Source organism: Streptomyces sp. NPDC057271 (genome assembly GCF_042668715.1).
Taxonomy (GTDB): Bacteria; Actinomycetota; Actinomycetes; order Streptomycetales; family Streptomycetaceae; genus Streptomyces.
Window position 1 is genome coordinate 112142 of the sequence record NZ_JBHUYJ010000002.1, and the last position, 54636, is coordinate 166777.

55 protein-coding genes, 1 other RNA gene and 1 pseudogene (2 of these 57 only partly in view) are annotated in these 54636 nt (G+C 72.2%); 29 read left to right on the forward strand and 28 right to left on the reverse strand.

The features are described from left to right. Window positions 1-1371: the 3' portion of an RNB domain-containing ribonuclease gene (locus ACFUJR_RS01385; protein WP_383170053.1), read on the forward strand. It extends 72 nt beyond the left edge of the window; only the last 1371 of its 1443 coding nucleotides appear in the window; the start codon falls outside the window, past its left edge; its stop codon occupies window positions 1369-1371. Between the two features lie 241 nt (window positions 1372-1612). Here the strand turns inward: ACFUJR_RS01385 and ACFUJR_RS01390 are convergent, their stop codons facing one another. Then, a complete protein-coding gene (locus ACFUJR_RS01390) occupies window positions 1613-2380 on the reverse strand; it encodes a MerR family transcriptional regulator (protein WP_383170051.1) in 768 nt (255 codons plus the stop codon). 77 nt (window positions 2381-2457) lie between these two features. Between ACFUJR_RS01390 and rnpB the strand changes: the two genes are divergently transcribed. Beyond that, window positions 2458-2858, forward strand: an RNA gene (gene rnpB / locus ACFUJR_RS01395) — RNase P RNA component class A. Between the two features lie 115 nt (window positions 2859-2973). Here rnpB and ACFUJR_RS01400 read toward each other — a convergent pair. Further along, window positions 2974-3288: a MazG-like family protein gene (locus ACFUJR_RS01400; protein WP_383170050.1), complete on the reverse strand. Its 315-nt coding sequence runs from the start codon at window positions 3286-3288 to the stop codon at window positions 2974-2976. Window positions 3289-3332: 44 nt separating this feature from the next. Between ACFUJR_RS01400 and ACFUJR_RS01405 the strand changes: the two genes are divergently transcribed. Both ACFUJR_RS01405 and ACFUJR_RS01410 read left to right on the forward strand, forming a co-directional pair. Next, on the forward strand, window positions 3333-4340 hold the full coding sequence (locus ACFUJR_RS01405) for a hypothetical protein (protein WP_383170048.1): 1008 nt from the start codon (window positions 3333-3335) through the stop codon (window positions 4338-4340). A gap of 63 nt (window positions 4341-4403) precedes the next feature. Then, complete coding sequence (locus ACFUJR_RS01410; protein ID WP_383170046.1) at window positions 4404-4727, forward strand: nuclear transport factor 2 family protein; 324 nt, start codon at window positions 4404-4406, stop codon at window positions 4725-4727. A 97-nt stretch (window positions 4728-4824) separates the two neighbouring features. On the opposite strand, the gene ACFUJR_RS01415 is transcribed toward ACFUJR_RS01410, so the two are convergent. After that, a complete protein-coding gene (locus ACFUJR_RS01415) occupies window positions 4825-5580 on the reverse strand; it encodes an SDR family oxidoreductase (protein WP_383170044.1) in 756 nt (251 codons plus the stop codon). A gap of 114 nt (window positions 5581-5694) precedes the next feature. Here ACFUJR_RS01415 and ACFUJR_RS01420 point away from each other — a divergent pair, with 114 nt between their 5' ends. Further along, window positions 5695-6135, forward strand: a complete 441-nt coding sequence (locus tag ACFUJR_RS01420; protein ID WP_383170075.1) for a hypothetical protein — start codon at window positions 5695-5697, stop codon at window positions 6133-6135. Here ACFUJR_RS01420 and ACFUJR_RS01425 read toward each other — a convergent pair. After that, on the reverse strand, window positions 6122-7123 hold the full coding sequence (locus tag ACFUJR_RS01425) for a Gfo/Idh/MocA family protein (RefSeq protein WP_383170042.1): 1002 nt from the start codon (window positions 7121-7123) through the stop codon (window positions 6122-6124). The two genes, ACFUJR_RS01420 and ACFUJR_RS01425, sit on opposite strands and share 14 nt — an antisense overlap. Window positions 7124-7200: 77 nt before the next feature. On the opposite strand from ACFUJR_RS01425, the gene ACFUJR_RS01430 reads away from it, so the two are divergent. Both ACFUJR_RS01430 and ACFUJR_RS01435 read left to right on the forward strand, forming a co-directional pair. Further along, complete coding sequence (locus ACFUJR_RS01430; RefSeq protein ID WP_383170040.1) at window positions 7201-8475, forward strand: Bcr/CflA family multidrug efflux MFS transporter; 1275 nt, start codon at window positions 7201-7203, stop codon at window positions 8473-8475. Between the two features lie 9 nt (window positions 8476-8484). Then, a complete protein-coding gene (locus tag ACFUJR_RS01435) occupies window positions 8485-9477 on the forward strand; it encodes a small ribosomal subunit Rsm22 family protein (protein WP_383170038.1) in 993 nt (330 codons plus the stop codon). Between the two features lie 27 nt (window positions 9478-9504). On the opposite strand, the gene ddaH is transcribed toward ACFUJR_RS01435, so the two are convergent. Further along, window positions 9505-10338, reverse strand: a complete 834-nt coding sequence (gene ddaH, locus ACFUJR_RS01440; protein WP_383170036.1) for a dimethylargininase — start codon at window positions 10336-10338, stop codon at window positions 9505-9507. Window positions 10339-10501: 163 nt separating this feature from the next. Here ddaH and ACFUJR_RS01445 point away from each other — a divergent pair, with 163 nt between their 5' ends. After that, on the forward strand, window positions 10502-11155 hold the full coding sequence (locus ACFUJR_RS01445; RefSeq protein WP_383170035.1) for a TetR/AcrR family transcriptional regulator: 654 nt from the start codon (window positions 10502-10504) through the stop codon (window positions 11153-11155). A gap of 100 nt (window positions 11156-11255) precedes the next feature. Continuing rightward, the gene (locus ACFUJR_RS01450; RefSeq protein WP_383170033.1) at window positions 11256-12026 is read left to right on the forward strand and encodes a bifunctional DNA primase/polymerase; all 771 of its coding nucleotides are present in this window, start codon (window positions 11256-11258) and stop codon (window positions 12024-12026) included. 73 nt (window positions 12027-12099) lie between these two features. Here the strand turns inward: ACFUJR_RS01450 and ACFUJR_RS01455 are convergent, their stop codons facing one another. After that, window positions 12100-13125, reverse strand: coding sequence for a hypothetical protein (locus ACFUJR_RS01455; RefSeq protein ID WP_383170031.1), 1026 nt, complete (start codon window positions 13123-13125; stop codon window positions 12100-12102). Window positions 13126-13165: 40 nt separating this feature from the next. Beyond that, window positions 13166-13300: pseudogene (locus ACFUJR_RS01460) on the reverse strand (iron transporter); the annotation flags it as partial. On the opposite strand from ACFUJR_RS01460, the gene ACFUJR_RS01465 reads away from it, so the two are divergent. Both ACFUJR_RS01465 and ACFUJR_RS01470 read left to right on the forward strand, forming a co-directional pair. Then, window positions 13266-13484: a hypothetical protein gene (locus tag ACFUJR_RS01465; protein ID WP_383170073.1), complete on the forward strand. Its 219-nt coding sequence runs from the start codon at window positions 13266-13268 to the stop codon at window positions 13482-13484. The pseudogene ACFUJR_RS01460 and the gene ACFUJR_RS01465 overlap by 35 nt on opposite strands. Further along, window positions 13462-14142, forward strand: coding sequence for a PhzF family phenazine biosynthesis protein (locus ACFUJR_RS01470; protein ID WP_383170029.1), 681 nt, complete (start codon window positions 13462-13464; stop codon window positions 14140-14142). Before ACFUJR_RS01465 ends, ACFUJR_RS01470 begins: the two co-directional genes overlap by 23 nt. Window positions 14143-14246: 104 nt before the next feature. On the opposite strand, the gene ACFUJR_RS01475 is transcribed toward ACFUJR_RS01470, so the two are convergent. Together ACFUJR_RS01475 and map are read right to left on the reverse strand one after the other, a co-directional pair. Continuing rightward, window positions 14247-14897 (reverse strand): heme oxygenase (biliverdin-producing), encoded by a 651-nt coding sequence (locus tag ACFUJR_RS01475; protein WP_383170027.1) that lies wholly within the window; start codon window positions 14895-14897, stop codon window positions 14247-14249. A 113-nt stretch (window positions 14898-15010) separates the two neighbouring features. Further along, on the reverse strand, window positions 15011-15868 hold the full coding sequence (gene map, locus ACFUJR_RS01480) for a type I methionyl aminopeptidase (RefSeq protein ID WP_383170025.1): 858 nt from the start codon (window positions 15866-15868) through the stop codon (window positions 15011-15013). A gap of 58 nt (window positions 15869-15926) precedes the next feature. Between map and ACFUJR_RS01485 the strand changes: the two genes are divergently transcribed. Continuing rightward, entirely contained in the window at window positions 15927-16157 is a 231-nt protein-coding gene (locus ACFUJR_RS01485) for a hypothetical protein (protein ID WP_383170023.1), read from the forward strand. A 60-nt stretch (window positions 16158-16217) separates the two neighbouring features. Here ACFUJR_RS01485 and ACFUJR_RS01490 read toward each other — a convergent pair whose 3' ends face one another. Both ACFUJR_RS01490 and ACFUJR_RS01495 read right to left on the reverse strand, forming a co-directional pair. Further along, window positions 16218-17558, reverse strand: coding sequence for an MFS transporter (locus ACFUJR_RS01490; RefSeq protein WP_383170021.1), 1341 nt, complete (start codon window positions 17556-17558; stop codon window positions 16218-16220). 104 nt (window positions 17559-17662) lie between these two features. After that, window positions 17663-18265, reverse strand: coding sequence for a hypothetical protein (locus ACFUJR_RS01495; RefSeq protein WP_383170020.1), 603 nt, complete (start codon window positions 18263-18265; stop codon window positions 17663-17665). Between the two features lie 120 nt (window positions 18266-18385). On the opposite strand from ACFUJR_RS01495, the gene npdG reads away from it, so the two are divergent. Further along, complete coding sequence (gene npdG / locus ACFUJR_RS01500) at window positions 18386-19084, forward strand: NADPH-dependent F420 reductase (protein WP_383170019.1); 699 nt, start codon at window positions 18386-18388, stop codon at window positions 19082-19084. Window positions 19085-19108: 24 nt separating this feature from the next. After that, window positions 19109-19351: a hypothetical protein gene (locus tag ACFUJR_RS01505; protein WP_383170017.1), complete on the forward strand. Its 243-nt coding sequence runs from the start codon at window positions 19109-19111 to the stop codon at window positions 19349-19351. 22 nt (window positions 19352-19373) lie between these two features. On the opposite strand, the gene ACFUJR_RS01510 is transcribed toward ACFUJR_RS01505, so the two are convergent. Continuing rightward, window positions 19374-22097 (reverse strand): patatin-like protein, encoded by a 2724-nt coding sequence (locus ACFUJR_RS01510; RefSeq protein ID WP_383170016.1) that lies wholly within the window; start codon window positions 22095-22097, stop codon window positions 19374-19376. A 94-nt stretch (window positions 22098-22191) separates the two neighbouring features. Next, entirely contained in the window at window positions 22192-22986 is a 795-nt protein-coding gene (locus ACFUJR_RS01515) for a site-2 protease family protein (protein ID WP_383170014.1), read from the reverse strand. 99 nt (window positions 22987-23085) lie between these two features. Between ACFUJR_RS01515 and ACFUJR_RS01520 the strand changes: the two genes are divergently transcribed. Further along, the gene (locus ACFUJR_RS01520) at window positions 23086-26856 is read left to right on the forward strand and encodes a BTAD domain-containing putative transcriptional regulator (protein WP_383170012.1); all 3771 of its coding nucleotides are present in this window, start codon (window positions 23086-23088) and stop codon (window positions 26854-26856) included. A 2-nt stretch (window positions 26857-26858) separates the two neighbouring features. Here ACFUJR_RS01520 and ACFUJR_RS01525 read toward each other — a convergent pair whose 3' ends face one another. The 3 genes from ACFUJR_RS01525 to panB all read right to left on the reverse strand — a co-directional run bounded on the left by ACFUJR_RS01525 (window position 26859) and on the right by panB (window position 29853). Further along, window positions 26859-27722 (reverse strand): ABC transporter permease, encoded by an 864-nt coding sequence (locus ACFUJR_RS01525; RefSeq protein WP_383170010.1) that lies wholly within the window; start codon window positions 27720-27722, stop codon window positions 26859-26861. Continuing rightward, complete coding sequence (locus tag ACFUJR_RS01530) at window positions 27719-28711, reverse strand: ATP-binding cassette domain-containing protein (protein ID WP_383170008.1); 993 nt, start codon at window positions 28709-28711, stop codon at window positions 27719-27721. The genes ACFUJR_RS01525 and ACFUJR_RS01530 overlap by 4 nt, the downstream gene beginning before the upstream one ends. Window positions 28712-28989: 278 nt before the next feature. Next, a complete protein-coding gene (gene panB, locus ACFUJR_RS01535) occupies window positions 28990-29853 on the reverse strand; it encodes a 3-methyl-2-oxobutanoate hydroxymethyltransferase (protein WP_383171942.1) in 864 nt (287 codons plus the stop codon). Window positions 29854-30163: 310 nt separating this feature from the next. Here panB and ACFUJR_RS01540 point away from each other — a divergent pair, with 310 nt between their 5' ends. Together ACFUJR_RS01540 and ACFUJR_RS01545 are read left to right on the forward strand one after the other, a co-directional pair. Then, window positions 30164-31186, forward strand: a complete 1023-nt coding sequence (locus ACFUJR_RS01540) for an endonuclease/exonuclease/phosphatase family protein (RefSeq protein WP_383171940.1) — start codon at window positions 30164-30166, stop codon at window positions 31184-31186. 193 nt (window positions 31187-31379) lie between these two features. Continuing rightward, entirely contained in the window at window positions 31380-32615 is a 1236-nt protein-coding gene (locus tag ACFUJR_RS01545) for an MFS transporter (RefSeq protein WP_383171938.1), read from the forward strand. Here the strand turns inward: ACFUJR_RS01545 and ACFUJR_RS01550 are convergent. After that, a complete protein-coding gene (locus ACFUJR_RS01550) occupies window positions 32581-34341 on the reverse strand; it encodes an NAD+ synthase (protein WP_383171936.1) in 1761 nt (586 codons plus the stop codon). The two genes, ACFUJR_RS01545 and ACFUJR_RS01550, sit on opposite strands and share 35 nt — an antisense overlap. Before the next feature lie 158 nt (window positions 34342-34499). Then, entirely contained in the window at window positions 34500-35354 is an 855-nt protein-coding gene (locus tag ACFUJR_RS01555; protein WP_383171934.1) for a DUF4190 domain-containing protein, read from the reverse strand. 206 nt (window positions 35355-35560) lie between these two features. Between ACFUJR_RS01555 and ACFUJR_RS01560 the strand changes: the two genes are divergently transcribed. Then, window positions 35561-36259, forward strand: a complete 699-nt coding sequence (locus tag ACFUJR_RS01560; protein ID WP_383171932.1) for a DUF998 domain-containing protein — start codon at window positions 35561-35563, stop codon at window positions 36257-36259. Next, window positions 36256-37089 carry an alpha/beta fold hydrolase gene (locus ACFUJR_RS01565; protein WP_383171930.1) on the forward strand — a complete coding sequence of 278 codons (834 nt, stop codon included), beginning with the start codon at window positions 36256-36258 and terminating at the stop codon, window positions 37087-37089. Before ACFUJR_RS01560 ends, ACFUJR_RS01565 begins: the two co-directional genes overlap by 4 nt. Here ACFUJR_RS01565 and ACFUJR_RS01570 read toward each other — a convergent pair. From ACFUJR_RS01570 to ACFUJR_RS01585, 4 genes are all read right to left on the reverse strand, one after another. After that, the gene (locus ACFUJR_RS01570; protein WP_383171928.1) at window positions 37074-37493 is read right to left on the reverse strand and encodes a CBS domain-containing protein; all 420 of its coding nucleotides are present in this window, start codon (window positions 37491-37493) and stop codon (window positions 37074-37076) included. The two genes, ACFUJR_RS01565 and ACFUJR_RS01570, sit on opposite strands and share 16 nt — an antisense overlap. A 127-nt stretch (window positions 37494-37620) precedes the next feature. Further along, window positions 37621-38256, reverse strand: coding sequence for a DUF305 domain-containing protein (locus ACFUJR_RS01575; protein ID WP_383171945.1), 636 nt, complete (start codon window positions 38254-38256; stop codon window positions 37621-37623). Window positions 38257-38258: 2 nt separating this feature from the next. Further along, window positions 38259-38912: a DUF3105 domain-containing protein gene (locus tag ACFUJR_RS01580; RefSeq protein ID WP_383171926.1), complete on the reverse strand. Its 654-nt coding sequence runs from the start codon at window positions 38910-38912 to the stop codon at window positions 38259-38261. Between the two features lie 81 nt (window positions 38913-38993). Next, window positions 38994-39374, reverse strand: coding sequence for a hypothetical protein (locus ACFUJR_RS01585; protein WP_383171924.1), 381 nt, complete (start codon window positions 39372-39374; stop codon window positions 38994-38996). A gap of 236 nt (window positions 39375-39610) precedes the next feature. Between ACFUJR_RS01585 and ACFUJR_RS01590 the strand changes: the two genes are divergently transcribed. The 9 genes from ACFUJR_RS01590 (at window position 39611) to ACFUJR_RS01630 (ending at window position 45506) form a co-directional block, all read left to right on the forward strand. After that, window positions 39611-40972 (forward strand): glutamine synthetase family protein, encoded by a 1362-nt coding sequence (locus ACFUJR_RS01590; RefSeq protein WP_158986756.1) that lies wholly within the window; start codon window positions 39611-39613, stop codon window positions 40970-40972. A gap of 1081 nt (window positions 40973-42053) precedes the next feature. Continuing rightward, window positions 42054-42485, forward strand: coding sequence for an Asp23/Gls24 family envelope stress response protein (locus tag ACFUJR_RS01595; RefSeq protein ID WP_383171922.1), 432 nt, complete (start codon window positions 42054-42056; stop codon window positions 42483-42485). A 36-nt stretch (window positions 42486-42521) separates the two neighbouring features. Next, window positions 42522-42749 (forward strand): hypothetical protein, encoded by a 228-nt coding sequence (locus tag ACFUJR_RS01600; protein WP_383171920.1) that lies wholly within the window; start codon window positions 42522-42524, stop codon window positions 42747-42749. Then, complete coding sequence (locus ACFUJR_RS01605) at window positions 42746-43189, forward strand: Asp23/Gls24 family envelope stress response protein (protein WP_383450179.1); 444 nt, start codon at window positions 42746-42748, stop codon at window positions 43187-43189. The genes ACFUJR_RS01600 and ACFUJR_RS01605 overlap by 4 nt, the downstream gene beginning before the upstream one ends. Then, window positions 43186-43869 carry a DUF6286 domain-containing protein gene (locus tag ACFUJR_RS01610; protein WP_383171918.1) on the forward strand — a complete coding sequence of 228 codons (684 nt, stop codon included), beginning with the start codon at window positions 43186-43188 and terminating at the stop codon, window positions 43867-43869. Before ACFUJR_RS01605 ends, ACFUJR_RS01610 begins: the two co-directional genes overlap by 4 nt. An 11-nt stretch (window positions 43870-43880) precedes the next feature. After that, window positions 43881-44477 carry an alkaline shock response membrane anchor protein AmaP gene (gene amaP, locus ACFUJR_RS01615; RefSeq protein ID WP_383171916.1) on the forward strand — a complete coding sequence of 199 codons (597 nt, stop codon included), beginning with the start codon at window positions 43881-43883 and terminating at the stop codon, window positions 44475-44477. Window positions 44478-44569: 92 nt separating this feature from the next. Beyond that, entirely contained in the window at window positions 44570-44947 is a 378-nt protein-coding gene (locus ACFUJR_RS01620) for a low affinity iron permease family protein (protein WP_383171914.1), read from the forward strand. Window positions 44948-45097: 150 nt separating this feature from the next. Continuing rightward, entirely contained in the window at window positions 45098-45253 is a 156-nt protein-coding gene (locus ACFUJR_RS01625) for a DUF6131 family protein (RefSeq protein ID WP_383171912.1), read from the forward strand. A gap of 76 nt (window positions 45254-45329) precedes the next feature. Further along, window positions 45330-45506 carry a hypothetical protein gene (locus ACFUJR_RS01630; protein ID WP_383171910.1) on the forward strand — a complete coding sequence of 59 codons (177 nt, stop codon included), beginning with the start codon at window positions 45330-45332 and terminating at the stop codon, window positions 45504-45506. A gap of 91 nt (window positions 45507-45597) precedes the next feature. On the opposite strand, the gene ACFUJR_RS01635 is transcribed toward ACFUJR_RS01630, so the two are convergent. The 3 genes from ACFUJR_RS01635 to ACFUJR_RS01645 form a co-directional block, all read right to left on the reverse strand. Further along, window positions 45598-46032 carry a VOC family protein gene (locus tag ACFUJR_RS01635; protein ID WP_383171908.1) on the reverse strand — a complete coding sequence of 145 codons (435 nt, stop codon included), beginning with the start codon at window positions 46030-46032 and terminating at the stop codon, window positions 45598-45600. A 9-nt stretch (window positions 46033-46041) separates the two neighbouring features. Next, a complete protein-coding gene (locus tag ACFUJR_RS01640) occupies window positions 46042-46236 on the reverse strand; it encodes a hypothetical protein (protein WP_383171906.1) in 195 nt (64 codons plus the stop codon). A gap of 102 nt (window positions 46237-46338) precedes the next feature. Next, entirely contained in the window at window positions 46339-48450 is a 2112-nt protein-coding gene (locus ACFUJR_RS01645) for a PIG-L family deacetylase (RefSeq protein WP_383171905.1), read from the reverse strand. 270 nt (window positions 48451-48720) lie between these two features. On the opposite strand from ACFUJR_RS01645, the gene ACFUJR_RS01650 reads away from it, so the two are divergent. Further along, window positions 48721-51708: a bifunctional [glutamine synthetase] adenylyltransferase/[glutamine synthetase]-adenylyl-L-tyrosine phosphorylase gene (locus tag ACFUJR_RS01650; RefSeq protein WP_383171903.1), complete on the forward strand. Its 2988-nt coding sequence runs from the start codon at window positions 48721-48723 to the stop codon at window positions 51706-51708. 294 nt (window positions 51709-52002) lie between these two features. Here the strand turns inward: ACFUJR_RS01650 and ACFUJR_RS01655 are convergent, their stop codons facing one another. The 3 genes from ACFUJR_RS01655 to ACFUJR_RS01665 form a co-directional block, all read right to left on the reverse strand. Beyond that, window positions 52003-52932: a phosphatase PAP2 family protein gene (locus tag ACFUJR_RS01655; RefSeq protein WP_383171901.1), complete on the reverse strand. Its 930-nt coding sequence runs from the start codon at window positions 52930-52932 to the stop codon at window positions 52003-52005. 104 nt (window positions 52933-53036) lie between these two features. Beyond that, complete coding sequence (locus tag ACFUJR_RS01660) at window positions 53037-54065, reverse strand: LacI family DNA-binding transcriptional regulator (protein WP_383171899.1); 1029 nt, start codon at window positions 54063-54065, stop codon at window positions 53037-53039. A 25-nt stretch (window positions 54066-54090) separates the two neighbouring features. Then, window positions 54091-54636: the end of a glycoside hydrolase family 13 protein gene (locus ACFUJR_RS01665; protein ID WP_383171897.1), read on the reverse strand. 1149 nt of this gene lie beyond the right edge of the window; the window shows 546 of its 1695 coding nt (coding positions 1150-1695); its start codon lies off the right edge, out of view; the stop codon is at window positions 54091-54093.

A 54636-nucleotide genomic window follows, 5' to 3' on the forward strand; every position in this document is an offset into this window, starting at 1 on the left:
ACCGAGCTGGCGATCCCCGACGCGTTCCCGCCGGACGCCCTCGCCGAGGCAGAGGCGGTGGCCAAGGCGCCCCGCCTCCCCGGTCACGACGCCACCGACATCCCGTTCTTCACGATCGACCCGCCGACCTCCACCGACCTCGACCAGGCCATGCACCTGGCCCGCCGCGCCGACGGCGGCTACCGCGTGCACTACGCGATCGCCGACGTGGCCGCCTTCGTCGCACCCGGTTCCGCGCTCGACGCCGAGGCCCACCGCCGGGTCCTCACCCTGTACTTCCCCGACGGCAAGGCTCCCCTCCACCCCGCCGTCCTCTCCGAGGACGCGGCGAGCCTGCTGCCCGGCCGTCCGCGCCCCGCACTGCTGTGGCGGATCGACCTCGACGCCGAGGGCCGCCGGGTGGCAACCGACGTGCGCCGCGCCCTCGTCCGCAGCCGCGCCAAACTCGACTACGCCGGCGTGCAGGCTCAGATCGACGCGGGCACGGCCGAGGAACCGCTCGCCCTGCTCAAGGTCGTCGGCTCTCTCCGCGAGGCCCTCGAAGCGGAACGCGGCGGGATCTCCCTCAACGTGCCCGAGCAGGAGATCGTCGAGCAGGACCACACGTACGCACTGACCTACCGTGCCCCGCTGCCCGCCGACGGCTGGAACGCCCAGATCTCCCTCCTGACCGGAATGGCCGCCGCCGACCTGATGACCGCCGCCGGCACCGGCATCCTGCGGACGCTCCCCACCGCGCCCGTCGGCGAGGTCGCCCGGCTGCGCCGCTCCGCGCACGCCCTCGGCGTCGACTGGCCGCACCACGTCTCGTACGCGGACGTCGTCCGTCACACCGACCCCGCCAACCCCCGCCACGCCGCCTTCCTGCAGGAGTGCACGACCCTGCTCCGCGGCGCGGGCTACAGCGTCTTCACCGACGGCGGCATCCCGACGCCCGCCGTCCACGCCGCCGTGGCCGACGAGTACACCCACTGCACCGCGCCGCTGCGCCGACTGGTCGACCGGTACGCGGGCGAGCTGTGCCTCGCGGCCGTGGCGGGCGAGGAGCCGCCGGAGTGGGTACGGGCCGCGCTCCCCTCCCTCCCCGGCGAGATGGCGACCGGCTCGCGGCGCGCCAACACCATCGAGCGCGAGTCCGTCGACATCGTCGAGGCGGCGCTGCTCGCCGGGCGGATCGGAGAGATCTTCGACGCGTACGTGATCGATGTGAAGGAGCGCGAACCGGCCGTCGGGACCGTCCACCTCGACGACCCGGCGATCGTCGCCCGGATCGAGGGCGGTACCGGTCGGCTGCCGCTCGGGGAGTGGCTGCGGGTCCGGCTCACACAGGCGGACCCGCTGTCGGCGAAGGCCCGGTTCGCCCCGGCGTGAACGACTGCGCGGTGGTGACGGGGGCACTCGGGACAGCCCCCTGCCGCGCCGGCCCGTGCCGGGTCCGCCGGGACCGCCGGGGTCAGGGCCCGGTAGAAGGCCCGGGGGTCGTCCGCGCGGCAGCGCACGATCCGCACGGCGCGGGGCCCCGGGATACCGGGGCAAGTCGACCGGCTCGGTCAGCTCGACGGTGACGGACGTCCGCGAGGCGACGGCGAGGTTCAGCTTCCCTTCGGTCCGGTCACGGGGCCCGCTCCGCGACCAGGCGGAGGGCGTGGAGGACGGCGGCGGACTGGGCGGGGGAGAAGTCACCGAAGAAGGCCTCGGCGAACTGCCCCGGCGGTACACCGCCCTGCTCGCCGAGCTGCGCCGCCACGGAGTCCGGCAGGAGGCCGGCGAGGGCCTGTCCCGTCTCGGCCACGCGCGGGTCGTCCCGGTCGGCGTCCGCGAGGGCGTCGAGGCGGGCGTACACGTCGTGGGCGCGGGCGACGGCCTCCGGGTCCGTGGTCATGGCGCGCATCGTGGCGAGGAGCCGCGTCCGCTCCTCGTCCGGCGCGACGGTGTCGAGGAGCGAGAGGATCTCGCGGTCCATGACGGCCATGGGGGACTCCGGGACCTCCCCCAGACCCGCGAACAGCTCGCCCAGCTCGGGCGAGACGGGGCCCTCGGCGGTCAGCCGTCCGGCCCGCGCCTCTCCGAGCAGCTCGGCGAGCCGCCTGCGCCGCTTCCGGATCACGGCCTCCTGCCGGGCGAGGTCGGTGTCCAGCTCGGCGAGCACCTCCACCAGCTCCCGCCCCTCGTCGTCGGCGAGTACGTCCCGCACCTCGTCGAGCCCGAGGCCGAGCTCGGTCAGCCGCCGGATCCGGGCGAGCAGGACGGCGTCCCGGATGCCGTACTCGCGGTAGCCGTTGGCCAGCCGTACGGGCTCGGGCAGCAGCCCGAGATGGTGGTAGTGCCGCACCGCCCGCGGGGTGACCCCGACGAGCGCGGCGATCTCGCCGGTTCGCATGGGGTCAGTAGAAACCCTGACGCTGCGACAAGGTCAAGCGGGCGCCGGGCGGCGGGTAGCATGGTCGGCACGGCAGACGAGCCGGGCGGGCGGCCGCGTGGGGATCCTCGGATCCTCCCGAGGAACGTCCGGGCTCCACAGGGCAGGGTGGTGGCTAACGGCCACCCGGGGTGACCCGCGGGACAGTGCCACAGAAAACAGACCGCCGGGGACCTCGGTCCTCGGTAAGGGTGAAACGGTGGTGTAAGAGACCACCAGCGCCTGAGGTGACTCAGGCGGCTAGGTAAACCCCACCCGGAGCAAGGTCAAGAGGGGTCGTCCTCGGACGACTCTGCGCGAACGATCGAGGGCTGCCCGCCCGAGTTCGCGGGTAGACCGCACGAGGCCGGCGGCAACGCCGGCCCTAGATGGATGGCCGTCACCCCGACGACCGCGAGGTCCCGGGGTACAGAACCCGGCGTACAGCCCAGCTCGTCTGCCCCTACCCCCTGATCGGGGGTTCCCCGGGGCGGGAGCGCCGACCGGTGGCACGACCGGGACGCGGGGACGAACGGACCTCGCCCGCGGCCGGGCCCCGCGCGCGAGCCGCGCCGTCACTCCGTCAGAGACCGCTCCGCCACCCGCCGCAGGTGGCCGGCGAAGACCTCGGCGGCGTCGGGGGTCAGCGTCCGCAGTGCCACCATCGCCGTGATGATCACGTCGCACAGCTCGGACTCGACGTCCTGCCAGGTGTGCGAGGCCCCCTTGCGCGGGTTCTGTCCCGTGGCGCCGATGACGGCCTCCGCCACCTCACCGACCTCCTCCGAGAGCTTCAGGACACGCAGCAGGACGTCCTGCTCCGGCGGGAGGGTGTGGTGCGCGGAGATCCAGGAGGCGAGGCGGTCGACGGTGTTCCACGGGTCGGTCATGGAGAGGAAGACTGCCAGTTCAACACGGTCGGTAGGGTACGCGCGTGATTTTCGGACGTAAGCGGCTCCAGGCCGCCATGGGCGAGTTCGAGACCGCCCTGCGGGCGCGGGACGGCGCTGCGGCCGAGCGGGGCTTCGAGGGGCTGCACCGGGCTTTCGGGCGTGCCCGGGACGAGGAGTTGCGGGAGGCCGGGCCCCGGCTCGCGGCGTTCCTGGCCGAGGTGCCGCCGGGCCCGCGGGCCGTGGTCGCGGTCATGGTCGGCTCGTGCGTGGAGCGGGGTGCCGACGCGGTCGTCTGCGCGCCCGCCGTCTTCGCGGCCGCACGTGACGCGTTCGAGGCCGCCGAGGTGTTCTGTGAGCGGTGGGCGGCCACCGGTGGTGACCTGCCGGGCCACGAGGGCGACCTCACGGAGGCCGACGTCGAGCGGGTCGGCTACGACGCCGTCGTCGGCTGGGAGTCGCTGCCGAAGTGGGAGATGGCCTGCGTCGCGATGCTCAACGCGAAAGCCGTACGGAGTGAGGCCGCCGGCAGGCAGGAACTGCGGGCCGCCGTGGAGCGCGTGCAGGACGCGTCGAACGAACCGTTCAAGTGCCTCGCCTACGCCCTCGTCGTGCTGGACGACGAGCCGCTCGTCGTGCTCGACCGGAAGACCGGTGCCGGTTTCGCCGTACGTGTCTCAGGGATCGGCGACAACTTCCAGCTGCACACCCTTCTCGCCGACGCCCTGATCGGCGGCGGACACCTGTCCGGCACGGCGCCCTCCCCGCAGGCCGTCGCCGTGTGCCGCGATCAGCCCGGGACGACCTCGACCACCGGCTCCTTCGATCTCGTCGGCGCGGACGGCGCATGGATCTGGAACGAGGGCAACCCCTCGGAGATCCCCCTCGTCGACGGCGTACGGATTGTGGTCCTCGACCCGCCGCCGTACGAGCGGAGCCGGCCTGCCGGACGGTTCTTCCCCGGTATGACCGGCGAGCTCGTGCCGGAAGGCGTCCTGTCCGAGGCCGAGGCCGCGGGGCTGCTCGTCCAGGTGGCGGAGTCCGTGCGCTGAGGCGCGGCACATGTGCGGCCCGGGTCCGTGGGGATCGGGGTGGGGCGGTGTACGGGTAGGGCCATGACGATTCCCGTGGACAGACTCACCGATCCCGCCGTGCGCACCTTCGTCGCGGCCCTCAACGCCAACGACCGCGACGCGTTCTTCGCGGTCCTCACCCCCGGCGCCACCATGTCCGACGACGGCTCCGACCGGAACGTCGACGAGTGGACCGACAAGGAGATCTTCTCCTCGCGCGGCCATATGGAGATCGAGTCCGAGAAGGACGGCGGCCACGCCCTCGTCGCCCGCTACCGCAACGACACCTGGGGCGAGATGCGGACCGCCTGGCGGTTCCACGTGCAGGACGGGAAGGTCACCCGCTTCGAGACGGGCCAGGCCTAGCTGTACTGCCCCGGGAGGGGGCCTGCCACGGGCCTCTCGGCACCTGCTCCCGAGAGGCCTTTCCGGGGCCCTCCGGCCAGAGCCCTTCCGGGACCCCCTAGCCCCGGCCGATGTACGGCATCGCCGTCGCCATCACCGTCGCGAACTGCACGTTCGCCTCCAGCGGCAGAGCTGCCATGTGCACCACCGTCGCCGCCACGTCCGCCGCGTCCATCACCGGCTCCGCCGCCAGCTCCCCGTTCGCCTGCAGGATCCCCGACTGCATCCGTGCCGTCATCTCCGTCGCCGCGTTCCCGATGTCGATCTGACCGCACGCGATCCGGTACGGGCGCCCGTCCAGCGACAGCGACTTCGTCAGGCCCGTCATCGCGTGCTTGGTCGCCGTGTACGCGATCGAGTGCGGGCGCGGCACATGCGCCGAGATCGAGCCGTTGTTGATGATCCGGCCGCCCCGAGGGGACTGCTCCTTCATCACCCGGAACGCCGCCTGGGCGCACAGGAACGAGCCGGTCAGGTTCACGTCCACGACCGAGCGCCAGGTCTCGTGGGCCAGGTCCTCGACCGGGGTCCCGCCGCCGGCGAACGTCCCCGCGTTGTTGAAGAGCAGGTCGACCCGGCCGAACCCGTCCCGGACCGCCTCGAAGAGGGACGCCACCTGATCCGGTGAGGTCACGTCCGTCGGGACGCACAGCGTGTCGGCCGACGGGACGGACGCCGCCGTCTCCTCCAGGGGCTCGCGCCGGCGGCCCGCCAGCGCCACCGACCAGCCCGCCTCGGCCAGGGCCACGGCCACACTCCGGCCGATGCCCGATCCCGCTCCCGTCACCACTGCGATGCGCGACTCAGTGCTCATGGGCGCGCAGCGTACGTGAGATCGGTGCACAGGGAACTCATCTGTCCGGCACGCGGATGTTCTGTCCCCGACAACCCGGGGGCGTCCCGCGCCACTCCGTCAGGGGAGGCACATATGGCGTACGCGCAGGCCCACACCGACGAACTCCACGCGTCCGCCCGGCACTTCGGCCGCCACCGTCTCCTCACCACCGCCGCGCCCGCCGCCGGGCCCGCCTTCGCCGTCCAGCCGCCGGTGCCGCCGGGCCCGCCTTCGCCGTCCAGCCGTCGGCCGTTCAGCCGTCCCAGCCGTCGGCCGTCCCAGCCGTCCAGCCCCCGGCCCCCGGCCCCGGGCACGGTGAGTGCCACCGAGCCGCCCCCGCCGCGTCACCGAGGACCCGTTCGCCCCGGGGGTGGCATCCGGCGACCCCCACCCCGGCTCCCTCCTCCTCCGGACCCGGCTCGCGCCCGCGCCGACTTCCGTACGGTCTCGGCCGTGACGGCCCCCGGCGCCCCGGTCGGCACGGCCGGGTCCTTCGTCACCGAGGCGGGCGACCCCGGGCTCACACCGGCGTGAGCGAGAGCTCCCCGGGATAGCGGACGCCGATGCGGTCCCGTACCGCGTCGAGCGTCCGCATCACGGCGAGGGAACCGTCCAGCGGTACGAGCGGGGACTCCGTCAGGCCCGCCCGCAGACAACGCGCGACCTCGGCCGCCTCCGGCAGCAGCGACTGCCGGTCGCCGTCGAGAACGAACTCCTCCGGCTCCCGGCCGTGGCGCCGCAGGGTGAAGCGGTCGGGGAAGAAGAAGCCGGCCGGGACGTCGATCCGGCCGGCCGATCCCGTCACCGACGCGACCATCGGGGTGTCCGCCACGAGCGAGCAGGACAGCAGGGCCGATGCTCCCGAGGACCAGCCGAGAAGCATCCCCGTGTTCAGGTCCACGCCCTCGGGCGAGAGCAGTGCGTGGGCCTGGACCGAGTCGGGCTCACCGAGCAGCAGCTGGGCGAAGGAGACCGGATAGACCCCGAGGTCCAGGAGCGCGCCGCCGCCGAGGGCGGGGTCGCGCAGCCGGTGGTCGGCGGCGAACGGGCCCGCGAGCCCGAAGTCCGCCTGCACCGTCCTGACCTCGCCGACCGCGCCCTCCGCGACCAGCTCCCGGATGCGGCGGATCAGCGGATTGCAGTACATCCACATGGCCTCCATCAGGAAGAGACCCCGGTCCCTGGCGAGGGCGACCAACTCCTCCGCCTCGCGCGCGTTCAGGGTGAGAGCCTTCTCGCAGAGGACCGGCTTTCCGGCCTCCAGGGCGAGCCCGGCGGCCTCCCGGTGCGCGTGGTGCGGGGTCGCCACGTAGACCACGTCCACGTCCGGATCGGCGACGAGCGCGGCCCACCCGCCGTACGCCCTCGGTATCCCGAACCGGTCGGCGAAGGCCCGCGCCGACGCCTTCGTACGGGAGGCGACGGCCACCACCTCGTTGTCGTCCGCCGCGAGCAGATCCCCGGCGAACTTCGCCGCGATCCCGCCCGTCGCCAGCACGCCCCACCGCACGGTCTTCCCCATGCCCCACCCCACGAACGTCTCGGCCCGCTCCGACGAGCTGAGAGCATAGGGAAAGTTTCAACGAAATGGAGCAGTCGATGCCGGAGAGCGGCCAGCCCACGAAGCGGGGATCCCAGGCGCACATACCCGCCGGTACCGCCGCCCCCGCGCGGCGTGCGAGCCTGCTCGTCACGCTCGTCCTCGGCGGCCTGACCGCGCTTCCGCCGCTGTCCATGGACATGTACCTGCCGGCGCTGCCGGAGGTCACCGAGATGCTGCGCTCGCCCGCCGCGACCGTCCAGCTGACCCTGACCGCCTGCCTCGCCGGCATGGCGCTCGGTCAGCTCGTCGTCGGCCCGATGAGCGACCGGTGGGGCCGCCGCAGACCGCTGCTCGTCGGCATGCTCGTGTACGTCGCGGCCACCGCGGTCTGCGCCTTCGCCCCCACCGTCGAACTGCTCGTCGGCTTCCGGCTGCTCCAGGGCCTGGCGGGCGCGGCGGGCATCGTGATCGCCCGGGCCGTCGTCCGCGACCTGTACGACGGCGTGGCGATGGCCCGGTTCTTCTCCACCCTGATGCTGATCTCCGGCGTCGCCCCGATCATCGCCCCGCTCATCGGAGGCCAGATCCTGCGGATCACCGACTGGCGGGGCGTCTTCCACGTCCTCGCCTTCATCGGTGTGCTCCTGACCCTGGTGGTCTGGAAGTGGCTGGAGGAGACGCTGCCGCCCGAGCGGCGCCACGAGGGCGGTGTCGGGGAGGCGCTGCGCACCATGCGCGGTCTGCTCGCCGACCGGGTCTTCACCGGCTACATGCTGGCCGGCGGGCTCGCCTTCGCCGCGCTCTTCGCGTACATCTCGGCCTCCCCGTTCGTCGTGCAGGAGATCTACGGCGCCTCGCCGCAGACTTTCAGCCTGCTCTTCGGTCTCAACTCCGTCGGTCTCGTCGCCGTCGGGCAGATCAACGGAAAGCTCCTCGTCGGCCGGGTCAGCCTCGACAAGGCGCTGGGCTGGGGGCTCTGCGTGATCCTGCTCGCCTCGGTGGCGCTGCTGGTCATGACGAGCGGGGTCTTCGGAAAGCCGGGGCTCGCGCCCGTGGCCGCCGGGCTGTTCGTCCTGATGTCGGCGATGGGTCTGGCGATGCCCAACACCAACGCGCAGGCGCTGATGCGTACCCCGCACGCGGCGGGCTCCGCCTCCGCGCTGCTCGGCTCCTCCTCGTTCCTCATCGGGGCGGTCGCCTCGCCGCTCGTCGGCATCGCGGGCGAGGCCACGGCCGTGCCCATGGCGGTGGTGCAGCTCGTGTGCGCGGCCGGAGCGCTCGTCTGCTTCCTGGCTATGTGCCGGCCGTGGCGGCCTCGGGAGGCCGCCTAAAATGTGGAGGTGAACGCCTCCCCCTCCCTTGCCTCCGGCGACGAGCTGCGCGCCGCGCTCGCCGGACTTCTCCACGGGCTGCCGCCGCGTCAGGCGGCGCAGGCCGTCGACCGGCTGATCGCCAACTACCGGGGGACCACCCCGACCGACGCACCCGTGCTGCGGGACCGCTCCGACGTCGCCGCGTACGCCGCCTACCGGATGCCGGCGACGTTCGAGGCGGTACGGGGGGCGCTCGGCGCCCTGCGGGACGCGGCCCCCAGCTGGGAGCCGGCCACGCACACCGACATCGGCGGCGGCACCGGGGCGGCGAGCTGGGCGGTCGCGGAGGCCTGGGACGGGGCCGCGCGCACGACCGTGCTCGACTGGGCCGAGCCCGCGCTCGCCCTCGGCGAGGAGCTGGCGGACGGGGTCTTCGACGCGGAGTGGCGGCGGGCCCGGATCAGCGGGGAGCTGCGCCTCGACGCCACGGACCTGGTGACCGTCAGCTACGTCCTGAAGGAGCTGACCGAGGCCGACCGCCGTGCGATCGTGACCGAGGCGGCGCGGGCGGCGCAGGCGGTCGTGATCGTCGAGCCGGGCACCCCCGACGGCTACGAGCGGATCATCGCGGCGCGCTCCCTCCTCGTGGAGGCGGGCTTCACCGTGGCCGCGCCGTGCCCGCACAGCGGGACGTGCCCGATCGAGCCGGGCAGGGACTGGTGCCACTTCGCCGCCCGGGTGAGCAGGTCGTCGCTGCACCGGAAGGTCAAGGGCGGTTCCCTGCCGTACGAGGACGAGAAGTTCGCTTACGTGGCGGCGACCCGGTTCCCCGTCGTACCGGCGGCCTCCCGAGTCACCCGCAAGCCCCAGATCCGCAAGGGCCAGGTCCTGCTGGATCTCTGTGGCCCCGAGGAGACCGGACTGGCGCGCGAAACGGTCACCAAGCGGCACGGGGCCCTCTACAAGGCGGCGCGGGACGCGGAGTGGGGCGACCCCTGGCCCCCGGAGCCCACGGAGTAGGACCGGGGGCAGGGGCCGCCCCCGGGCTCACCCCTGGGCGGGACGCAGCTCCTGGGTGCAGCACTTCACGCTGCCGCCGCCCTTGAGCAGCTCCGACAGGTCCATGCCGAGGGGCTCGAAGCCCCGGTCACGGAGGGGTTCGAAGAGCCCTACCGCCGCCTGCGGCAGCAGCACGTGGTGACCGTCGCTCACCGCGTTCAGGCCGAGCGTCGCCGCGTCCCCCTCCGTCGCGAGCAGGGCGTCGGGGTAGAGCCTGGCCAGCACCTGCCGGCTGCCGGGGGAGAAGGCGCCGGGGTAGTACATGATCTCGTCGCGCGCCGGGTCCAGGACGCAGAGCGCCGTGTCCAGGTGGTAGTACCGGGGGTCCACCAGCTCCAGACCGATCACCGGACGCCCGAAGAACTCCTGCGCCTCCAGGTGCGAGAGCGGCGTGGAGCGGAAGCCCCGGCCGGCCAGGATCCAGGACGAGGTCACGGCGAAGTCGCCCTCGGCCTCGTTCACGTGCTCCGGCACGCGGACCTCCGCGTAACCGTTTCCGCGGAACCAGTCCAGATGTGCCTTCTCCTCCTCCGTACGCTCCGGATGGGCGAACTTCGCGCCGAGCACACGGCCGTCCACCACGGTCGCGCCGTTCGCGGTGAAGACCATGTCGGGCAGGCCCGGGACCGGGTCAAGGAGTTCCACGGTGTGGCCGAGCGCGCGGTACCTGGCCGTCAGGTCCTCCCACTGGGCGAGGGCGAGCGGCAGGTCGACCGGCTTGGTGGGGTCCATCCAGGGGTTGATGGAGTACGTCACCTCGAAGTGCGTGGGTGGGCACATCAGATAACGGCGGGGCGAGGCCTCGCGCGGGGTCTGGCGCAAAGAGAGCTCCTCACGAACGGAAGAACAGTCGTCGGACGGAGCCCATGGTCCGCCCTCGGACGACTCCGCGCAGTGGACCGTTCGGGTGGTTCACCGAACGTTCGGTCCGGGTACCCGAAGGGCAGGCGAGACGCGCCGTCTCGCCCGCTGTTAGATTGGTGCCATGCCCGACACGCAGAGCCCCGCAGCCAAGAGCCCCGACGCCACCCGTCGCAGCGAGCGCTCCCGCCGCGCGATCTACGAGGCCGCCCTCGCCCTCGTCTCCGAGACCGGCTACGCCAGGACGACCGTCGAGGGCATCGCCGCCCGCGCCGGGGTCGGCAAGCAGACCATCTACCGCTGGTGGCCCTCCAAGGCCGCCGTCCTCCTCGAAGCGTTCCTCGACCTCGCCGCACAGGCCAACGAGGCGGCTCGGCGGGACGACGCCCGCGGCGGGGACGGGGACAGTGAGATCCCCGACACCGGGGACCTCGCCGCCGACCTCAAGTACGTGCTCCGCGCCACGGTCGACGAACTGAACAACCCCACCTACGACGCACCCTCCCGCGCCCTGGCCGCCGAGGGCGTCGTCAACCCCGAACTCGGCGCCCAGTTCGTCGAGAAACTCCTGGAACCCCAGCTCCAGTACTACGTACGCCGCATCGAGGCCGCCCAGGCCGCCGGCGACATCGCCCCCGACGTCGACCCGCGCATCGCCCTCGAACTCCTCGTCGGCCCCCTGAACCACCGCTGGCTGCACCGCACCCTGCCCCTGACCCACGCCTACGCCGACACCCTCGTCGACTACGCGCTGCGCGGGCTCGCGCCCAGGGCGTAACCCCGTTACGTACCCCGGTTGGGGACTCCGGTCACCTGGAGCACCGGAAGATGCGACGATGGGCAGAGCCGAACGGGCGAGGACAGGTGTGAGGGGATAGATGGGCGACGGTATCGGCCGCTACCGCGGCACGGAGAGCAGGCTCCCGCAGTGGCTGCGCAGGCGGCCCAAACGCACCGCGGCCGAGGACGAGAACCGCCGCGAGAACCTGCTCCTGGCCACCGCCGCCGCCGGACTGCCCCTCGCCCCCGCCGCGTACCCCGTCGGCTACCGCTGTTCCTGTGAGCGCATGGGCTGTCCCACACCCGCCCGGCACCCCGTCTCCTTCGCCTGGCAGACCCAGTCCACGACCGACCGCGCCCAGATCGAGCGCTGGGCCCGGAACGAGCCCGAGGCGAACTTCGTCACGGCCACCGGCATGGTCCACGACGTCCTCGACGTCCCCCTGGAGGCCGGCCGGGCGGCCCTGGAACGGCTCCTCGACCAGGGTGTGGAGGTCGGACCGGTCGCCGAGTCCGCCGAGAGCGCGGGCGACGGCGGGCGGATGCTCTTCTTCACCGCCACCCGTGGCACCCCCGAGGACGAGGACGAGTGGTGGCCCTGCGAGCTGGACTGCCATCCGGAGACCATGGACGAGCACCCGGGGCTGCGCTGGCACTGCCGCGGCAGCTACGTGCTCGTACCGCCCGCCCGGCTGATCGGTGACGAGGAGGAGCGGCCCGCGGTCAGCTGGGTCCGCGGCCCCGAGCACCCGCTGCCCGACCCGCTGAACCTCCTGGAGACGCTCACCGACGCCTGTGCCCGGCACGCGGCCGAGCAGGGGGACCAGCACACCGGACACGAGGTGGCCTGGCCGCTCGGCCGCCGCTGAACCGGAGCGGCTGAGAACCGTACGAGCCCTGCCCGTCCTTAGCGCGCCACGAGCCGTTCGCGCGCTTGGCGCGCTACGAGCCCTTCGCGCCCGTGACGCCCTGGAGCCGGCCGGTGACCGTGACGCCGTCCGCGTCCGTGCCCGCCGGCTTCACCAGTACCGTCTGGCTCGACACCCACTCCTTGGTGACGGTGTTCTTGACCTCGCCCGTCATCAGCGCCTTCACATCGGGACCGACCTTCGGCCGGTAGCCCTTGGCCGCCGTCTGCTGCTCGAAGTACCGCGTCGTGAAGAAGACCAGAGCCCCGCCGTCCTCGGTCGCGAGGGCCAGCGGCGCGAAGTCCCCGGCGTCCATGACCTGGTCGACGTACTGCGTCGCGAGTCCCGCCCGCTTCGCGCCCTTCTCCCGCTCCTCACGCCAGCGCGTGGTGTGCGGACCGGCGGCGAACTGGCCCCGCTCCCCGCCGCCGAGGAACGAGACGTAACTCCGTCCCAGGTCCTCGGGCGCGACGGCGAGACCCGTGGAGTCCGCGGGGACCGGGACCGCGAAGCCGCCCTCGGTCTTGAACGCGGGGATCTCGTCCGGGGTCAGGATCGCCAGGTAGGCGACCTCCCACAGCTGGTCGGCGCCGTTGCGCACGAAGACCAGGAGCCAGCGGTTGTCGCCCCGGCCGTTGTCGTCGTCCCGGTTGGAGTCGGTGTCCGCGACGAACCAGCGCGGCCAGCCCGCCTTCTTGGGGAGGACGTACGTCGCGTCCGTCAGCTCCAGGGGCTGATGCTGCGGGTTGCCCTCGGGCGCCGTGATCGAACGGGACTTCAGACCGGCCTGGTTGATGGCCCCCAGCGCCCCGGTGACCCGGTCCGCGTCGAGCTTCGGGTCGTGCGCCTTGTCGGCTTCGTTGTAGGCGTCGGTGAAGTCCTTGAGGGCCTGCTCGGCCTCGGCCTTCGTCGCCGCCGGGATCAGCTCCCGCTCGCCGTGCACCGTCACGCAGCCGCTCGCCGTCAGCGCCAGCACGGTCACCGCCGTCGTCGCCACGAACACCCGGGAGGGTCCTCCCGGTTCAGCGAGTGCCTTCGACGGTCCCCTCAGCCTTCTCATCGGTCGCCTTCTGCTCCTTCACCGGCACGGACGGACCCGACCCTACCGGGGCCGGCGACAGTGCGAGCGTCGGGACCGGATAGAGCGCCCACACCGTGACCTGAAGAACCGTCGGGTTCGGCTGGAAGCCGAAGACGCCCTTGAGGAGCGTCCCGTACCGGCCCCACCAGTCGTCCCGCGTCTTCCGGGGCCCGGACCCCGAGCGGCAGCGCGCCGTCTTCCTGCGCGGCCTCGCCGAGCACACCGCGCCGATCCCGTACGGCCGGGCCCGCACGCGGACCTGGCCGATTCCCGGTGGACCGGCGGAACGAGACGCGTGGATGCTTGAATTCCGCCATGAACACGACCGCGACGACTAGCGCCACCGACCTCGACGTCCTGCGCGTCTTCTGCGCCGGCGACGGCCGGTACGGCAACGCCCTGGGTGTCGTACGGGACGGGCGCACGCATCCCGACGAGGCGTCCCGGCAGGCGCTCGCCAAGGAACTCGGGTTCAGCGAGACCGTTTTCGTGGACGATCCCGAGCGGGGCGTCGTCGACATCTACACGCCCGGTGTACGGCTGCCGTTCGCCGGTCACCCGCTGGTCGGGACCGCCTGGCTGCTCGACCTGGAGGTCGTGTGCCCGCCCGTCGGCGAGGTGTGGGTGCGCGGGGACGGGGAGTTCACCTGGATCGAGGCGCGGGCCGAGTGGGCCCCGCCGCGGTCCCTGCGCCGGTACGGCTCCGCCGCCGAGGTGGACGCGCTCGAGGTGCCCGCGCCGGGGACCTGGATCTACGCCTGGGCCTGGGAGGACGAGGCCGCCGGGCGGGTCAGGGCGCGCGGCTTCCCGGGGCGCGGGGACGGTGTCGACGAGGACGAGGCGACGGGCGCGGCGGCCCTGCTGCTCACGGCCGAGCTGGGCCGCGCCCTGAACATCACGCAGGGCCGGGGGTCGCAGATCCTCACGGCCCCCGGCCCCGACGGAGTGATCGAACTGGGTGGGCGGGTCCGCCTCGAACGGACCCTCACCCTCTGAGACTCAGGCGCTCACGCGCTGACTCGCCCGCGTCGACTCGCCCGTGCTGACTCGCACGCGTCGAACTCGCCCGCGCTGACTCGCCCGCGCCGGTCCCTACGCGCTCACGCGCTGAGCGGGAACTCGCCGCCCAGCTCCCGGAAGACCGCGCCGTTGAAGTCGAACGCGCGCTTGCACTCGTCGATGATCCGCTGCTTCTCCAGGTCGTCGGCGTTCACCCCGTCGAGCAGTTCCCGGTACCCGCGCTTGAAGGCCGCCGGGTTCCCGATCTCCTCGAACACGTAGAAGCGGACGCCGTCGCCCTTGCGCGCGAAACCCCACGTCCGCTCCGCCTTGTCGCGGATGATCTGGCCACCGGAGAGATCCCCGAGGTAGCGCGTGTAGTGGTGCGCCACATAGCCGGCGGGCCACTCCCGCGCGCACTCCGCCACCCGCGCCGCGTACGCGGCCGTGGCGGGCAGCGGGGAGAGCCCCTCGCGCCAGCCCGGGCCCCGCAGATGGGCGAGGTCCTGCTCCAGGGCGGCCGTGCGGAAGAGCTCCGGCTGTATGAACGGCCCGGCGACCGGGTCGTCCTTCAGCGCCTCGGCACCCTCCTCCAGCGCGCGGTACACGAACCACAGCTGCTCCGTGTACCGCGTGTAGGCGTCCACCGCGAGGCGACCGCCGAGGAGGTCGCTCATGAAGGTCGACGTCTCGGCCTCGGTGTGCTGCTCGTGCGAGGCCGTGCGGATGAGCGTCGAGAAGGGCGTGTCCAAGGCGTGCCTCCGGGCCGATGGGGACGGGAACCTGCTGCGATACTGCTTCTTAGGCTTACCTAAGTCAACTGGTTCCCGACGTCCTGTCGGTAAATGCTTACCCGGAGGACGGCTCAGGGCAACGTAAGGATCTCGGCCCCGCTGTCCGTCACGACGAGCGTGTGCTCGAACTGCGCCGTCCGCTTCCGGTCCTTGGTCACGACCGTCCAGCCGTCGTCCCACATGTCGTACTCGTGCGTGCCCAGCGTCAGCATCGGCTCGATGGTGAACGTCATGCCGGGCTGGATGACCGTCGTGGCGTGCGGGGAGTCGTAGTGCGGGATGATCAGTCCGGAATGGAAGGACGAGTTGATGCCGTGCCCGGTGAAGTCGCGCACCACGCCGTAGCCGAACCGCTTGGCGTACGACTCGATGACCCGGCCGATGATGTTGATCTGCCGGCCCGGCTTGACCGCCTTGATGGCCCGGTTCAGGGACTCGCGGGTGCGCTCGACGAGCAGCCGGGACTCGTCGTCCACGTCCCCGCACAGATAGGTGGCGTTGTTGTCGCCGTGGACCCCGTGGATGTACGCCGTGACGTCCAGGTTCACGATGTCGCCGTCGTTGAGGACGGTTGAGTCGGGGATTCCGTGGCAGATGACCTCGTTGACCGAGGAGCAGAGCGACTTCGGGAAGCCGCGGTAGCCGAGGGTGGAGGGGTACGCCCCGTGGTCGCACATGAACTCGTGGGCGACCCGGTCCAGCTCGTCCGTGGTGACACCCGGCGCGATGTGCTTGGCGGCCTCCTCCATCGCCTGCGCGGCGATGCGGCCGGCGATCCGCATCCGCTCGACGGTGTCGGAATCCTGCACCTCGGGGCCGGTGTACGGGGTGGGTGCGGGCTTCCCGACGTACTCGGGACGACGGATGGCTCCCGGAACGGAGCGGTGGGGGGAGAGCTCCCCCGGTACGAGCAGCGACTGGCCAGACATGTCAGCGAGTCTAACGACCGTGTCTGGGGCAGCATGGCCTCAGAGGAAGGAGCCGACGATGGCCCTGTTCAAGAAGCGCACGGTGGGCAAACCGGGCGAGTGGTACTACTGCCTGGAGCACAAGAAGGTCGAGGAGGGCCCGGAGTGCCCGTCGAAGAACCGTTTCGGACCGTACGCCACCCGTGAGGAGGCGTCCCACGCGATGGAGACCGCGCGGGAACGCAACGAGCAGTGGGAGACGGACCCGAAGTGGCACGACGCCCCGAAGCAGGGCGAGACCTCGGACTAGACCCTGCCGCTGCCGCTGCCGCTGCCGCACGTCGCACGTCGGAAGTCGCTCGTCGGCCCGTCAGGAGTCCGGGACCCCGGTCCCGGTCTCCCGCGCGTCCGGCGCCCCGCCCGCCCGCGCCTCGCGTGCCTCCCGCTCCGCCTGCGCGGTCCTGTGGCGCAGCGCGTCCTCGTCCGTCTCGGAGTCGTACCGGAGGAGCCTGGGCAGGGCCAGACAGAGCAGCCCCACCGACGCCACGCACGCCACACCGCCGGACCAGATCGCCGCCCGCGTCCCCGTCCAGCCGGCCATGGCGCCCGCCCGGACCTGGCCCAGCTGCGGGCCCACGCTGTAGGAGAGCACCTCGATGCCGGCGAGCCGGCCGCGCAGCTCCTCCGGGATCGTCTGGTTCCAGATCGTGGCGCGGCCCAGACCGCTCGCCATGTCGCCCGCGCCCGCGAAGGCGAGGCAGAGCAGCACCAGCCACACGTTCGAGAGCCATCCCGCGGCGGCGATCGCGAGCCCCCATGCCGTGGCCCCGCACACGACCAGCCATCCGTGCCGGCGGATCCGCGAGGTCCAGCCGCTGGTCAGGCCGAGGACGAGCGATCCGACCGAGCCCGCCGCGTACATCAGGCCCAGCGACCAGTCCGCGTCCAGTTCGTCCGCCAGGAACGGGAAGATCGTGTTCGGGAACGCGAAGAACATCGCGGCCAGATCGACCGCGTACGTCCCGAGGAGCACCGGACGCGACCAGGCGTAGCGCGCGCCCTCCACGATGCCCCGCAGGGACGGCTTGTCGGCGTCGTGCGCGGGCGGGGCGGGGGAGAGCCGCAGACACAGGAGTACGGAGACGAGGAAACCGGCGATCGTCACGGCGTAGGCCGGAGCGTGGCCGGCGTACGCCACGAGCAGGCCGGCGAGCGCGGGGCCCGCGATGGTGCCCATCTGCCACCGCAGCGAGTTGAGCGCCGCGGCGGCGGTCTGCTGGTCGTGCGGCACGATCCGGGCGAGGAGGGAGTCCAGGGCGGGGCGCTGGAGACCGGCCAGCGCGGAGACGCCGGCGGCGACGGCGTACAGCGGCCAGAGCATCGGCTCGGGCAGCAGGGAGTTGAGGAGCAGCAGCAGGGCGAGCAGCGCGAGCCCGGCCTCGGCGGCGACGAGGACCTTGCGCCGGTCGACGGCGTCGGCGAGCGCGCCGCCGTAGAGCCCGAAGACGATCAGGGGGACCAGCTCGACCGCGCCCATCGCGCCGACCGCGAGCGGGGAGCCGGTCAGATCCTTGATCTGCAACGGCAGCGCGATCATCGCCACGGCGCTGGAGAAGAAGGCGACGAGCCCCTGGACCCAGAGGAGCCGGAAGTCGCGGGAGGAGCGCCAGGGCGCGAGATCGGGCAGTACGGCGGACAGCTTCGAGGTCACGAGGCGCCATGCTCCGACCGCCGCGAGGTGCCCGGCAACCGAATTACGGCGCGGAGGGGTGGGGCGAGTGGGGCGTCCGGCCTACCGGGCCCGGTCGCCGCGGGCTACCAGCGGGTCGGGGGCGGAGACGTCAGATGGTCCGCCAGGAGCGAGAGGCGGTCCCGGAAGCGGCGCCGCCCGCGCGGGGAGGGCAGGCTGTTCTCGCCGGCCGCCGCGCTCACCAGGTGCTGGACCGTGTCCAGGTCGACCTCCGCGCCCTCCCGCACCGTCAGCGTCTCGTGCGCCAGGCCCCGGACCTCCGGATCGCCGCCGTCGAGCGAGAGCACCGTCGCCCCCGCCCTGCGCGCGTCGTGGACCCGCTCCAGGAGCCCCGCGGCAGGCCGCTCCGGCGCAACCATCAGCAGCGTCGTTTCGCGCCGAGCCGACTCCAGCCGGCCCAGACCCACGGCCAGGTGCGCCGGGTCCCCCGGCCGCACCCGGTGCCGTACGAGCGTCGGCGTCAGCTCCGGCCGGCCCGACCAGGCCGCCTCGTCCACCAGATGCGCCGCCAGGTGCCAGGGCTCGTACCCCTCCGTTCCCACCAGCAGCAGCCCGCCCCCGCGCGGGACGACCGAGGAGCGGAGCGAACCGGCGAACCGGCGGGCCGCGGCCGGCCACTCCGTTCCGGCGAGCACTTCCCGCAGCAACGCGACGCGTACGGCATCCATGGGCCCGCATCCTGCCGCAGCCGGGCCGCGCGGGGAGGGCGGTCGCCGAGGGTTCCACCCGTACGGGATGTTCCACCCGACGGGAAACGGATCGGCTGACCGGCCAGTAATGTCGAGGCCATGACTACGACTGACAGCAAGCCCGCCCCCAAGGACCCCTGGGACCTCCCCGACGTGTCCGGCCTCGTCGTCGGCGTCCTCGGCGGCACCGGCGACCAGGGTCGCGGCCTGGCCTACCGCCTCGCCAAGGCCGGCCAGAAGGTGATCATCGGCTCCCGCGCCGCCGAGCGCGCGCAGACCGCGGCCGGCGAGCTGGGACTCGGTGTCGAGGGCGACGACAACGCCGAATGCGCCCGCCGCAGCGACATCGTGATCGTCGCCGTGCCGTGGGACGGGCACGCCAGGACGCTGGAGTCGCTGCGCGACGAACTCACGGGCAAGCTCGTCGTCGACTGCGTCAACCCGCTCGGCTTCGACAAGAAGGGCGCCTACGCCCTCAAGCCGGAGGAGGGTTCCGCCGCCGAGCAGGCCGCCGCCCTGCTGCCCGGCGCCCGGGTCACCGCCGCCTTCCACCACCTCTCCGCCGTCCTCCTCCAGGACCCCTCGATCGACGAGATCGACACGGACGTGATGGTCCTCGGCGAGGAGCGCGCCGACGTCGAGATCGTCCAGGCGCTCGCCGGCCGCATCCCCGGGATGCGCGGCGTCTTCGCGGGGCGGCTGCGCAACGCGCACCAGGTCGAGTCGCTCGTCGCCAACCTGATCTCGGTCAACCGCCGCTACAAGGCCCACGCGGGGCTCCGGGTCACCGACGTCTGACCACGTGCCCGGACGGACCGGGGCATGGGGGACACTGGACGGGCACCGTCAGCCGTACCCGGACAGGAGCCGACCCCCATGCCCCGCCTCGCTCTGTACGCCCTCGCCGTCTGCGCCCTCGCCGTGGCCGCGGCCGTCGTCTCCTTCGTCGCGGGCATGTGGCTGGGGATCGTCTGGGTCCTGCTCGCCGGCCTCTCCTCGAACATGGCCTGGTACTACATCCGCCGAGCGAAGGCCGACGCGGCCCGCGCCTCCGAGCCGGCCTGATCTCCCGGGGAACGCCTCTGATCTAGCCGGATTCCTGGTCGGTCCGCTCCCGGGCGGCCTTCTTCGCGCGCCGCCGCGCCCGCCGCCTTCGCCGCCGTGTGGTCCACCGGCTGAGAGCCACGGTGAGAAGGAACTCCAGCAGGAACAGCAGGGGCATCCCGAGACCGGCGACGAGCAGGATGAGCCAGCTCCAGGCGCCTTCCCCCCAGATCGACTTGATCAGCCATGCGATCCCCACGGCTCCCATGACGGCGACGCCGTACGTCACGAGCGCCGCCCACACGGTCCACTGCAGCGCCGAGGCGGGATTCCTGGTGACCCGCCCCCACCACAGCCAGCGCCCCGGCAGGCCGGCGATCCGGGAGGGCCACGGCCAGTGCCACGGAGGCACCTTGCGGCCGAAACCCCGCCAGAACATGGTCCGGCCCGCTTCGGCCCACGCCCCCCGGATCGGCGAGCCCTTGCCCACCAGGATGCTGAGGACGGCTTCGAGCAGCCTTCCCGCGGTGTTCCGCCCCTGTGCGGTCCTGAGGTAGTTCGTGAACAGTGTCCTGTCCGGTTCGGCGAGCTCGTCGAGGTTGCGGCCCATCCGCTCGGTGCCGATCTCGGCCGCGAGGATGGCCTCGTGCAGCTCCAGCTCCAGGGAGCGGCGCTCCTGGTGGTTCGCGACGAACAGGCGCAGCAGGTGATGCGCCCCGTCGAGCCGTCCCCAGGCGAAGTCGGACTCGCGCCACTTCGGGTCGACGAAGGCCCCGAAGTGGTCGAGGCGGACGCCGTACAGCTTGCGTTCGCCGAGGGGCGCGTACTTGTCCAGAGGGAAGACCGGACTGTGCTCGTCGGGTCCCAGCCGCAGGAACTCGAACTGGGGCGTGTGCTCCACCAGCTCCTCCGGTGAGGAGAAGGACTGGGCGACCACCTCCGCGACGAGGCAGGCCTTGAGGACCATCCGCTCGCGCTCCCCGTCGGGCCGCTCGGGGCCGCCCGAGCCGGGGCCGGCCGTCGCCCTCGCGTAGGCGCCGACGGCCTCCTCGACCTGTTCGCCGAGGACACGTCCCAGGCTGAGGTCCTTGTAGACCGCGTTGATCGTGGCGATCGGCCCCCGGTCGGCGGCCACCTTCCTGCGGGTGGGATCGCCGCCGGCCGTGTCGGCGTTGCGCAGGAGTCCGAACACGTGGTCGGTCACGGCGCGCACGGCCCGTACGCAGGTGCTGAGTTCCTCCAGGGCCCGGCCGAGGCGGCGCTCCTCGCGCTCGTGTTCCTCGGCCTCCTCGACGGTCGGGGCGCAGGGCGGCACGGTTCGGTGGCGCCGCGTCTCCTTCAGCCGGCGCTCGACGTCGGCCGCGAGCGTCCACACCAGCCGTTCGGCACCGTGGACACCCCATTCCCAGGGGGTGGCTACGGGGTCGGCCAGCGCGTGAGCGGAGCTGGGCACCCACCCCGTGGGCGAAGCGCCGTTCTCCAGGATGGCCTCGGCGTTCTCCTGCGGGATGCCGACCAGGGAGCGTACCCCTCGCCCGTCCTCCCGCAGTTGCCGGATCTTCCACACGGCGGCGGCGATGCGGCTGTACCGGTACTCGGTGAAGAGCTGTTCGGCGACGGTGAGCATGGCCTCTCGCTGGGCCTCTCCGGTCTCGGAGTGGAACTGTCGCTCGAAGAGATCCTGCTGACGGGTGTGGGAATGCCGGCCCATGTGTTCGCGCAGCTCGGTCGTGCCGGTGCGGAAGTCCGCCTCGCGCGGGTAGTTGATGGCCGTGCCGAGGACCGACGGCCATTCGGTGGCCTTGCACGGAGGGCGGTTCTCCACATGGCGCTGGGCGACGCCGGACGAGGGCACCACGAAGACCAGGATCCGCCGCACCGGGCCCTCCACCCGGCGGTCCGAGATGGCTTCGAGCACCGGTCCGAAGGGGGCGTTGTTGAGCAGCCCCCCGTCGACGATCCAGCTGGCCCGGTCCCGGCCGCGGCTCGGGATCTGGGGGTGGGGGCGGACCCGCTGCTCAAGCAGGGGCGACTCGTCGACGGGTGCGAAGGCCAGCGGGAAACCGGCCGAGGCGCGGGCCGCCAGGCTGAGCCGGTCCAGGACGTCGTCGTCCAGGAAGTCCCTGCGGACCCGTGGCTCGGTCTTCCAGATCTCGCACGGGGCGACGGCCTTGCGGAAGACGACCGCGTCCGGGTCGTGCTGGAACTTGTAGATCCTGCGGTGGTCCGCCACGTCGAAGCGGCCGCCGAAGCCGTCCTGGAAGTCCTCGGGTACGCCGTCGAGCGCGGTCGCGGTGACGAAGAGCGTCACGGGCTCGGCGTCGCGCTCGCTGGAGCCCATGCCGTTCAGGATGTCGCCGATGGTGTCCTGGAAGAACCGGCCGTCCAGGACGCTGTTGTACGGCGGCTTCCTCAGCAGCTTGTCGTCGTCGAGCGCCGCCGCGTTCCGCCAGGTCTCGCGGAGGTTCGGCAGCGCCGTCCCCCGCCCGATGGCCGCGGCCAGCAGGGAGCCGTTGAGGCCGCCGGCCGACGTGCCCGCGATGACATCGACGAGGACGTGCGTGTTCGCCTCGTGGACGACGCGTTTCCAGAGCTCGAAGACGGGCCGGTCGCGCGGGTCGACGTACTCGGGAGGCAGACCCGAGCGGACCGCGCGGGAGGCCCGCCGGAGCAGGTCGATCTCGTGCGTCACCCCGCCCATCCAGACGGCCAGGCTCACGCCGCCGTTGAGGACGAGGGCCAGACGCGTCTGCTCGAGAGCCGCCATGTCTGCAGTATGCATATCCGTGCATATGCACCCGTCACGTCGACGGTGTGTCCGCCGCCGGAGATCGCCCGGGCGGCGGTACGGGCGGGGTCCCTCAGACCTCGCAGAGCTCCGGAGTCTCCTGCCAGAAGCGGTAGAGGTTCGAGCCGCAGTAGCGGGAGAGCTCCGGCACACCGAGCGCACGCATCAGCGCGTCGATCGTGTCGAAGAACGCGCCGTTGACCGCCGGGACGAACAGCAGCGCGATCACGACGAAGAAGCCGTACGGCGCGTACGGCTCGATCTGCCGCTTGATCTTGTACGACAGCCAGGGCTCGACCACCCCGTAGCCGTCGAGGCCCGGCACCGGCAGGAAGTTCAGCAGCGCCGCCGTCACCTGGAGGAACGCCAGGAACGCGAGCGCGTACCGGAAGGCGAGCGGGACGCCGTCCAGCGCGTCCAGCCAGAACGGCGCCGTACAGACGATCGCGAACACGACGTTCGCCAGCGGGCCCGCCGCCGAGATCAGGCTGTGCTTCCAGCGCCCCTTGACCCGGCCCTGCTCGATGAAGACCGCACCGCCCGGCAGACCGATGCCACCCATGATCACGAAGAGCACCGGCAGGACGATGCTCAGCACCGCATGGGTGTAGGCGAGCGGGTTGAGAGTGAGATACCCCTTCGCGCCGACCGTGATGTCCCCGCCGTTGAGCGCGGTACGGGCGTGCGCGTACTCGTGGAGACAGAGCGAGACGATCCACGCCGAGGTCACGAAGAGGAAGATCGCCACACCGGGGGACGCGGCGAAGCCGGTCCACACGGCCCAGCCGGTGACCGCCATGACGGCGAGGATCGCCAGGAAGACCGGGCTGATCCTGCGCTCATGGCTGCGGGTGGTGGCCGTGGTCATCGGTGGGACTCCCTGGGACGCGGCGGGGTGTGTGCGGGAAACGTGCCGGGGCGGGGGCGAGTTCCTGCGACGGTCCCCGGCTCACGGAGAATAGGGCCTGTGCGCTATTCCGTCCTCGGCCCGACCCAGGTCCACACCGCCCAAGGCACCCCCGTCGCGCTCGGCGGGGCCCGCCTGCGAGCGCTGCTGACCGTGCTGGCCCTGCGGGCGGGACACGCGGTGCCCGTCACCGTGCTCGTCGACGAGGTGTGGGCCGGGGACCCGCCGGCCGACGCCGCCGCCGCGCTCCAGGCCCTGGTCGGGCGGTTGCGGCGGGCGCTCGGCCGGGACGCGGTGGAGTCGTCCCCCGGCGGTTACCGGCTGGTGGCCGGCCCCGACGACGTGGACGCGCAGCGCTTCGAGCGGCTGGCGGGCGACGGCGTACGGGCGCTGGGCGCGGGCGACCCGGGGCGGGCGGCGGAGCTGCTCGACGAGGCGCTCGGACTGTGGCGGGGGCCCGCACTCGCCGACCTGCCCGACCGTACGGCGGAGGCGGCCCGCTGGGAGACCCGCCGCCTCGACGCCCGCCGGGCCCGCTTCGGCGCGGCACTCGCGCTCCGGGAGGGTGCGTCGGTCCTGCCCGAACTGGTCGCTCTCTGCCAGGCACATCCGCTCGACGAACCCCTCCAGGCCCTGCGCATCCGGGCGTTGCGCGACACGGGCCGCGCGGCGGAGGCACTCGTCGCCTACGAGGCCGTACGCCGGGAGCTGGTGAACCGCCTGGGCACGAATCCGTCGCCGTCCCTGGCCGCCCTCCACGCGGAATTGCTGTCACCGGACACCGGAGTGACGCGCCCCGACCAGGCGGCCCGGGCAGGGGACGGCAGCGGCTCGCGGGAGAACCGGCCCGGTCCCAGCCCGGCGCGGCCCGCGTCCGGCGGTTCTGTCGGACCTGCGGGGCCCGGTTCGGTGCAGGGCGCGTCCGGCGGTTCTGTCGGACCTGTGGGGCACGGAGGCTCTGGCGGCTCGGCGCACGGCGCCGACGGCGGCCCCTGCGGGCCTGCGGGGCATGTCGGGTCCGAGGTCCCTGCGGGGCCCGGTTCGGTGCAGGGCGCGTCCGGCGGCCTTGTCGGACCTGCGGGGCCCGGTTCGGTGCAGGGCGTCCCGGTCCAGGGCCCGGACGTGAAGGTCACCGATCGGCACGTCGGCACGCCCCGACCCGGCAACCTCCGGGCGCGGCTCACCAGTTTCGTCGGCCGCGACCAGGACATCGCCCAGCTCCGGGACGACCTGCACGCGAGCCGGCTCGTCACCCTTCTCGGCCCGGGCGGGGCCGGGAAGACGCGGCTCTCGCAGGAGGGGGCCGAACGCGCCGCCGACGCCGGGGCCTGGCCCGACGGCGTCTGGCTCGCCGAGCTCGCGCCCGTCACCGACCCCGAGGCCGTCGTCGAGGCCGTGCTGGGCGCAGTCGGAGCGCGCGAGACCGTGCTGAGGGGCGCGGGCGCGGAGGAGCTGCGCGGCACCGACACCCCGCTCGGGCGCCTCGTCGAGCACTGCTCCGCGCGCCGCCTGCTGCTCGTCCTGGACAACTGCGAACACGTCGTGGACGCGGCGGCCGCCCTCGCGGAGTCCCTCCTCGCCCGGTGCCCCGGCGTGACCGTCCTGGCCACGAGCCGCGAACCGCTCGGCGTCCCCGGCGAGTTCCTGCGCCCGGTGGAGCCGCTGCCGCCCGAGAGCGCGCTGCGCCTGCTCGGCGAGCGCGGCGCCGCGGCCCGGCCCGGCTTCGACCCCGGCGACGACCCCGAGGCGTGCGCCGAGATCTGTCGGCGTCTCGACGGCCTCCCGCTCGCGATCGAGCTCGCGGCGGCGCGGCTAAGGCTGCTGACACCGCGCCAGATCGCCGACCGTCTCGACGACCGCTTCCTCCTCCTCACCTCGGGGGCCCGCACCGTCCTGCCCCGTCAGCAGACCCTCCGCGCGGTGGTCGACTGGTCCTGGGACCTGCTCGACGCGCCCGAACGGGCCGTCCTGCGCCGCCTGTCCGCCTTCACGGGAGGCTGCGACCTGGAGGCGGCGGAGGCGGTCTGTACCGAATCCGTCAGCACCGGACCTGTCCGCGCCGAACCTGTCCGCACCCAACCCGCCCGCACCGAATTCGCCCGCACCGAACCTGCCCGCACCGAATCCGTCCGCACCGAATCCGCCCGCACGGCCGACGCGGCCCCCGAGCACGGCGCATCGTGCGCGGAGACCCTCGACGTGCTCGGCTCGCTCGTCGACAAGTCGCTGGTCGTCGCCGCGCCCGCCGACGACGGAACGATGCGCTACCGCCTCCTGGAGACCGTCGCCGAATACGCCGGCGAGCGGCTCGACGAGGCGGGGGAACGCGCCGAGATCGAGCGGCGCCACCTCGTCCACTACCGCGAACTCGCCCGCGTCACCGACCCCGAGCTCCGCGGCGGCGGTCAGCGCCGCGCCATGACCTGGTTCCGCACCGAGTACGACAACCTGCGCACCGCGCTGCGCCGTGCCGTCGCCGTACGGGACGAGCACGAGGCGCTCGTGCTCGTCCACTGCCTCCTCTGGTACTGGCAGCTGCGCGATCTGCGCGCCGACGCCCTGCACTGGGCGGGGGAGGCCGCCGCCCTCGGGCCCGACCCCTTCGCGCCGCCCATCATTCCCGCCGTACCGCTCCACGAGCCCTGCACCGCCACCCCGCCCCCGCTGAGCGAGGAGCAGCTCTGGGAGGCCCGGCGCGGGGTGCGGCTGATCGAGCTGCTCAACATGGACTACGAGAGGGGCGGGTGGACCAGCCTGGAGGGCTCGGAGCGACTGCGCCGCATCAACGCCGTCTACCGGCCCGGGCTTCCCCAGACCTGTCGGCTGCCCGGCTCCTTCGCCGTCTTCGCCGTCCTGCTCATCGGGGAGGGGGACAGGATGCGGGAGGTCCTCGACGCCACGGTCGAGGCGTGCCGCACCTACGGCTACGAATGGGAGCTCGCCAACGCCCTCCAGACCCGCGCCAACCTGCTGGCCAACCGGTCCGACGGGGCGGCCGACGCGGCCGCCGACGCAGAGGAGAGCCTGAAGATCTTCGTCCGCCTCGACGACGCCTGGGGCGCGGCGGAAGCACTCTCCTCGCGCGGCGAGGCCCGCGAGCGACAGCGCCGGTACGAGGGCGCGGCCGAGGACTTCGCCGCGGCCATCGGATACGCGGAGCGGGCCGGCGCCCAGACCCAGAAGGCCGTGCTGCGCGCCCGCTACGCGGACATGCTCGGTGTGACCGGCCGCGAGGAGGAGGCGGAGGCGATCCTCCGCGAGGTCCTGGCGGACGGGGAGAACCGCGGACACGAACCGGTGCTCGCGGCCCGGCTGTTCCTGGCGATGCTGCTCGGCCGCACCGGCCGCACGGCCGAGGCCCGGCAGCAACTGACCGGACTGCTCGCGGACTTCAGCTCCGAGACCCTGTCGATCTTCGCGGGGTTCACCCTCGGCGGCCTGGCCTGGCTGGACAACCTCGACGGACGGTACGCCTCGGCGCTCGACCTGGCCCGAGAGGCCCTGGACCGGTCCCTGAGCACGCTCTCGATGATGGTCGCCCCGCAGATGCCGGCCCTTCACGTGGTCACGGCCGCCTGGGCCCTCGCCGGTCTCGGTGGCCCCGGCGCGACCGTCGGCGCCCGGCTCCTCGGCGCCCAGCCGGGCCTGCTCCCCGAGAGCCATCTGCTCTCACCGTCCGAGCGGGAGAACCTGGAGCGGGCCACGGCACTCGCCCGGTCCGTCCTCGGGGACGAGGCCTTCGAGGCCGCGTACGCCGAAGGCGGTGGCCTCTCCCCGGAGGAGGCCACCGCCCTGCTCACCCGCGCCGACGCGATCGACGGGCCCGTCTAGGCTCAGGTCTTCTTGCGGAACTTGGCGACCGCCAGCGGCGCCGTGACGGCCGTGATCGCCACGGTCCAGCCGAGCGTCATCCACACCGAGTCGCCGACGGGGGTGCCGTTGATCATGGCGCGGGCGGCGTCGGCGAGGTTGGACAGCGGGTTGTAGTCCGTGAAGGTCTCCAGCCAGCCGGGCATCGAGGACGTCGGGGCGAAGATCGAGGAGCCGAACTGGAGCGGCATCAGTACGAGCATCGCCATCCCCTGGACGGCCTGGGCCGTCTTCATCGTGAGACCGAGCAGGATGAAGATCCACATCAGCGAGGCGCCGAAGACCATGGACAGGCCGATGGCGCCGAAGAGGTCCAGGATCGAGCCCTTGATCTCCAGGCCCAACAGGAAGCCCATCCCGAGGAGGATCGCGGAGGCGATCAGCATCCGGCCGATCTCGACGACGATCTTCGCGACGAGGACGGAGGACCGGGCGATCGGCATCGTCCGGAACCGGTCCATCACTCCCTTCTTGAAGTCGTCGTTGACGCCCACTCCGACGGCCATGGCGATGTTCATGCCCATCATGGCCATCAGGCCGGGGGTCACGTAGTTCACGTACGCGTCGTTGTTGCCCTTGCCGGAGATCGCGCCGCCGAAGACGTACACGAAGAGCAGGATGAAGATGATCGGCATCAGGACCGCGTCGAACATCGACTCCGGGTCCTGCTTGATCTGCAGCGCGTTCCGCCGGACCAGGGCGCCGATGTGGCGGAGGTTGGCGCGCAGACCGATCCGGCCCTCACCGCCGGGCGCCCGACGCTGCGGGGCGGGGCCCGGCGCGTCGGCGGGAGCCTTGGTGAACTGTGTGGTCGTCGTGGTGCTCACGCGGCGACCTCCTCGGGGGTCGGGTCGGAAACGGTGGCCTTCTCGCCCGTGATGGCGAGGAAGACCTCGTCCAGGCTGGGCAGGTGCGTGCCGATGTGCGCGATGCCGAAGCCACGCGTGCCCAGCAGGCCCACGACGGCGGTCAGCTGCTCGTCGCTCAGGATCGGCACGTACAGCGCGCCCTCGTCGGGGACGACGGTCGAGCCCGCGATGCCGTCCAGGCCCGACTCGCGCAGCGCCGAGGCCATCGCGGGCAGGTCGGCCGGGTCCACCGGGCGGATCGTGAGCGTGCGGCCGCCGACGCGGGCCTTGAGTTCGTCGACCTTGCCGTTGGCGATGACCTTGCCCCGGTCGATGACGGTCAGCTCGCTCGCGAGCTGCTCCGCCTCCTCCATGTACTGCGTGGTGAGCAGCACGGTCACGCCCTCGGCGACCATCCTCTTCACCTCGTCCCAGACCTCGTTGCGGGTGCGCGGGTCGAGGCCGGTGGTCGGCTCGTCCAGATAGAGGACCGCGGGCTCCCCGATCATCGAGGCGGCGAGGTCGAGCCGCCGGCGCATGCCGCCGGAGTACTGCATCGCGGGCCGCTTGGCCGCCTCGGTCAGCGAGAACCGCTCCAGGAGGTCGTCGGCGCGGCGCCGGGCGTCCGGGCGGGAGAGGTCGAGCAGCCGCCCGATCATGTAGAGGTTCTCCCAGCCGGAGAGCTTCTCGTCGACCGAGGCGTACTGGCCGGTGAGCCCTATCGTCCGGCGGAGCTGGCGGGGCTGCTTCACCACGTCGTAGCCGGCGACGGTGGCGGTCCCGGAGTCCGGGACGATGAGCGTGGACAGGCAGCGGACGAGAGTGGTCTTGCCGGCCCCGTTCGGGCCGAGCACGCCGAGGACCGTGCCCTCACGGACGTCCAGGTCGACCCCGTCCAGGGCCTTCGTCTCGCCGTAGTGCTTCACGAGGCCTCGTACCTCGACGGCGTTGTGTGCGGATCGCGTCATGGCCACCATCAGAGCAGCCGCCACTGACAACGCACCGACAGAAGACCGACAGCGGCCCGACAGCGGTTCGGCAGCGGTTCGGCAGCCGGTCCGACAGCGTTTCGGCAGCGGTCCGTCGGACGGCCCGACGGCGGCCCGACGGCGGTCCGACGGCGGTCCGGAAGCCGGTCGGCCGGCTGCCGGACCGCCTGCCCGAGCCCCGGTGAAGCGGCCGGCCGCAGGCCGCGCGAAGGCTTCTCGCGCGGCCCGCGGCCGGGTGCCCCGATCGAACGGCCCTCCTAGTGGAAGGTGTGCTCCTCGGCGGGGAACTCCCCGCCTGCGACGTCCTCCGCGAAGGCCCGGGCGGCGTCGCCGAGGGTCGCGCGGAGGTTCGCGTACTGCTTGGTGAAGCGCGGCACCCTGCCGCCGGTCAGACCGGCCATGTCGGTCCAGACGAGGACCTGGGCGTCGGTGTGCGGGCCGGCGCCGATGCCGATGGTCGGGATGTGCAGGGAGCGGGTGACCTCGGCGGCCAGCTCGGCCGGTACGAGTTCGAGGACGACGGCGAAGGCGCCCGCGTCCTGGGCCGCCTTGGCGTCGCTGAGCAGCCGGTGCGCGGCCTCGTCGCTGCGGCCCTGCACCCGGTAGCCCATGGTGTTGACGGACTGCGGGGTCAGGCCCAGGTGGGACATGACCGGGATCCCGGCCTGGACGAGCAGTTCGGTCTGCGGCAGCGAACGCTCGCCGCCCTCCAGCTTGACCGCGCCGACGCCCGCGCCCTTGACGAGCCGGGTCGCGTTGCGCAGGGCCTGGACGGGCCCTTCCTGGTACGAGCCGAAGGGGAGGTCGCCGACGACGAGGGCGCGCTTGGTGCCCCGCACGACGGCGGCGGACAGGAGGGTCATCTCGTCCATCGTGACGGGCACGGTGGTGTCGTAGCCGAGATGGCAGTTGCCCATGGAGTCGCCGACGAGGACGACCGGGATACCGGCCTCGTCGAAGACGGACGCGGTCATGGCGTCGTAGGCGGTGAGCATGGGCCACTTCTCGCCGCGGGACTTGGCCGCGCTGATGTCGTGGACCGTGATACGGCGCGTGCCCTTGCCTCCGTACAGTGCCTTGCTGCTGTCGGGGGACTGCTTCGGGGCAGGCTGAAGCGTCATGGTGAACGGCTCCTTCGTCATCTCGAGGCGCCCTGACGGCGTCCCCGGACCACGTCCATGGTGGCACTTCCCGCGGCGAGGGGGGAAGTGCGGTGAAGTGGCGCTGTTCACACCGCCGCAACGGCGGAATTTCGGCGCGTACGTACGAATGTGCTCGTTCTGTCACAGCCGCCCCGCCCGCGCCCGGCACGGGAACCCGCCGCGCGGCCCTGTCGTCCCTCGTGGCAGTACCGCGGGCCCGGCATCACCTAGTGTCGACGTCGGGTCGCGGGGCAGGACAGCACGACGGCAAGGCAGTGAGGACTGAGTGATGGCGCGGGTGGACATGGCGGAGACGGAGAACGGCGGCGGCCGGGACGAGCGCCCCGGGTCCCGGTTCCGATCGGCGCTCGACCGCCTCCGCGGGGACCGGGGCATCTGGCGCCGCGGCATCCTGCTGGCCGTCTGCGCCGTGCTGCTGACGTCGGCGATGGTCTTCCACGCCGAGATCCCCAACCGGATCGGCAATCTGGGCAGCCTCAACGAGACCTTCCTGCCGTGGCTGGGCGTCTTCGTGCCGGTCCTGCTGGTCCTGGCCCTGCTGCGGCGCTCCGCGACCGCGCTGATCGCCCTGCTCCTGCCGACCGTGGTCTGGGCGAACCTCTTCGGCGGGCTGATCACCGACAAGTCCGAGGCGGGTGGCGACCTCACCGTCGCCACCCACAACGTGAACGCCGACAACCCCGACCCCGAGGGCACGGCCCGCCAGATCGCCGAGTCCGGCGCGGACGTGGTGGCCCTGGAGGAACTCAAGGGCGAGATGGTCCCGGTCTACGAGAAGGGCCTGGCCGGTACGTACAAGTACCACGCGGTGCAGGGCACGGTCGGCCTGTGGAGCAGGTACCCGCTGCACGGCACCGCCGCCGTCGACATCGGGATGGGCTGGACCCGGGCGATGCGTTCCACGGTCTCCACGCCCGGCGGCGAGGTCGCCGTGTACGTCGCCCACCTGCCGTCCGTACGGGTCAGGATGAACGCGGGCTTCACCGCCAACCAGCGTGACAACAGCGCGAACCTGCTGGGCGAGGCCATCGCCGCGGAGTCCCACGAGCGGGTCGTCCTGCTCGGCGACCTCAACGGCACCATGAACGACCGCTCGCTCAACGCCGTCACCGCGCAGATGCGCTCGACGCAGGGCGCGTCGGGCGACGGCTTCGGCTTCAGCTGGCCCGCCTCGTTCCCGATGGCGCGGATCGACCAGATCCTGGTGAAGGGCGTCGAGCCGATGTCCTCGTGGACGCTGCCGGAGACGAACAGCGACCACCTGCCGATCGCGGCGCGCGTCAGGCTCTGATCCGGGCAGGGCGCCGATCCTGGTACGGCGCCGATCCTGGTACGGCTCTGATCCTCGTACCGCGCTGATCCTCGTACCGCGCTGATCCGCGGCCGGGTCGCAACCTTCCCGCCACCTGGGGGAGGCCGCCGGGAACATCTCGGCCGGGAGTATTTGTTCAGTCGAAGAACTATTCCCTGGAAAGGCTTCCCCCATGCCCCTGGCGCTGCTCGCGCTCGCCGTATCCGCCTTCGGCATCGGCACCACCGAGTTCGTGATGATGGGCCTGCTGCCCAACGTCGCCGACGACCTCGGCACCTCCGTCCCCACCGCCGGCCACCTGGTCTCGGCGTACGCGATCGGCGTCGTCATCGGCGCGCCGCTGCTCACCGCCCTGGGCTCGCGCGTGCCGCGCAGGAAGATGCTGCTCCTGCTGATGGCGCTGTTCGTCGTCGGCAACCTGGCGTCCGCGCTCGCCCCCGGCTTCGGCTGGCTGGTGGCGGGCCGGATCCTGGCCGGGCTCCCGCACGGCGCGTTCTTCGGCGTCGGCGCCGTCGTCGCCGCGCGGCTCGTCGCCGAGGGCCGCCAGGCGCGCGCGGTCGCCACGATGTTCCTGGGGCTCACGGTCGCCAACATCCTCGGCGTACCGGCCGCGACCCTCCTCGGCCAGCACCTCGGCTGGCGGGCCACCTTCCTCGTCGTCACCGTCATCGGCCTGCTGGCCATGGCGGCCCTCGCCCGGCTCGTGCCATACGTCCCCGTCGACGAACGCCAGGGCCTGGGCCGCGAGGTACGCGCCCTCGGGCGGCCGCAGGTGCTGCTCGGCCTGCTCACCGCGGTCTTCGGCTTCGCGGGTGTCTTCGCCGTCTACTCCTACCTCGCCTCGATGACCACCGAGGTGATGGGTTTCGGCGAGTCCTCCGTCACCCTCGTCCTCGCCCTCTTCGGCATCGGCATGACGGCCGGCGCGCTCGCCGCGGGCCCGCTCACCGACCGGGCGCTCCGGCCCACGCTGTACGGCTCCCTCACCGCGCTCGCGCTCGTCCTGGTCGCCTTCCGCTTCACGGTCCACGTCCCGTGGCTGGCGCTCGTGACCGTCGTCGTCCTCGGCGCCGTCGGCTTCATGACCACCACCCCGCTCCAGATGCTGGTCATGAACAAGGCCAAGGACGCGCCGACCCTGGCCTCCGCGTCCAACCACTCCGCCTTCAACCTGGCCAACGCGGGCGGCGCCTGGGCGGGCGGCGCGGCCGTCGCGGCCGGCTGGGGCTGGACCTCCCCGACACTCGTCGGCGCGGTCCTCGCCGTCCTCGGCCTGGCGATCGCCGCCGTGGCGGGCCTGCTGGACCGAGCGCGGACGAACGAGGGCGCCTCCCGTGTCGTCGCGGGAGGCGCCCCGGCCGTCGAACGTGCGGTCAGCGGTTCGTCGTCTCCCGCCAGCGGTTCGTGATCGGCAGGCGCCGGTCCTTGCCGAAGCCCTTCGCCGAGATCTTGGTCCCCGGCGGGTACTGGCGCCGCTTGTACTCGGCCGTGTCCACCATCCGCAGCGTCCGGGCCACCAGCTCCTCGTCGAAGCCGGCCGCGACGATGGCGTCCTTGCCCTGGTCGCGGTCGACGTACAGGGCGAGGATCCGGTCCAGCACGTCGTAGTCCGGCAGGGAGTCGGTGTCGACCTGCCCGGGCCGCAGCTCGGCACTCGGCGGCTTGGTGATCGAGTTCTCCGGGATCGGCGGGGTCATGCCGCGCTCCTCGGCCGCCCGGTTGCGCCAGCGCGCCAGCCGGAACACGGTCGACTTGTAGACGTCCTTGATGGGGCCGTACGCGCCGACCGAGTCGCCGTACAGGGTCGAATACCCCACCGCCAGCTCGGACTTGTTGCCCGGCGCGAGGACGATGTGCCCCTCCTGGTTGGAGATCGCCATCAGCATCGTGCCGCGCAGCCGGGACTGCAGGTTCTCCTCCGCGAGACCCGTGAGCCCGAGTGAGCCCATGTACGCGTCGAACATCGGCTCGATCGACACCGTACGGAAGTTGAGTCCGGTACGGCGGGCCAGGTCGGCGGCGTCGCCGCGTGAGTGTTCCGAGGAGTACTTCGACGGCATCGAGACGCCGTACACGTTCTGCGCGCCCACCGCGTCGCAGGCGATCGCGGCGACCAGCGCCGAGTCGATACCGCCGGAGAGGCCGATGAGGACCGAGCGGAAGCCGTTCTTCGCCGCGTACGCGCGCAGCCCCACGACCAGCGCCGAGTAGACCTCCTCGTCGTCGTCGAGCCGGTCCGCGTAGCCGCCGGTCAGCTCCGGCTCGTACGCGGGCAGCGGCTCCTCAGAGAGGACCACCCGGTCGATCCGCAGCCCGTCGTCGACGACGCCCTCCGGGGCGTCGGGGGAGGCGGCCGGCAGGTCGAGGTCGACGATCACCGTGCCCTCGGAGAACTGCGGGGCGCGCGCGACGACTTCGCCGCTCGCGTCGACGACGATCGAGTCGCCGTCGAAGACCAGCTCGTCCTGACCGCCGATCATCGCGAGGTAGGCGGTGGTGCAGCCCGCCTCCTGGGCGCGCTTGCGGACGAGTTCGAGCCGGGTGTCGTCCTTCTCCCGCTCGTACGGCGAAGCGTTGATCGACAGGAGCAGCCCGGCGCCCGCGCTACGGGCCGCCGGAACCCGGCCGCCCTCCTGCCACAGGTCCTCGCAGATCGCGAGGGCCACGTCGACGCCGTGGACGCGGACGACGGGCATGGTGTCGCCCTGGACGAAGTAGCGGTACTCGTCGAAGACGCCGTAGTTGGGGAGGTGGTGCTTGGCGAAGCGCAACACCACCTCACCCCGGTGCAGCACGGCGGCGGCGTTCTCGGGGGAGCCGGCGGGCCGGCCGAGACGGGGCACGGCGCGGTCCGATCGGTCGAGATAGCCGACGACCACGGGGAGCTCCCCGAAACCCTCGGCGTCGAGGCGCCGGGCGAGCGCCCGCAGGGCGTCCCGGGAGGCCTCGACGAAGGAGGAGCGCAGCGCGAGGTCCTCGACGGGGTAGCCGGTCAGCACCATCTCGGGGAACGCGACCAGATGCGCGCCCTGCTCGGCCGAGTGCCGGGTCCAGTGGACGACCGCCTCGGCGTTACCGGCGAGATCGCCGACGGTCGAGTCGATCTGATTCAGAGCGAGGCGTAGTTGAGGCACCCGCCCAGTGTAATCGTCAGACCGACGCTATGTCCTGGCGAACGCCCGGGTCGGCCGGGCGTGGGCAGTGTCGTCGGCCCGGCCCCGCCGCCGGCCGGCCCCACCACCGGCCGGCCCCACCACCTGGGCCGACCGCGTCGGGCGACCGCGTCGGGCGACTACTTCGTCGGACCGACCCAGATCGCTTCCTCGTGCTCCAGGATGGTCGGGCTCAGCTGGACCTGCAGCTCCCCGTCCGCGTTCGGCGCGACCGAGAAGGCGAAGTCCGCCTTGGCCTGCTTGCCCGGGAGCACGTTGCCCCGGAACATCTCCGTGGCGTTGCTGCCGTCGAAGACCGGTTCGGCCCGCGAGCCCTCCGCGTCGCTGGCGTCCACCAGGGCGCCGGAGACGTCGAGGGTCTCCTTGCTGCCGTTGACGATCGTGACCGTCACCTGGAACGCGCTGTTGCCCTTGGTGTGCCCGGCGGCGAACTGGTCGGGCTTGTAGGTGCGCGGCTTGGAGACGGTCACCTTGATCCCGTCCTCGTACGCGAAGGTCTGACCGAACTTCAGCGCCGCCGGGGCGGCCTCGGTCGGCTCGGCGTCCGTGGGCTCCGCACCGGGCTCGGCGGGCGCGGAGGTGGCCTTCTCCTGCTTCTGGATCTCCTTCTCGATGTCGTCCGCGACGTTCTTCACCGCGGTGACGACGACGATCAGCCAGACGATCGAGACGACGATGGAGAGCCCGCCGAGGATGACACCCGTCAGGGCCATCCCCTTGTTCGTCGCCTCGCCCTTGCGGCCGCGGGAGTGGCCGATGATCCCGAATATCAGGGCCAGCACGCCCAGGATCCCGCCGAGCCAGAACAGGATCGGGAGGATCGCGAAGAGCAGACCCACGATGCCGAGGACCAGAGCGGTCACCCCGAGCCCGTTGCGCGGCTGCTGGAACGGCGGCTGCGGCGGCATCCCGGGCATACCGGTCGGCGGCGGCCCCCAGGGGTTCTGGCCGGGGGCGTTCGTGGGCATGGTCATGCGGCATCCTCCGAGATGGTCAGGGTGTTGACGTTAAGCCAGCTGATTATGGAGGAGCCAGGGATTTTGTGATCAACCGGTGGGCGAGTGCGGCGCCGCGCGCCCGCGTCCGCCGCCGCGCGAACCGTGCGCCGGCCGGGCGCGGGCCGGTCGATGCCACCCCGACCGGCGCGGCCCCGGGCCGCCCGCCTAACATCCGTACCACTATGTCCCCTTCTCGTCCCGGCAGTGCCGCGCGAGTCACCGCGGTCCTCCTCGTCCTCGGCGCGCTCGCGTACACCGCCTGGGTCATCGAGGTCGTCGTACGGACCGGGCTCGACCCGGTCCGTACGTACGTCTCCGAACTCGCCGCCACCGACCAGCCGCTCGGCGGCCTCTTCCGCGCGACCGACCTCACGGCCGGCTTGCTCCTCCTCGCCGCGGCCGCCACGGCGCTCGGGTCGACCCGGCGCATCCCCACCACGACCCGCCGCCCCCTCGTCCTCCTCGGGTGGCTCGCCCTCGGGCTCTTCGGCGCCGCGACCGCCGCCGACTCCCGGCTGCCGCTCAGCTGCGCGCCCACCGTCGACCCGGCCTGCGCCACCCGCGAGGCCGCCGGCCTCGTCCCCGCCACCCACACCGCGCACGCCGTCAGCTCCAGCCTCGCCATGGCCGGCGCCCTGGCGGCCATGGCCGGCCTCACCCTGGCCGCCCGCCGCTACCGGATCTGGCGGCCCCTCGCCCGAACCGGCGCCCTCCTCGTCGTCCTCCAACTCGCCGCCACCGCCTGGACCCTGGCCGCCGTCGCCGCCTTCGAGGCGGGTGCGGGTCTCTGGTGGCTGGGGGCCGGCCAGCGGCTCCAGCTCCTCCTCGTGGCACTCTGGCTCGCAGTACTCGCCGTCTCCGTGGCCAGGGAGAGACCTTGAGCGTGTTCGTACGGGTCGGAGGCGTGGCCCACCACGTCGTGGTCGAGGGCACCGGACCCGTCTGCGTCCTCAGCGCCGGTCTCGGGATGAGCTGGTTCGACTGGGACGCGGTCGTTCCGCTCCTCACCCCCACCCGGACGGTCGTCCGCTTCGACCGGCCCGGCCACGGACTCTCCGCCCCCGCCACCGTCCCGCCGAGCGCCACGGGCGAGGCCCACCGCGTCGCGGCCCTCCTCGACGCACTGTCCCTGCCCGGCCCCGCCACCGTCGTCGGGCACTCCATCGCCGGGTTCCACGCCGAGGCCTTCGCGCGCCTCCACCCGGGCCGTACCGCCGGGATCGTCCTCGTCGACGCGTCCGTCGAGGAACACGCCCGTACCCCCGCCGCCCCCGCCCTGCGCACCGCCGCCGCCCGCGGTCTCGGGACCCTGCTCTCGGCCGCCGGCGTCCCCGCCGCCCTCGGCCCCGCCGCCCGCCACGTCACCGTACGGCTCTCCCGCGCCGAGGGCGGCGATCCGGCACCCGCCGGCCTCGTCCGCCGCGTGTACCGCACCTCACGCGTACTCCACGGCGCGCTCCTGGAGAACACCCACTACCGCGCGGTCGCCGCCGAGGTCCTGGCCCTGCGCGAGCGGTTCCCGCTGCCGCCGGGCCGTCCCGTCACCGTCCTCGCCGCCCCCGACGGCTCCGCCCGCTGGGCGGGCCGCCAGCGCGCACTGGCCCGACGGCTCGGCGCCCGCTACGAGGCGGTCGAACCATCGGGCCATCTGGTGATGTGGGACCGCCCGGACGCCGTGGCGCGCGCGGTACGGGATCAGGAGGAGGCGTAGACGGTCGCGCAGAACTCCTTGATCTGCTCGTCGTTCAGATGCTGCGCCAGATCGGCCTCGCTGATCATCCCCACGAGACGCTTGTTCTCGATGACCGGCAGCCGCTTGATCTGATGCCCCGTCATCTCGTCGAGAACCTGGCTCACATCCGAACCCGCCTCGATCCAGCGCGGGGTGCCCTGCGCCATCTCTCCGCAGGTCACCTTCGCCGGGTCATGGCCCATGGCGACACAGCCGACCACGATGTCGCGGTCCGTGACGATGCCGCACAGCCGCTCGTTCTCGTCGGCTATGGGCAGCGCGCCCACGTTCAGGTCGCGCATCAGCTGCGCCGCGCGGTCGAGCGTTTCGTGCCGCGGGATCCACTGGGCCCCGGGATGCATGATGTCCTTCGCCGTGGTCATGGGGTGCGTACCTCCGTAGAAACGTCGTCGTACGAACGTCCCCGAGCCCCCACCATTGTCCGCGTACACGACGGCCCCCGCGACCGCTGGGGTCACGGGGGCCTTCGCGTACGCCGATCTGCGGCCCTCAGGCGCGCGGCTTCGCGCCCCTCGCCTTCAGCAGGTCCGCCATGAGCGCGATCTCCGACTCCTGGGCGTCGACCATGCCCTGCGCGAGGTTCTTCTCGATCTCCACGGAGCACTTGTCCACACAGCCCTGGGCCATGTGCACACCGCCCTTGTGGTGGTCGGTCATCAGCTGGAGGTAGAGGATCTCCGCCTCCCTGCCACTGGCCTTGCGCAGCCGCTCCATCTCGGTCCTGGTCGCCATGCCCGGCATCAGCGCCCCGTCGAGCGGACCGCTGCCGCCGTGCCCGTCCATGCCCATCCAGGTCATCGGCTCGGTGCCGGACTCGACCTTCGGCAGGCCCCACATGTCCAGCCAGCCCAGCATCATGCCGCGCTGGTTGGCCTGCGTGTTGGCGATGTCGTACGCCAGCCGGCGCACCTCCTCGTCCTCGGTGCGGTCCCGGACGATGAAGGACATCTCGACGGCCTGCTGGTGGTGGACCGCCATGTCACGGGCGAAGCCCGCGTCGGCGGATGCCGACACCGGGGACGCCGGCGCCTCCTCCCGCTCGGCCGAGGCGACCGTGACGGCGCCCCCGGCGAAGAGCAGCGCGAGGGCGACGGCGGCGATCGACGCCCCGTGCGTACGGGTCAGCTTCACCGGGTCGCCCCGACACCGCCGGTGCAGGCCGCGCCGGGCTCGGGGGTCTGCGGGCCCTGCACGTACTTGGTGAAGAAGGCGTCGATCCGCGGGTCGCTCGCGCTGTCCACGGTCACCTGCTTGCCCCAGGCGCTCAGCATGATCGCGCCGGACTGGTCGTCGACCGGGCTCATCAGCGAGTACGGGGTCTTGCCGACCTTCTCCGCCAGCTTCTTCACATCGGCCTCGGCGGCCTTCTTGTTGTACGTGACCCAGACGGCGCCGTGCTCCAGCGAGTGCACCGCGTTCACCTCGGCGATCTTCGTCTTGTAGACGTCGCCGTCGCAGTTCTGCCAGACCTGGTCGTGGTCACCGCCGACCGGGGGCTTCATCTCGTAGGTGACCGGGGTCTTCACGTGGTTGCGGCCGAGCTTCTTGGCGTCCCAGGACTTCTCGTCCTGGATGGGGGCCTTGGCCGCGGCCTCCTGCTCCTCCTTCCTCTCGGACTGCTTGTTGAGCACGTAGCCGCCGAAGCCGACCAGGCTCAGGACGACGACGGCGGAGACGCCGATGGTGATGAAGCGGTTGCGGCGCTCGCGGGCCTGCTCGGCGCGGCGCATCTCCTCTATTCGGGCGCGGCGGTCGGCGTTGGAGGAGCGGTTGGCGGCCATGTGAATGTCGTCCTTCTCGGATGTGGGGTGGCGTCAGGCGTCGGGCGTGAGCCGGGGGCGGGGATGGATGCGGCCCGCCGGCTACGTCCGCAGTACTTGAAGGACGTGCAGGTCCGGTGCGCGGGGCTGCGCGTCGGGGTGGAGCGCCCGGCCGGAGGGGTACGCCGGTACGGGGCCCGGGAGTCGGCCCTCCGCGTGCTGCGGGGGGTCGAGCGGCGGCGCGGTGAGCACCGCCGGGCTGAGCGAGGGGAACAGGGAGCAGTCGTCGCGGTCGTACGGGCAGACGTACTCGTTCTCGGCGGCCGTGACCCGGTGGTGCGCCCGTGTGGTCTCGTCGTGGGCCGGGCCCGTGTCGCCGGCACCCAGACAGACGAAGAGCGCGGCGAGGAGCGTCGCCACGGCACTCGCCAGTGCCATGGGACGCGCGCGCCGGGACAGGCGTACGAGTGGAGGGCCCCCCATGTGCGGAGATCGTAGTGGCCCATGGGCCGGAAGTGGGGATCCGGGGGCAGGTACGGGGGACCTGCGCGGGGGACGGACGCACGGGATCGGCCTGGTCGGCGTTACCTGAGTCACACCCGAGCAGGCACTATGGGTGTGCAACGTGCGCGAAACCATGTGGTGGGATGCTCAGGTGCCCCCCGATGTGCCCGAGGCGGTGGGAACAGGCGGCCTGACCAGCAAAGATGGGTGTGGAAATGGACAAGCAGCAGGAATTCGTGCTCCGGACGCTCGAAGAGCGTGACATCCGGTTCGTGCGGCTGTGGTTCACCGACGTGCTCGGCTTCCTGAAGTCGGTGGCCGTGGCGCCCGCCGAGCTTGAGCAGGCGTTCGACGAGGGCATCGGCTTCGACGGTTCCGCCATCGAGGGCTTCGCCCGGGTCTACGAGTCGGACATGATCGCCAAGCCGGATCCGGGCACGTTCCAGATCCTGCCGTGGCGCGCGGAGGCCCCGGGCACGGCCCGGATGTTCTGCGACATCCTCATGCCCGACGGCTCGCCGTCCTTCGCGGACCCGCGCTTCGTCCTCAAGCGCATCCTGGCCAAGACCTCGGACCTGGGCTTCACGTTCTACACCCACCCCGAGATCGAGTTCTTCCTGCTGAAGGACAAGCCGCTGGACGGCACGAAGCCGACCCCGGCCGACAACTCGGGCTACTTCGACCACACCCCGCAGAACGTGGGCATGGACTTCCGCCGCCAGGCCATCACGATGCTGGAGTCGATGGGCATCTCGGTGGAGTTCTCCCACCACGAGGGCGCCCCCGGCCAGCAGGAGATCGACCTCCGTTACGCCGACGCGCTCTCCACAGCCGACAACATCATGACCTTCCGCCTGGTCATGAAGCAGGTCGCGCTGGAGCAGGGCGTGCAGGCCACGTTCATGCCGAAGCCCTTCTCGGAGTACCCGGGCTCGGGCATGCACACCCACCTCTCCCTCTTCGAGGGCGACCGCAACGCGTTCTACGAGTCGGGTGCGGAGTACCAGCTCTCCAAGGTGGGCCGCTCCTTCATCGCCGGCCTGCTGAAGCACGCGGCCGAGATCTCTGCCGTCACCAACCAGTGGGTCAACTCCTACAAGCGCATCTGGGGCGGCTCGGCCCGCAGCGCGGGCGCGGGCGGCGAGGCCCCGTCGTACATCTGCTGGGGCCACAACAACCGCTCGGCCCTGATCCGCGTCCCGATGTACAAGCCGGGCAAGACGGGCTCGTCCCGCGTCGAAGTCCGCTCGATCGACTCGGGCGCCAACCCCTACCTGACCTACGCGGTCCTGCTGGCGGCGGGCCTGAAGGGCATCGAGGAGGGCTACGAACTCCCGGCGGGCGCGGACGACGACGTCTGGGCCCTCTCGGACGCGGAACGCCGCGCGATGGGCATCGAGCCGCTCCCGCAGAACCTGGGCGAGGCGATCGCCCTGATGGAGAAGAGCGAGCTGGTGGCGGAGACGCTGGGCGAGCACGTCTTCGACTTCTTCCTGCGCAACAAGAAGCAGGAGTGGGAGGAGTACCGCAGCGAGGTCACGGCCTTCGAGCTGCGGAAGAACCTGCCGGTGCTGTAGGCGCAGGTCGGAGGGGGCGTCACCCTGAAACGGCGATCAGGGCCGGCGGCATTCAGCCGAAGGCCCTGAGCCGTCTCGCTCGCCCTGGGCCGTCTCTTGGGCCGTCCGACGTCGAACCGGGGCCACGGGCCGGAGCCGTTGACCAGGCAGGTACGTGAAGTGGCGCAGAGCGACCGTCGGCGCGGGCCGCTAGGCGGCGGCTTCTGTGACGAGGACGGCAGCGGTTACCGGGCCCGGGGTGTCACTGGTGGGCGCGGCGGTCACAGCTGCCCGGACGGCGCGGGCGACTTCCAGTGGATGGTGGCCGGGCGCGACCGCGAGCTGGACCCGGATATGTCGACCGGGTGGATCGTCCTGTCGCTCCACCTTGACCGGGCGGCCTCCCAGCGGGGCGGTGAGGCGAGCGACGCCAGGCACGGCCGACGCGACGCCGGCCAGCTCCCCGATGGGCCCCCGCAAGGGCTTTGCCTCGGTCGAGGGGGCGGAGCTTCGCCTGGGTGGAGCTTTCGACGGGGGTGTCTCCGGGCCTTCGTGGAGACCCGTGACGCGCAGATCAACTGCCACGATGGTCAGACCGAGCCGTTCAGTGGCCTCCTTGAGCAGCGTGGTCCTCAGCTGTGCGGCGGCTTGGTGCACCGGCTGCGTCACGGATGCGGTGAAGGAGGCCTCGATCCTGAGCGGTCCAGGCGGTAGAGCGCTGGCGGGCGGGCGGACTGCCGGTTCGGATACGGGTTCGTGCGGTGCCGGTCCGATGCGCATGCTCCTCAGCGTGACGCCAGGAGTCTCGGCGGCCGTGGGCCAGAGGGCAAGGACGGCCGCTTGCTCGGTGATCCACGTCCCGTCCTCGGGCCCTCCGAGCGGGAGCAGGCGACCCAGGCGGAGCTGGTCGCGTACAGCCTGCGTCCACGCCTCGGTTTCCACTGGTCCACCCTCTCCCGGGGTTGTTCCTGCGGTTGAGCCGGGACGCTCATGGGGCCCGTCCGACCGCCCCGGCTCGCGGGCGTCCTCCCGCGTGAAGGCACTATAAAATGAGGATAAAGCCAAGTTTGTCAGGTATGCCCGTCCAGGGAGGAATGACCTGATGAGTGAGAAGTCCGACGTGAGGCACGGTGGTCCGCCCGGCTCTCGTGGCCGGACGACCATCGCCGATGTGGTGGTCGAGAAGATCGCCGGCATAGCGGCACGGGACGTGCGCGGCGTTCATGCTCTTGGCAGTGGATTCTCGCGCTCGATGGGCTCGATGCGGGAGCGGATGCCCGGCGCCGGCAGTGGCAAGTCCGTCACGCGCGGGGTCGGTGTCGAGGTGGGAGAGGTGCAGGCGGCGATCGATCTGGAGATCGTTGTCGACTACGGCGTCTCGATCACGGACGTGGCCGGTGAGGTACGGGAGAACGTGATCTCCGCGGTGGAGCGGCTGGCAGGGCGGGAAGTCGTGGAAGTCAACATCATGGTCAGTGATGTGAAGCTGCCCGACGAGGAGGACGAAGGGGAGGAGCGGCAGCGGATCCAGTAGCCGGACCGGTTCGGCTACGGAGCGAAGGAGCGCGTGATGAGCAGAGCCGTGGTGGGTTTGATCGCCGGAATGGCGCTGGGTTTCGCCGCGTACTTCGGTGGCTTCTGGGCTTTCCTGCTGGTGCTGGCGCTGGGTGCCGCCGGACTCGTGATCGGGCGGTTGTCGGAAGGTGATCTCGAACCGGGCTACTTCGTCCGCCGCCGTGACGACCAGCAGCGGATCCGCGATGACCAGCGGCGGGCCGGGAGAGACTGGCGGCAGTGACCAGGGAAGCCGACCGGCGCCCGGCCGTCCCCCGCGGGGAGCGGGGCGCGACCACGGTCGACGACCGGGTTGCGGCGAAGATCGCCGCCCAGGTGGCGCGTGAGGCGCTGAGGCGGTTCACCGAGTCGGCCGGTCACGTACCTCCCGGCCGCCGGAAGCCGCGTGTCACGGCGTCCGTGCGGCGGGCGTCGGAGCGGAACGGGGCAGGGCGGGAGGACGGTCCTGCCTGGAGTCGGCCGATGCTTGGCGAGGTCCGGGCGCGTATCGCTGTGGAGCTGGGCTATCCCTCGGACATCGGGGCTCAGTGCGCGGCGGTGCGCAGACAGGTCACCGAACGGCTGAGGACATGGGCCGGCCTGGACGTCTCTGACCTCGTGGTGTCGGTCGAGAGGCTGTACTCGGTTCATTCACGGCGTCCTGACCAGGAGAGGGTGACATGAGCGCGAACACGTGGCGGCAGCCGACCGGCGACAGCGACCTTCCTCCCGATCCTGCGGAGGCGGCTTCCTCCCCGGGGGACCCCGAGGACCCCGGCGCGCCTGCGGCAGTCCGGGAACCGGGCAAGTCGCCGAGCCGGTTCTGGTCCGCGCGGCGGATCCCCGCGATCGTTGTGGCCCTGCTGCTCGTCGGAGCCACGGGACTGCTCCTGTACGACGTGGTCTCGGTGCGGGCCGGCCAACCCGGGATGAGCTGGCGGCGGCGGCTCGCCGACGAGTTGGCCACCCGCCCCTTGGACGACACCTGGATGATCGTCGGAGCCGCGGTGGCTATGGCCCTCGGGCTGTGGCTCTTCCTGCTGGCGGTGACGCCGGGGCTGCGCAAGCTTCTGCCCATGCGGCAGCCCACCGGTACCCGGGGAACGGGGGAGGTCCGCGCGGGGCTCGATCGTCGCGCAGCCGCCCTGATCCTGCGTGACCGGGCCATGCGGGTGTCCGGTGTCCAGTCGGCTCGGGTCGATGTCGGGCGCCGGAAGGTCAAAGCCCAGGCGCAGGTACATTTCCGTGAGCTCGACGAGGTCCGAGCGGACCTCGATGCCGCGCTGGGCGAAGCCGTGAAGACCTTGGGTCTCGCCCGGCCACCCACGCTGTCCGTGCGTGTCCGGCGCCCGAGGAAGGGCTGAGGTCGATCCCGATGCTCAAGACGGTGAACCGGCTGATGCTGGGGCTGCTCGGCCTTGGACTGTTCGCCCTGGGCGGCGGAGTTCTGCTGGGCGGTCTGGATCTTCAGCGCCACTGGGATTTCGACGTGCCGGGCTGGTGGCCCTTTCGCGGTCCGGCCGATGTGGTGCTGGGCATCGAGGGACGCACCCGGTGGCGGGAAGAGGGCTGGTGGTGGCCTGCCGTCATCGCAGTGCTCGCCGTGTTGTTGGTGTTGCTGCTGTGGTGGCTTGTCGCGCTACTACGCAAAGGCCGGCTGGACCGGGTCCTCATCGACAGCGAAGACGGCGCGACTGCCCGACTCAGCGGCCGTGCGCTTGAGGAAGTGATCGGGGAGGAAGCGCAGGCCCTGGACGAAGTCTCGCGGGCTCACGTCCGGCTGACGGGCCGGCGTACCGCTCCGGTCGCACGAGTGCGGCTGTGGCTGGAGCCTCACGCGGACCCGGAGCGGACTCTGGGGCGACTCAGCCGGGAAACGCTCGCCCGCGCCCGGGACTCGGTAGGCCTGGACGGCCTTCCCTCGCAGGTCAGCCTCCGGGAAGTTCGTCACAGGACCCGTCGTGTCGACTAGGGACCCCTTCGCCGCAGCCAGGCCGAATCCCGCCGAGCCCGCTTGGAGGAAGGCCGACATCCGGGCGGGGGTGCCACCGTCCACCGTGGAGGATGGGCATGATTCTCAAGCATCCGTCCGACCGCGGAGGTTCGCGGAGCAAGCCGTTCGAGAGACTGGCCGAGAACGCATCACGGTTCACCAGCTCAGCATCGTTCTTCGGGATATGCCTGATCCTGGTCGCCGCGGCTGTCGCGTTGCACGTGATAGGCCTGCCGATCACGTGGCTTCTGTTCGTGGGCGAGGCGATGTCGGCGGTGACCCTGCTCCTGGTGGCGCTGCTGAAGAACTCCGAGCTGCGGGCCGAACGCGCCGTCGCGCGCAAGCTGGACGCCATCGCCGCCGTCCTGCTGGAAGGGCAGGAGGGGGGCGACACCAGAGAAGCACACCAGAAGCTACGGTCCGTCCTCGGAAAGGAAGAAGACTCCTGAGTGTGAAGGCACCAGGGGTGGTCAGGCTCGCGGCGCGTAGCCGGCGCTACCAGCAAGGAAGAGACCACCGTCGGGACACTGCCTGGCAGGCCACCACCGGGGCGTCGCGCCTATTCTGAGATTGAGGTACCGGCGAGACCGGAGGTCATCATGATCATTCTCGGGGTCATCCTGCTCGTCATCGGGTTCGTGGCCGGCATTGCCATCTTGTGGACCATCGGGATCATCCTGGCCGTCATCGGAGTCATCCTGTGGATCCTCGGGGCGGTCGGTCACGCGGTCGGCGGACGCCGTCACTATTGGTAGACGGATCGGCTCGCGTGCTGACGCAGCCGCGCGGTCCAGTCCCTATCGCCGCCATCACACGGGGAGGCGTAGCACGATGGCCCTCTTCCTGATTCTGCTCATCAGCGCCATTGCGCTGATCATCATCGGCGCTGTCGTGGACGGAATGCTGTACCTGCTCTCCATCGGGGTGCTGCTTCTGGTCGTCGCCGTGCTGTATCTGCTTGTGCGCTCGGTACTGCGCTCGCGCCGACGCCGGCCCACTGGCCCCTGACGGTAGATGCGGATCATCGATCCACGGTCCGGTTCTCTGAGCGACGGACCAGGCTGCCGGCACCCCCGGGTGCCGGCGCGCGTCCCCGCGCTCAGCGTTCCGAGAGTTCCGATGGGGCCTCCTGGACCACCCAGCCGTTGCCGTCCGGATCCGTGAAGGCCACGAAGGAGTTCCAGGTCTCGCCCTTTCCGTCCTCCCAGCCCGTCCCGCTCACGTGGCGGACCGGGGTGACGTCCACGCCCCGGCCGACCAGCTCCTTGCGTGCCGCCTCGATGTCCGTGACGCAGAGCTGGAGACCTTGCAGGCTGCCTGGCGTCATCGGCTTCGTGCCGGGCAGCTGCGGCATGCCGGCGCTCTCCATCATGATCGAGCAGCGCGAACCGGGCGGCGTCGCCTGGATCATGCGGATCCCCGGCGCGACCTCGGTGTCCAGGTCGATCGTGAAGCCGCACCTGTCGCCGTAGAACTCCTTCGCCCGGTCCAGGTCGGTCACGGGGACGAGGACGACTTCGAGCGTCCAGTTCATCGAGACTCCTCAGAAACGCCAGCGGGTCTGGCCGAACGGATCGCCCTTGGCGAAGCCGGACACCGTGCGCGGCGCCACGGCGAAGACCAGGGCCGTCCCACCGTCGCTCACGAACGCCCCGTCGCGCACCTCGAACCGCCAATCGGGGCCGTACTTCTCGACGTACGCGTCGGCCGGCGCCCGCAGCCGCGCCTCGTCGGTCACCGTCGGCCCGGCCCTCCACCACCAGGTCGAAGCCCTCGCCGAGCGACGTCGTACCGGTGGTGAGGACGACCTCCCGGTTCTCCGCCGGATTGCGCGCCTTGCTCATCGCACCGCGGGCGTCCAGTGCAGCCTTCCGTCCAGACCGACCGTGGCCACGCCGTCCACGACCCCGCCCGGCGCGCCGGAGAAGAGGAAGTTCTGCAGCGTCCACAGCGGCGCCGCCGCGCTCGCGCGTCCGCCCGTGCCGCCCCCCGTCACACCGCCCCGGCCCGTGCGCCCCAGCTCCTCCGGGGCCGTCGCCAGGACGCCCGTACGGGAGCGGACCGCCAGCATGCCGGGCCCGCCGCCCACCGGGCCGAACCCCGCGACGCCGCCCGCCAGCTCGGTGACCGGCGAGGCGAGCCCGTCGCCCGTGCCCGGGAGGTCGGCCGTCCGGAGGGCGCCCGAGGCGGGCTTGCGGAACCAGAGCCGTACGCCCTGCCCGTCCGGCGACGGGCTCGCGTTCAGCGCCAGCGTCGTCGCCGGCAGACCGGTCGGCCGCGGTCCGCCGAGCGGGGTGCCAGGCCGCGGCTGCGACCAGGTGAGGACCGTCGCGGCCGTGCCCGCGAAGACGTGGACGCGGCCCGCCGCGTCCGTGGTCGCCACCGGGTCGCCGTACACGGCCTCGGAGGCCGGCCCCCCGAGCGGCCGCCACGGGCCCCAGTCACCGTCGGGCCGCCGGTCGCGGGCGATCAGCCGGTGGGCGCTGTCGCGCACGGCCACCGTCGCCCGGCCGGTCCCGTCCACCGCGACCGTCGGGGCGCTGATGTCGGAGGTGCCCCGGGCGTCGCTCCTCTCCGGTGTGCCGAGCGACCGCCACGGCCCGAACGCGCCGCCCCGGGCGGTCTGCTCGGTCGTCACGACCTCGCGCCCGTACGACCGCGCCGAACCGCCGATCGTCGTCCGCGTGCCGAAGACGGAGATCCTCCCGTCCGGGAGCCGTACGGACGTCACACCGCTGTCCAGACCCGCGCCCGGGAGCAGTACCGGCCCCTGCCACCCGGCGGCCGCGCCGGCGGCCTTCGTCCACGCCGCGAGGCGTCCGTCGAGCACCGAGAAGGCGTGCAGAGCGCCGTCCGTGTCGCGCTGCACCCAGGAGGTGGAGGTGCCCCGGGCGTACCGGACGGTCTGGGTCCAGCCCTGCCCGGCGGGTCGCTGGGCGACCTTGAGGTCGCCGCAGCCGGCCGGGTCGGCGCAGTCGTTGACCCCGTCGCTCCAGGCGTACGTCCGCAGGGTGCGCAGCTTGGCGTCCGCCGACTCGGGGTCGAGGGTGTGGGGCAGCGAGCCGGTCGGGTAGCCGAGGTAGTTCTGCACGCCGAAGTGCGGGCGGGACCCCGGCGCCGAGGCGTACCGCTCCAGGGCGGCCTGGGCGAACCGGGCGCCGTACAGGTGGTCCTGGTGGTCGGTGAAGGTCCCGGTGTGCGGGTGCAGGCCCGGTGTCGGGTCCTGCATCCGCACGAACGTGGGGCGTATGCGCTTCAGGAGCCCGGTGAGCGTCTCGATCACCTGGTCCTTGCTGTACGTGAAGTCGGTGGTGACCGGTGTGCCCGTGGCGCGCTGGGACGCGAGGACCGGGACCCGGCCGTTCCACAGGCCGTTCAGGCTGTGCGGGCGGTCGGCGCTGATGGCGCCCGCCTCGCGCAGCTGGAGCCAGACCAGGGTGATCTGCGGCGCGGCGCGCAGGGTGTCCAGCTCGGCGGCCCCGCCGCCCACGGTGGGTATGGAGACCCGGTCCCAGGCGCTGGTGCGGCTGCCGGTGGCCATCTCGGCGTACGCGGCGCGTATGCCGTTCTGGCGGGCGGCGGCGAAACCGGCCTTGTCCGGCAGGGGCCGCTCGGCGGCGCCGCGCGGGGCGTTGACACCGTCCGCCTCACCGGACGTCAGATACACCGTGGTCAGCGGCCGGCCCGAGCGTATCGACTGGGCCGTGTCCGGGTTCATGAAGTACAGGTCGTCGTCCGGGTGGGCCACGATCTGCGCCACGGAGACACCGGGGGTACGGGACGGATCCGCGCCCTCGCCTCCCGTCCGCTTCACGGCGTTCCGCTCGACGGGCTTCACCGCGGGCGTGGGCTCCGCCCGGTTCCCGGTCGCCGGTGCACCGAGGACGGAGCCGGAGGTCAGCTGGAGGAGTCCCACCAGGGAACCGGCGACGAAGGCGGTCGTCGTCAGCACGGAGACAGGACGGAGGCGGCGGCGGACGGGCATCTGCTGTGTGTGCGCTTTCAAAGAACGGATCAGGCGGCTGGCGTCAGGAAGACGGAACTCCAAGGAATACGGTTCAGCGCAGGCGAATAGTGAGGAATGTGCGAGGCGTCACGTGTGATCTGATGCGAAACGCAGGTCATGTCCTCCGTGGGGGCGGCAGCGCGCCCCGGGGCGACCGGGTCACCGGCTGCGGATACGCTCGAATGCGGAGCTTGAACAGGCGGAGGGAGCGGCGGAATGACGGTGCCGGGGCGCAGGAGCAGTACCTTCAGCCGTCTGCTGCGGCACGGATTCACCGATCCGTCCGACGCCGGGCGTCTGCTCGACCTCCCCGAGCTGTCCGCCCTCCGTGACGACTCCGTACTCCTCGACGCGCTCGGCGCGACCGCCGACCCCGACCTCGCCCTGCGGGGTCTCGTCCGCCTCGTCGAGGCGCAGCCCGACGAGGAGCGCCAGACGCTCACCACCACGCTGCTCTCCGCCAAGCCCTTCCGGGACCGGCTCCTCGGTGTGCTCGGCGCCTCCGAGGCGCTCGCCGACCATCTGGCCCGGCACCCCCGGGACTGGCAGGCGCTCGTCACCTACGAGGCCGTGGACCTGAACCCGGGGGTCGCGGAGTTCGAGCACGGTCTCGCCGAGGCCGCCGACGCCGTCTCCCTGCGGGTCGCGTACCGCCGCTGCCTGCTGGCGATCGCCGCCCGCGACGTCTGCGGCACCGCCGACGTCGCCCAGACCGCCGCCGAACTGGCCGACCTCGCCACCGCGACGCTGCGCGCCGCCCTCGCCATCGCCCGTACCGCCGCCCCCGCCGACGCGGCCCACTGCCGGCTCGCCGTGATCGCCATGGGCAAGTGCGGCGGCCATGAGCTGAACTACGTCTCGGACGTGGACGTGATCTTCGTGGCCGAGCCCGTGGACGGTGCCGACGAGGGTAAGGCGATGCAGGCGGCGACCCGGCTCGCCTCCCATCTGATGCGGATCTGCTCCGAGACGACCGTCGAGGGCACCATCTGGCCCGTCGACGCCAACCTGCGCCCCGAGGGCCGCAACGGCCCGCTCGTGCGCACCCTCTCCTCCCACCTCGCCTACTACCAGCGCTGGGCCAAGACCTGGGAGTTCCAGGCGCTGCTGAAGGCGCGGGCGGTGGCGGGCGATCCGGAGCTGGGCGCCGAATACATCGAGGCCGTCTCCCCGCTGGTCTGGCAGGCGGCCGAGCGCGAGAACTTCGTACCCGACGTGCAGAAGATGCGCCGCAGGGTCGTCGACAACATCCCCGCCGCCCATGTCGAGCGCGAGCTGAAGCTCGGCCCCGGCGGTCTGCGCGACGTCGAGTTCGCCGTCCAGCTCCTGCAGCTGGTGCACGGGCGCGGGGACGCGACGCTGCACAGCGGCAAGACGCTCGACGCGCTGAAGGCGCTGGCGGCCGGCGGCTACGTGGGCCGCGCCGACGCGGCCCAGCTCGACGAGGCCTACCGCTTCCTGCGCGCCATGGAGCACTTCATCCAGCTCTACCGGCTGCGCCGCACCCACCTGGTCCCCGAGGGCGAGGCCGATCTGCGCCGCCTCGGCCGCTCGCTCGGCCTGCGCACCGACCCCGTCGCGGAGCTGAACAAGGAGTGGAAGCGGCACGCCTCGGTGGTGCGCCGGCTGCACGAGAAGCTCTTCTACCGGCCACTGCTCGACGCCGTCGCCCAGCTCACCCCCGGTGAGGCCCGGCTCAGCCCGAAGGCGGCCGGCCAGCGGCTCGAAGCACTCGGGTACGCCGACCCCGCCGCCGCCCTGCGCCACCTGGAGGCGCTCGCCTCCGGCGTCACCCGCAAGGCCGCGATCCAGCGGACGCTGCTGCCGGTGCTGCTCGGCTGGTTCGCGGACTCCGCCGACCCGGACGCCGGACTGCTCGGCTTCCGCAAGGTTTCCGACGCGCTCGGCAAGACCCCCTGGTACCTGCGCCTGCTGCGCGACGAGGGCGCGGCGGCGGAGAACCTCGCCCGGGTCCTGTCCGCCGGCCGGATGGCCCCCGACCTGCTGCTGCGCGCGCCGGAGGCGGTGGCGATCCTCGGCGACCCGGAGGGCCTGAAGCCGCGCGGCCGCGACCATCTGGAGCAGGAGATCCTCGCGGCGGTCGGCCGTGCCGACGGTGCCGAGCAGGCGGTCGCGGCGGCCCGTGGCGTGCGGCGCCGGGAGCTGTTCCGTACGGCCGCGGCCGATCTGATCGGCTCGTACGGTACGGAGGACAGTCCCCGGGAGCTCGACCCCGGCGCGCTGGTCGACCGGGTGGGACTGGCGCTCACCGACCTCAACGCGGCGACGATCGCGGGCGCGGTGCGGGCCGCCGTACGGGAGGGCTGGGGCGACACCCTGCCGACCCGGTTCGCGGTCATCGGCATGGGCCGCTTCGGAGGCCACGAGCTCGGCTACGGCTCCGACGCCGACGTCCTGTTCGTGCACGAGCCGCGTGAGGGCGTCGACGAGCAGGAGGCGGCCAAGGCGGCGAACCAGATCGTCTCCGAGGTCCGGCGGCTCCTCCAGGTACCCACCGCCGACCCGCCGTTGCTGATCGACGCGGATCTGCGTCCGGAGGGCAAGCGCGGCCCGCTGGTCCGTACGCTCAAGTCGTACGCGGCCTACTACCAGCGCTGGTCGCTGGCCTGGGAGAGCCAGGCCCTGCTGCGCGCCGAGACGATGGCGGGCGACCGGGAGCTGGGCGCGCGGTTCATCGAGCTGATCGACCCGCTGCGCTACCCGGCCGAGGGGCTCGGCGAGGACGCGGTCCGCGAGATCCGGCGTCTGAAGGCCCGGATGGAGACCGAGCGGATGCCGCGCGGCGCCGACCCGACGCTCCACGCCAAGCTCGGCCGGGGCGGTCTGAGCGATGTCGAGTGGACGGTCCAGCTGCTCCAGATGCGGCACGGCTGGGCCGAGCCAGGCCTGCGCACGACCCGCACACGCGCGGCGCTGGCGGCCGCCCACGCGGCCGGTCTCGTCCCCACCGAGGAGGCCGAGACGCTGGACGAGGCCTGGGTCCTCGCGACCCGGGTCCGCAACGCGGTGATGCTGGTACGGGGACGGCCGGGGGACACCTTCCCCTCGGACGGGCGAGAACTGGCCGCGGTCGGGCGGTACCTGGGCTACGGCCCGGGCCGGGTCGGGGAGATGGTGGACGACTACCGGCGCATCACGCGCCGCGCGCGGGCGGTGGTCGAGGAGCTGTTCTACGGATCGTAGACGTCGGCCGACTGTCGGGCGGCCCCGCGCGCCCGCGCCCCTCGCGCGCCCGCGCCCCGCGCCGCCCGCGCCCAGAGCGCCGCGTCGTCGCCGTCAGCCGTCCGCGTCCTCCAGGAGCGTCCGGCAGCGGATCAGGAAGGCCTCCAGGGCCAGGTGGTTCGAAGGCGGCGTCCGCGCGAGCCGGTCCCGGCGCCACCAGGGCCTCGGCCGGGCGTGGGGTCGTGAGCTCGTCGGGGAACTCTCCCACGGCACCGGACGCCGCGGGCCCTACCGGCGCCACTTTGACGACAGGGCCTAGCGGGTCAGCCGCTGCCGCTCGCGCTCGGACTCCTGCTCGTCCTCGCGTTCCACCGTGGACCCGTCCGCCGCGGGCCGCGAGAACGAGCCGCCACGGGCCACCGGCGCGGGCGGCTCCACCCGCTTCGGCAGACGCTTCGGCAGCGCGCCGTACATGTAGTAGGAGACGGCGAAGCCGAAGGCGAGGCAGATCATGCCGCCCACCGCGTCCAGCCAGAAGTGGTTGGCGGTGGCCACGATCACGACCAGGGTGGCCGCCGGGTAGAGCAGGCCGAGGATGCGCGCCCAGGGCGCCGAGGCCAGGGCGAAGATGATGAGACCGCACCAGAGCGACCAGCCGATGTGCATCGACGGCATCGCCGCGTACTGGTTCGACATCTGCTTGAGGTTGCCCGAGGCCATCGAGCCCCAGGTGTGGTGGACGAGGACCGTGTCGACGAAGGACTGGCCGTTCATCAACCGCGGGGGCGCGAGCGGATACAGGTAGTAACCGACCAGAGCCACACCGGTGGTGGCGAAGAGGACCGTCCGGGACGCGGCGTAACGACCCGGGTGCCATCGGTACAGCCACACCAGCACACTGATCGTCACGACGAAGTGCAGGGTGGCGTAGTAGTAGTTCATCGACACGATCAGCCATGTCACCGAGTTCACGGCATGGTTGACGCTCTGCTCGAAGGCGAGCCCGAGGGACCGCTCGACGTCCCAGATCCAGTCGGCGTTCTTCAGCGCCTGGGTCTTCTGCTCCGGTACCGCGTTGCGGATGAGCGAATACGTCCAGTAGCTGACGCCGATGAGCAGGATCTCGAACCAGATCCTGGGGCGTCGGGGCATGCGCAGCCGGGCCCGCACACCGCCACCGTCGGGAATGGGTGACGGGCTGGCCGCCGTGCTGCCTTCCAAACTCTTCACGGTCGCTTCACCCATGGGAGGAGAGTCTGCCAGATCCATTCCCCTCGTCCGATCATCCCTCCGTCGGGTTCGGGACGCACCCGCTCCATCCTGAGAGGGATGGACCAGGGAGGGACCTGTCAGGGGTTTCCCTGACTGGGGGCAGAAGCGGTTGAACCGCGAACGACCAGCTCAGGCATGAAGACGAACTCGCTGTGCGGTGCCGGGGTGCCCCCGACCTCCTCCAGGAGCGCCCGGACCGCCGCCTGCCCCATCGCCTGCACGGGCTGGCGGATCGTGGTCAGCGGGGGATCGGTGAACGCTATGAGCGGGGAGTCGTCGAAGCCGACCACGGAGACGTCCTGCGGGACCCGCAGGCCCTGCTGCCGGGCGGCGCGGATGGCGCCGAGCGCCATCATGTCGCTCGCGCAGACGATGGCGGTGCAGCCGGCGGAGATCAGGGCGCCGGCCGCTGCCTGTCCGCCCTCCAGCGTGTACAGAGAGTGCTGGATCAGCTCCTCGGACTGTTCCGGGGAGAGCCCGAGCCTTTCCTTCATCCCGCGCTGGAACCCCTCGATCTTGCGCAGCACGGGCACGAACCGCTTCGGTCCCACCGCGAGCCCGATCCGGGTGTGCCCGAGCGCGGCGAGGTGGGTCACGGCCAGCTGCATCGCGGCCCGGTCGTCGGGCGAGACGAAGGGGGCCTGGACCTTGGGGGAGAAGCCGTTGATGAGGACGTACGGGACGCCCTTGCCGCGCAGCTGGTCGTAGCGCGTCATGTCGGCGGTCGTGTCGGCGTGCAGCCCCGAGACGAAGATGATCCCCGAGACGCCCCGCTCGACGAGCATGTCCGTGAGCTCGTCCTCGGTGGAACCGCCGGGGGTCTGTGTGGCGAGCACGGGGGTGTAGCCCTGGCGGGTCAGGGCCTGCCCGATCACCTGCGCGAGCGCGGGAAAGATCGGGTTGTCCAGTTCGGGGGTTATCAGCCCGACGAGTCCGGCGCTGCGCTGACGCAGCCGTACCGGACGCTCGTATCCGAGGACGTCGAGTGCGGCAAGCACGGATTCGCGGGTGGCCGCGGCCACACCGGGCTTGCCGTTGAGCACGCGGCTGACTGTGGCTTCACTGACCCCCGCCTGGGCTGCGATGTCGGCAAGCCGCGCGGTCATGGGATTGGACTGTACCGGTCGCACGTCAGATTGCCCACCAAACGCAGGAGTCGGCGGGAACCCGGACGTTGTGCGCGAGCTTGGCGCCCCGCCCGAACTCCCCTGCGGGGGAGGGGAGTACGGGACCTGGGTCGCCGTTCCCCTCGCCCGGAGCCGCCGTCGCGTGGGGTTCGCTGCGCAGCAGCGGGCTCCCGGCGAACGGCAGCGTCACGTCCCGCCCCGTCGTGTTGAGGGCGACCAGCACATCGCCTCCGCGCGAGCGGCGGCGGAAGGCCAGGACGCCTTGCGGGGCCTCCTCCCACTCCACCGTCTCGCCGGCGCCGAGCGCGGGGTGCTCCCTGCGCAGCCGCAGGGCGCGGCGGTACAGCTCCAGGGTGGAGGCCGGGTCCGCCGTCTGCGCGGCCACGCTCAGCCCGGCCCACTCCGGGGGCTGCGGAAGCCAGGATCCGGCCGGGCCGAAACCGTACGACGGGCCGTCCGCCTCCCAGGGCAGCGGGACCCGGCAGCCGTCACGCAGCCCGTCCTGACCGTCGCCGCGCAGGAACGCGGGGTCCTGCCGGACCTGGTCCGG

Bases quoted from the DNA above. Each gene is read 5' to 3' on its own strand.
- ACFUJR_RS01450 (WP_383170033.1), top strand. From the start codon at position 11,256: ATGGGCGACGGTATCGGCCGCTACCGCGGCACGGAGAGCAGGCTCCCG.
- ACFUJR_RS01505 (WP_383170017.1), top strand. From the start codon at position 19,109: ATGGGGGACACTGGACGGGCACCGTCAGCCGTACCCGGACAGGAGCCG.
- npdG (WP_383170019.1), top strand. From the start codon at position 18,386: ATGACTACGACTGACAGCAAGCCCGCCCCCAAGGACCCCTGGGACCTC.
- ACFUJR_RS01530 (WP_383170008.1), bottom strand. From the start codon at position 28,711: ATGACGCGATCCGCACACAACGCCGTCGAGGTACGAGGCCTCGTGAAG.
- ACFUJR_RS01655 (WP_383171901.1), bottom strand. From the start codon at position 52,932: ATGGGTGAAGCGACCGTGAAGAGTTTGGAAGGCAGCACGGCGGCCAGC.
- ACFUJR_RS01600 (WP_383171920.1), top strand. From the start codon at position 42,522: ATGAGCAGAGCCGTGGTGGGTTTGATCGCCGGAATGGCGCTGGGTTTC.
- map (WP_383170025.1), bottom strand. From the start codon at position 15,868: ATGTCTGGCCAGTCGCTGCTCGTACCGGGGGAGCTCTCCCCCCACCGC.
- ACFUJR_RS01635 (WP_383171908.1), bottom strand. From the start codon at position 46,032: ATGAACTGGACGCTCGAAGTCGTCCTCGTCCCCGTGACCGACCTGGAC.
- ACFUJR_RS01495 (WP_383170020.1), bottom strand. From the start codon at position 18,265: ATGGATGCCGTACGCGTCGCGTTGCTGCGGGAAGTGCTCGCCGGAACG.
- panB (WP_383171942.1), bottom strand. From the start codon at position 29,853: ATGACGCTTCAGCCTGCCCCGAAGCAGTCCCCCGACAGCAGCAAGGCA.
- ACFUJR_RS01585 (WP_383171924.1), bottom strand. From the start codon at position 39,374: ATGGGGGGCCCTCCACTCGTACGCCTGTCCCGGCGCGCGCGTCCCATG.
- ACFUJR_RS01485 (WP_383170023.1), top strand. From the start codon at position 15,927: ATGGCCCTGTTCAAGAAGCGCACGGTGGGCAAACCGGGCGAGTGGTAC.
- ACFUJR_RS01590 (WP_158986756.1), top strand. From the start codon at position 39,611: ATGGACAAGCAGCAGGAATTCGTGCTCCGGACGCTCGAAGAGCGTGAC.
- ACFUJR_RS01555 (WP_383171934.1), bottom strand. From the start codon at position 35,354: ATGACCATGCCCACGAACGCCCCCGGCCAGAACCCCTGGGGGCCGCCG.
- ACFUJR_RS01425 (WP_383170042.1), bottom strand. From the start codon at position 7,123: ATGGGGAAGACCGTGCGGTGGGGCGTGCTGGCGACGGGCGGGATCGCG.
- ACFUJR_RS01560 (WP_383171932.1), top strand. From the start codon at position 35,561: ATGTCCCCTTCTCGTCCCGGCAGTGCCGCGCGAGTCACCGCGGTCCTC.
- ACFUJR_RS01610 (WP_383171918.1), top strand. From the start codon at position 43,186: ATGAGCGCGAACACGTGGCGGCAGCCGACCGGCGACAGCGACCTTCCT.
- ACFUJR_RS01630 (WP_383171910.1), top strand. From the start codon at position 45,330: ATGGCCCTCTTCCTGATTCTGCTCATCAGCGCCATTGCGCTGATCATC.
- ACFUJR_RS01455 (WP_383170031.1), bottom strand. From the start codon at position 13,125: ATGAGAAGGCTGAGGGGACCGTCGAAGGCACTCGCTGAACCGGGAGGA.
- ACFUJR_RS01430 (WP_383170040.1), top strand. From the start codon at position 7,201: ATGCCGGAGAGCGGCCAGCCCACGAAGCGGGGATCCCAGGCGCACATA.
- ACFUJR_RS01400 (WP_383170050.1), bottom strand. From the start codon at position 3,288: ATGACCGACCCGTGGAACACCGTCGACCGCCTCGCCTCCTGGATCTCC.
- ACFUJR_RS01625 (WP_383171912.1), top strand. From the start codon at position 45,098: ATGATCATTCTCGGGGTCATCCTGCTCGTCATCGGGTTCGTGGCCGGC.
- ACFUJR_RS01650 (WP_383171903.1), top strand. From the start codon at position 48,721: ATGACGGTGCCGGGGCGCAGGAGCAGTACCTTCAGCCGTCTGCTGCGG.
- ACFUJR_RS01540 (WP_383171940.1), top strand. From the start codon at position 30,164: ATGGCGCGGGTGGACATGGCGGAGACGGAGAACGGCGGCGGCCGGGAC.
- ACFUJR_RS01390 (WP_383170051.1), bottom strand. From the start codon at position 2,380: ATGCGAACCGGCGAGATCGCCGCGCTCGTCGGGGTCACCCCGCGGGCG.
- ACFUJR_RS01510 (WP_383170016.1), bottom strand. From the start codon at position 22,097: ATGGCGGCTCTCGAGCAGACGCGTCTGGCCCTCGTCCTCAACGGCGGC.
- ACFUJR_RS01580 (WP_383171926.1), bottom strand. From the start codon at position 38,912: ATGGCCGCCAACCGCTCCTCCAACGCCGACCGCCGCGCCCGAATAGAG.
- ACFUJR_RS01420 (WP_383170075.1), top strand. From the start codon at position 5,695: ATGGCGTACGCGCAGGCCCACACCGACGAACTCCACGCGTCCGCCCGG.
- ACFUJR_RS01570 (WP_383171928.1), bottom strand. From the start codon at position 37,493: ATGACCACGGCGAAGGACATCATGCATCCCGGGGCCCAGTGGATCCCG.
- ACFUJR_RS01445 (WP_383170035.1), top strand. From the start codon at position 10,502: ATGCCCGACACGCAGAGCCCCGCAGCCAAGAGCCCCGACGCCACCCGT.
- ACFUJR_RS01410 (WP_383170046.1), top strand. From the start codon at position 4,404: ATGACGATTCCCGTGGACAGACTCACCGATCCCGCCGTGCGCACCTTC.
- ACFUJR_RS01470 (WP_383170029.1), top strand. From the start codon at position 13,462: ATGAACACGACCGCGACGACTAGCGCCACCGACCTCGACGTCCTGCGC.
- ACFUJR_RS01515 (WP_383170014.1), bottom strand. From the start codon at position 22,986: ATGACCACGGCCACCACCCGCAGCCATGAGCGCAGGATCAGCCCGGTC.
- ACFUJR_RS01415 (WP_383170044.1), bottom strand. From the start codon at position 5,580: ATGAGCACTGAGTCGCGCATCGCAGTGGTGACGGGAGCGGGATCGGGC.
- ACFUJR_RS01545 (WP_383171938.1), top strand. From the start codon at position 31,380: ATGCCCCTGGCGCTGCTCGCGCTCGCCGTATCCGCCTTCGGCATCGGC.
- amaP (WP_383171916.1), top strand. From the start codon at position 43,881: ATGCTCAAGACGGTGAACCGGCTGATGCTGGGGCTGCTCGGCCTTGGA.
- ACFUJR_RS01595 (WP_383171922.1), top strand. From the start codon at position 42,054: ATGAGTGAGAAGTCCGACGTGAGGCACGGTGGTCCGCCCGGCTCTCGT.
- ACFUJR_RS01620 (WP_383171914.1), top strand. From the start codon at position 44,570: ATGGGCATGATTCTCAAGCATCCGTCCGACCGCGGAGGTTCGCGGAGC.
- ACFUJR_RS01660 (WP_383171899.1), bottom strand. From the start codon at position 54,065: ATGACCGCGCGGCTTGCCGACATCGCAGCCCAGGCGGGGGTCAGTGAA.